This window comes from Streptomyces sp. NPDC048001 (genome assembly GCF_043203115.1).
Taxonomy (GTDB): domain Bacteria; phylum Actinomycetota; class Actinomycetes; order Streptomycetales; family Streptomycetaceae; genus Streptomyces; species Streptomyces sanyensis.
This window is the reverse complement of the sequence record NZ_JBIDBN010000009.1, coordinates 257058-313125: the sequence shown is the minus strand read 5'-3', so window position 1 is coordinate 313125 and position 56068 is coordinate 257058. Positions and strand designations below refer to the sequence as shown.

Annotated in this window: 54 protein-coding genes and 2 riboswitches (1 of these 56 running past the window's edge); of the genes, 35 read left to right on the top strand and 19 right to left on the bottom strand. The window is 74.5% G+C overall.

Annotated elements, in window-relative coordinates:
• Both ACGF15_RS19070 and ACGF15_RS19065 read left to right on the top strand, forming a co-directional pair.
• A protein-coding gene (locus tag ACGF15_RS19070; protein ID WP_256527195.1) for a cytochrome c oxidase subunit 4 crosses the window boundary here: on the top strand, nt 1–15 show its final stretch. The gene continues 384 nt to the left of window position 1, outside the view; 15 of the gene's 399 nt are visible here — the last part of the coding sequence; its start codon lies beyond the left edge, outside the window; it ends in the stop codon at nt 13–15.
• A 187-nt stretch (nt 16–202) separates the two neighbouring features.
• Entirely contained in the window at nt 203–1462 is a 1260-nt protein-coding gene (locus tag ACGF15_RS19065) for an Ig-like domain-containing protein (RefSeq protein WP_345614577.1), read from the top strand.
• A gap of 121 nt (nt 1463–1583) precedes the next feature.
• Here the strand turns inward: ACGF15_RS19065 and ACGF15_RS19060 are convergent, their stop codons facing one another.
• Complete coding sequence (locus ACGF15_RS19060; RefSeq protein WP_256527193.1) at nt 1584–1985, bottom strand: hypothetical protein; 402 nt, start codon at nt 1983–1985, stop codon at nt 1584–1586.
• A gap of 169 nt (nt 1986–2154) precedes the next feature.
• On the opposite strand from ACGF15_RS19060, the gene ACGF15_RS19055 reads away from it, so the two are divergent.
• The 6 genes from ACGF15_RS19055 (at nt 2155) to ACGF15_RS19030 (ending at nt 9461) form a co-directional block, all read left to right on the top strand.
• Complete coding sequence (locus tag ACGF15_RS19055; protein ID WP_256527192.1) at nt 2155–2775, top strand: heme-copper oxidase subunit III; 621 nt, start codon at nt 2155–2157, stop codon at nt 2773–2775.
• 90 nt (nt 2776–2865) lie between these two features.
• Nucleotides 2866–3675, top strand: coding sequence for a c-type cytochrome (locus ACGF15_RS19050; RefSeq protein WP_256527191.1), 810 nt, complete (start codon nt 2866–2868; stop codon nt 3673–3675).
• Nucleotides 3672–4748 (top strand): ubiquinol-cytochrome c reductase iron-sulfur subunit, encoded by a 1077-nt coding sequence (locus ACGF15_RS19045; protein ID WP_256527190.1) that lies wholly within the window; start codon nt 3672–3674, stop codon nt 4746–4748. The genes ACGF15_RS19050 and ACGF15_RS19045 overlap by 4 nt, the downstream gene beginning before the upstream one ends.
• Nucleotides 4745–6376, top strand: coding sequence for a cytochrome bc complex cytochrome b subunit (locus tag ACGF15_RS19040; protein WP_392800313.1), 1632 nt, complete (start codon nt 4745–4747; stop codon nt 6374–6376). The genes ACGF15_RS19045 and ACGF15_RS19040 overlap by 4 nt, the downstream gene beginning before the upstream one ends.
• 129 nt (nt 6377–6505) lie before the next feature.
• A complete protein-coding gene (trpD, locus tag ACGF15_RS19035) occupies nt 6506–7570 on the top strand; it encodes an anthranilate phosphoribosyltransferase (RefSeq protein ID WP_345614579.1) in 1065 nt (354 codons plus the stop codon).
• 89 nt (nt 7571–7659) lie between these two features.
• Nucleotides 7660–7777, top strand: a riboswitch (SAM riboswitch).
• Between the two features lie 247 nt (nt 7778–8024).
• Complete coding sequence (locus ACGF15_RS19030) at nt 8025–9461, top strand: aminotransferase class V-fold PLP-dependent enzyme (protein WP_392800310.1); 1437 nt, start codon at nt 8025–8027, stop codon at nt 9459–9461.
• A 52-nt stretch (nt 9462–9513) separates the two neighbouring features.
• Here ACGF15_RS19030 and ACGF15_RS19025 read toward each other — a convergent pair whose 3' ends face one another.
• Both ACGF15_RS19025 and ACGF15_RS19020 read right to left on the bottom strand, forming a co-directional pair.
• Complete coding sequence (locus ACGF15_RS19025) at nt 9514–9795, bottom strand: Lrp/AsnC family transcriptional regulator (protein ID WP_065488891.1); 282 nt, start codon at nt 9793–9795, stop codon at nt 9514–9516.
• Complete coding sequence (locus ACGF15_RS19020) at nt 9792–10526, bottom strand: rhomboid family intramembrane serine protease (protein ID WP_392800307.1); 735 nt, start codon at nt 10524–10526, stop codon at nt 9792–9794. The genes ACGF15_RS19025 and ACGF15_RS19020 overlap by 4 nt, the downstream gene beginning before the upstream one ends.
• 149 nt (nt 10527–10675) lie before the next feature.
• Between ACGF15_RS19020 and ACGF15_RS19015 the strand changes: the two genes are divergently transcribed.
• From ACGF15_RS19015 to ACGF15_RS18995, 5 genes are all read left to right on the top strand, one after another.
• Nucleotides 10676–10918: a hypothetical protein gene (locus ACGF15_RS19015; protein ID WP_345614582.1), complete on the top strand. Its 243-nt coding sequence runs from the start codon at nt 10676–10678 to the stop codon at nt 10916–10918.
• Between the two features lie 33 nt (nt 10919–10951).
• On the top strand, nt 10952–12319 hold the full coding sequence (locus ACGF15_RS19010; RefSeq protein WP_376427421.1) for an NYN domain-containing protein: 1368 nt from the start codon (nt 10952–10954) through the stop codon (nt 12317–12319).
• Nucleotides 12320–12640: 321 nt separating this feature from the next.
• Nucleotides 12641–13663 (top strand): NlpC/P60 family protein, encoded by a 1023-nt coding sequence (locus ACGF15_RS19005; protein WP_345614584.1) that lies wholly within the window; start codon nt 12641–12643, stop codon nt 13661–13663.
• 246 nt (nt 13664–13909) lie between these two features.
• A complete protein-coding gene (locus ACGF15_RS19000; protein ID WP_345614585.1) occupies nt 13910–14923 on the top strand; it encodes an NlpC/P60 family protein in 1014 nt (337 codons plus the stop codon).
• A gap of 72 nt (nt 14924–14995) precedes the next feature.
• Entirely contained in the window at nt 14996–16222 is a 1227-nt protein-coding gene (locus ACGF15_RS18995; protein ID WP_392800302.1) for a hypothetical protein, read from the top strand.
• On the opposite strand, the gene ACGF15_RS18990 is transcribed toward ACGF15_RS18995, so the two are convergent.
• Entirely contained in the window at nt 16179–17423 is a 1245-nt protein-coding gene (locus tag ACGF15_RS18990) for a glycosyltransferase 87 family protein (RefSeq protein ID WP_392800298.1), read from the bottom strand. The genes ACGF15_RS18995 and ACGF15_RS18990 overlap by 44 nt on opposite strands.
• A gap of 89 nt (nt 17424–17512) precedes the next feature.
• Between ACGF15_RS18990 and ACGF15_RS18985 the strand changes: the two genes are divergently transcribed.
• Nucleotides 17513–18655, top strand: a complete 1143-nt coding sequence (locus tag ACGF15_RS18985; RefSeq protein ID WP_392800295.1) for a glycosyltransferase family 4 protein — start codon at nt 17513–17515, stop codon at nt 18653–18655.
• Between the two features lie 66 nt (nt 18656–18721).
• Here the strand turns inward: ACGF15_RS18985 and ACGF15_RS18980 are convergent, their stop codons facing one another.
• The gene (locus ACGF15_RS18980) at nt 18722–20518 is read right to left on the bottom strand and encodes an AMP-dependent synthetase/ligase (RefSeq protein WP_392800292.1); all 1797 of its coding nucleotides are present in this window, start codon (nt 20516–20518) and stop codon (nt 18722–18724) included.
• A 298-nt stretch (nt 20519–20816) separates the two neighbouring features.
• On the opposite strand from ACGF15_RS18980, the gene ACGF15_RS18975 reads away from it, so the two are divergent.
• From ACGF15_RS18975 to ACGF15_RS18950, 6 genes are all read left to right on the top strand, one after another.
• Nucleotides 20817–21572, top strand: a complete 756-nt coding sequence (locus ACGF15_RS18975) for a metallophosphoesterase (protein WP_345614740.1) — start codon at nt 20817–20819, stop codon at nt 21570–21572.
• A gap of 188 nt (nt 21573–21760) precedes the next feature.
• Nucleotides 21761–22210, top strand: a complete 450-nt coding sequence (locus ACGF15_RS18970) for an SRPBCC family protein (protein ID WP_256527177.1) — start codon at nt 21761–21763, stop codon at nt 22208–22210.
• Nucleotides 22210–23436, top strand: coding sequence for an ArsA-related P-loop ATPase (locus ACGF15_RS18965; protein WP_362606050.1), 1227 nt, complete (start codon nt 22210–22212; stop codon nt 23434–23436). The genes ACGF15_RS18970 and ACGF15_RS18965 overlap by 1 nt, the downstream gene beginning before the upstream one ends.
• A gap of 75 nt (nt 23437–23511) precedes the next feature.
• Complete coding sequence (locus ACGF15_RS18960; protein WP_392800288.1) at nt 23512–23961, top strand: DUF5304 domain-containing protein; 450 nt, start codon at nt 23512–23514, stop codon at nt 23959–23961.
• 66 nt (nt 23962–24027) lie between these two features.
• Entirely contained in the window at nt 24028–24969 is a 942-nt protein-coding gene (locus tag ACGF15_RS18955; protein ID WP_345614592.1) for an ROK family glucokinase, read from the top strand.
• 83 nt (nt 24970–25052) lie between these two features.
• Nucleotides 25053–25829 (top strand): endonuclease/exonuclease/phosphatase family protein, encoded by a 777-nt coding sequence (locus ACGF15_RS18950; RefSeq protein ID WP_345614593.1) that lies wholly within the window; start codon nt 25053–25055, stop codon nt 25827–25829.
• 10 nt (nt 25830–25839) lie between these two features.
• Here the strand turns inward: ACGF15_RS18950 and ACGF15_RS18945 are convergent, their stop codons facing one another.
• Both ACGF15_RS18945 and ACGF15_RS18940 read right to left on the bottom strand, forming a co-directional pair.
• Nucleotides 25840–26391: a hypothetical protein gene (locus ACGF15_RS18945; RefSeq protein ID WP_345614594.1), complete on the bottom strand. Its 552-nt coding sequence runs from the start codon at nt 26389–26391 to the stop codon at nt 25840–25842.
• On the bottom strand, nt 26384–27190 hold the full coding sequence (locus ACGF15_RS18940; protein ID WP_392800283.1) for an alpha/beta hydrolase: 807 nt from the start codon (nt 27188–27190) through the stop codon (nt 26384–26386). The genes ACGF15_RS18945 and ACGF15_RS18940 overlap by 8 nt, the downstream gene beginning before the upstream one ends.
• 211 nt (nt 27191–27401) lie before the next feature.
• Here ACGF15_RS18940 and ACGF15_RS18935 point away from each other — a divergent pair, with 211 nt between their 5' ends.
• The 4 genes from ACGF15_RS18935 to ACGF15_RS18920 all read left to right on the top strand — a co-directional run bounded on the left by ACGF15_RS18935 (nt 27402) and on the right by ACGF15_RS18920 (nt 31238).
• Nucleotides 27402–28160, top strand: coding sequence for a lysophospholipid acyltransferase family protein (locus ACGF15_RS18935; protein ID WP_345614741.1), 759 nt, complete (start codon nt 27402–27404; stop codon nt 28158–28160).
• A 74-nt stretch (nt 28161–28234) separates the two neighbouring features.
• Complete coding sequence (gene macS, locus ACGF15_RS18930) at nt 28235–29431, top strand: MacS family sensor histidine kinase (protein WP_392800280.1); 1197 nt, start codon at nt 28235–28237, stop codon at nt 29429–29431.
• Complete coding sequence (locus tag ACGF15_RS18925; RefSeq protein ID WP_345614597.1) at nt 29428–30102, top strand: response regulator transcription factor; 675 nt, start codon at nt 29428–29430, stop codon at nt 30100–30102. The genes macS and ACGF15_RS18925 overlap by 4 nt, the downstream gene beginning before the upstream one ends.
• Before the next feature lie 131 nt (nt 30103–30233).
• The gene (locus ACGF15_RS18920; RefSeq protein ID WP_345614598.1) at nt 30234–31238 is read left to right on the top strand and encodes a 2-hydroxyacid dehydrogenase; all 1005 of its coding nucleotides are present in this window, start codon (nt 30234–30236) and stop codon (nt 31236–31238) included.
• A gap of 7 nt (nt 31239–31245) precedes the next feature.
• On the opposite strand, the gene ACGF15_RS18915 is transcribed toward ACGF15_RS18920, so the two are convergent.
• The gene (locus ACGF15_RS18915; RefSeq protein ID WP_392800276.1) at nt 31246–33165 is read right to left on the bottom strand and encodes an anthranilate synthase family protein; all 1920 of its coding nucleotides are present in this window, start codon (nt 33163–33165) and stop codon (nt 31246–31248) included.
• 333 nt (nt 33166–33498) lie between these two features.
• On the opposite strand from ACGF15_RS18915, the gene ACGF15_RS18910 reads away from it, so the two are divergent.
• Together ACGF15_RS18910 and ACGF15_RS18905 are read left to right on the top strand one after the other, a co-directional pair.
• On the top strand, nt 33499–34851 hold the full coding sequence (locus ACGF15_RS18910; protein WP_345614600.1) for a class II 3-deoxy-7-phosphoheptulonate synthase: 1353 nt from the start codon (nt 33499–33501) through the stop codon (nt 34849–34851).
• A 210-nt stretch (nt 34852–35061) separates the two neighbouring features.
• The gene (locus tag ACGF15_RS18905) at nt 35062–35379 is read left to right on the top strand and encodes a (2Fe-2S)-binding protein (protein WP_345614601.1); all 318 of its coding nucleotides are present in this window, start codon (nt 35062–35064) and stop codon (nt 35377–35379) included.
• Between the two features lie 94 nt (nt 35380–35473).
• Here ACGF15_RS18905 and bfr read toward each other — a convergent pair whose 3' ends face one another.
• Entirely contained in the window at nt 35474–35953 is a 480-nt protein-coding gene (gene bfr, locus ACGF15_RS18900) for a bacterioferritin (protein ID WP_345614602.1), read from the bottom strand.
• 153 nt (nt 35954–36106) lie between these two features.
• Between bfr and ACGF15_RS18895 the strand changes: the two genes are divergently transcribed.
• Nucleotides 36107–36739, top strand: coding sequence for a sulfite oxidase-like oxidoreductase (locus ACGF15_RS18895; protein ID WP_345614603.1), 633 nt, complete (start codon nt 36107–36109; stop codon nt 36737–36739).
• A gap of 151 nt (nt 36740–36890) precedes the next feature.
• Here the strand turns inward: ACGF15_RS18895 and ACGF15_RS18890 are convergent, their stop codons facing one another.
• The 5 genes from ACGF15_RS18890 to thiO all read right to left on the bottom strand — a co-directional run bounded on the left by ACGF15_RS18890 (nt 36891) and on the right by thiO (nt 42045).
• The gene (locus tag ACGF15_RS18890) at nt 36891–37727 is read right to left on the bottom strand and encodes a deoxyribonuclease IV (RefSeq protein ID WP_345614604.1); all 837 of its coding nucleotides are present in this window, start codon (nt 37725–37727) and stop codon (nt 36891–36893) included.
• Between the two features lie 23 nt (nt 37728–37750).
• A complete protein-coding gene (gene pknB / locus ACGF15_RS18885; RefSeq protein ID WP_392800270.1) occupies nt 37751–39688 on the bottom strand; it encodes a Stk1 family PASTA domain-containing Ser/Thr kinase in 1938 nt (645 codons plus the stop codon).
• Between the two features lie 193 nt (nt 39689–39881).
• Nucleotides 39882–40682, bottom strand: coding sequence for a thiazole synthase (locus ACGF15_RS18880; RefSeq protein WP_362606026.1), 801 nt, complete (start codon nt 40680–40682; stop codon nt 39882–39884).
• A 5-nt stretch (nt 40683–40687) separates the two neighbouring features.
• The gene (thiS, locus tag ACGF15_RS18875; protein WP_345614607.1) at nt 40688–40888 is read right to left on the bottom strand and encodes a sulfur carrier protein ThiS; all 201 of its coding nucleotides are present in this window, start codon (nt 40886–40888) and stop codon (nt 40688–40690) included.
• On the bottom strand, nt 40885–42045 hold the full coding sequence (gene thiO / locus ACGF15_RS18870; RefSeq protein WP_362606023.1) for a glycine oxidase ThiO: 1161 nt from the start codon (nt 42043–42045) through the stop codon (nt 40885–40887). The genes thiS and thiO overlap by 4 nt, the downstream gene beginning before the upstream one ends.
• Nucleotides 42043–42155, bottom strand: a riboswitch (TPP riboswitch). It overlaps the preceding gene by 3 nt.
• Nucleotides 42156–42602: 447 nt before the next feature.
• Here thiO and ACGF15_RS18865 point away from each other — a divergent pair.
• From ACGF15_RS18865 to ACGF15_RS18845, 5 genes are all read left to right on the top strand, one after another.
• A complete protein-coding gene (locus ACGF15_RS18865) occupies nt 42603–43862 on the top strand; it encodes an NAD(P)/FAD-dependent oxidoreductase (RefSeq protein WP_392800265.1) in 1260 nt (419 codons plus the stop codon).
• Between the two features lie 96 nt (nt 43863–43958).
• Entirely contained in the window at nt 43959–44324 is a 366-nt protein-coding gene (locus tag ACGF15_RS18860; RefSeq protein WP_256527157.1) for an Rv2175c family DNA-binding protein, read from the top strand.
• Between the two features lie 135 nt (nt 44325–44459).
• A complete protein-coding gene (gene thiE, locus ACGF15_RS18855) occupies nt 44460–45110 on the top strand; it encodes a thiamine phosphate synthase (protein ID WP_392800261.1) in 651 nt (216 codons plus the stop codon).
• A gap of 146 nt (nt 45111–45256) precedes the next feature.
• Nucleotides 45257–46174, top strand: coding sequence for a methylenetetrahydrofolate reductase [NAD(P)H] (gene metF / locus ACGF15_RS18850; RefSeq protein ID WP_345614610.1), 918 nt, complete (start codon nt 45257–45259; stop codon nt 46172–46174).
• 51 nt (nt 46175–46225) lie between these two features.
• Entirely contained in the window at nt 46226–47281 is a 1056-nt protein-coding gene (locus ACGF15_RS18845; protein WP_392800258.1) for a hypothetical protein, read from the top strand.
• A 46-nt stretch (nt 47282–47327) separates the two neighbouring features.
• On the opposite strand, the gene ACGF15_RS18840 is transcribed toward ACGF15_RS18845, so the two are convergent.
• From ACGF15_RS18840 to ACGF15_RS18820, 5 genes are all read right to left on the bottom strand, one after another.
• Nucleotides 47328–48827 (bottom strand): NAD(P)/FAD-dependent oxidoreductase, encoded by a 1500-nt coding sequence (locus tag ACGF15_RS18840; RefSeq protein ID WP_362606011.1) that lies wholly within the window; start codon nt 48825–48827, stop codon nt 47328–47330.
• 29 nt (nt 48828–48856) lie between these two features.
• A complete protein-coding gene (locus ACGF15_RS18835) occupies nt 48857–49474 on the bottom strand; it encodes a DUF4126 domain-containing protein (RefSeq protein ID WP_345614613.1) in 618 nt (205 codons plus the stop codon).
• Nucleotides 49475–49827: 353 nt separating this feature from the next.
• Nucleotides 49828–50442: a TetR/AcrR family transcriptional regulator gene (locus ACGF15_RS18830; RefSeq protein ID WP_345614614.1), complete on the bottom strand. Its 615-nt coding sequence runs from the start codon at nt 50440–50442 to the stop codon at nt 49828–49830.
• Between the two features lie 29 nt (nt 50443–50471).
• Nucleotides 50472–52556: a YhgE/Pip domain-containing protein gene (locus ACGF15_RS18825; RefSeq protein ID WP_362606004.1), complete on the bottom strand. Its 2085-nt coding sequence runs from the start codon at nt 52554–52556 to the stop codon at nt 50472–50474.
• The gene (locus ACGF15_RS18820; protein WP_392800253.1) at nt 52528–53592 is read right to left on the bottom strand and encodes an ATP-binding cassette domain-containing protein; all 1065 of its coding nucleotides are present in this window, start codon (nt 53590–53592) and stop codon (nt 52528–52530) included. The genes ACGF15_RS18825 and ACGF15_RS18820 overlap by 29 nt, the downstream gene beginning before the upstream one ends.
• 266 nt (nt 53593–53858) lie before the next feature.
• On the opposite strand from ACGF15_RS18820, the gene ACGF15_RS18815 reads away from it, so the two are divergent.
• From ACGF15_RS18815 to ACGF15_RS18805, 3 genes are all read left to right on the top strand, one after another.
• On the top strand, nt 53859–54395 hold the full coding sequence (locus ACGF15_RS18815) for an SAV_6107 family HEPN domain-containing protein (RefSeq protein WP_345614617.1): 537 nt from the start codon (nt 53859–53861) through the stop codon (nt 54393–54395).
• Nucleotides 54396–54574: 179 nt separating this feature from the next.
• A complete protein-coding gene (locus ACGF15_RS18810; protein WP_345614618.1) occupies nt 54575–55363 on the top strand; it encodes a methyltransferase in 789 nt (262 codons plus the stop codon).
• Between the two features lie 248 nt (nt 55364–55611).
• On the top strand, nt 55612–56007 hold the full coding sequence (locus ACGF15_RS18805) for a DUF3040 domain-containing protein (RefSeq protein ID WP_345614619.1): 396 nt from the start codon (nt 55612–55614) through the stop codon (nt 56005–56007).
• Nucleotides 56008–56068 lie beyond the last annotated feature (61 nt).

Below are 56068 nucleotides of genomic sequence, written 5' to 3'. Positions count from 1 at the left end.
AACCAGAACCAGTAGCACCGTGTCCTAGACCCGGTGCCGCGAACGGCGCACCGTCCGCCCCGTCGGACGGCCCGAGGGCCCGGAACCGCCTCGCTCGGCGAGGCGGTTCCGGGCCCTTCGTCACTCCGGAAAGGTGGTTGAGGGCTCCTCGTTCGGAGTCATCCAGCGCGCCGCTGCTGACAGCCGTCCATAGCGTGTGCTCATGAACCACACGCCGCGATTCCGTACCGCAGTCGGAGGCATCCTGCTGGTCGTGACCCTCGGGACGGTCGCGACCGCGTGCGGCGACCCCGACGCCCACCCGCTCTCCGCGCAGCCCTACGACGCCGCGCGGCAGATCGCCTTCAACACCGAGACCGACGGCCGCAAGGTCGACCCGGACAAGCCGCTGGAGATCACCGCCAAGGGTGAGGGCGGCCGGATCACCGACGTCACCGTGACGGACGACGCCGGGCGCTTCCTCGCCGGCGAGCTCTCCGCCGACGGCGTCCGCTGGCGCTCCACGGCCCCGCTCGCGGCCGGTGCCCGCTACACCGTGCGGGTCTCCACCGAGGACGAGGACGGAGCCCCCGGCGTCCGGGTGCTGACCTTCGAGACGAAGCCCGCCGAGCGCTTCCTGGCCGCCGAGTTCGGCCCCGAGGCCGGCACCTACGGCGTGGGCCAGCCGGTCACCGCCAAGCTCAGCCTGGCCGTCAAGGACGAGGACGCCCGGCGCACCGTCGAGCGCGCCCTCAAGGTGACCTCCCGGCCCGCCGTGGAGGGCTCCTGGTACTGGGTGGACGACAAGACGCTCCACTACCGGCCGAGGGAGTACTGGCCCAGCGGGGCGACGGTCACCGCCTCCAGCAACCTCAAGGGCGTCAAGGTGACCGGCCAGCTCTACGGCGGCCCCTCGAAGCCGCTCGAACTCTCCATAGGCGACCGCATCGAGGCGGTCACCGACGCCGCCGCCCACACCATGGTGGTCAAGCGGAACGGAGAAGTGATCAACACCATTCCGGTGACCACCGGCAAGCCCGGCTTCGACACCCGCAACGGGGTCAAGGTGGTGCTCGGCAAGGAGTCCTACGTCCGGATGCGCAGCACCAGCATCGGCATCGCCGCGGGCAGCTCCGAGTCCTACGACCTGCCGGTCTACTGGGCCACCCGGGTCACCTGGAGCGGGGAGTACGTGCACGCCGCGCCCTGGTCGGTCGGCTCGCACGGCGCCGCGAACGTCAGCCACGGCTGCACCGGTATGTCGATGGCGAACGCCAAGTGGTTCTTCGAGACCGTCCGCCAGGGGGACATCGTCTCCGTCGTCAACAGCTACGGCGACATGATGACCCCGTTCGGGAACGGGTTCGGGGAGTGGAACCTGTCCTGGGAGAAGTGGCGCGAGGGCTCCGCGCTGACCGGGGGCACCGCCGAGGACACCGGTCCCAGCGCCGCCACGGCCCGTCTGCGGCCCGTGGCCCTGTAGCCCGGCCCGGGTGCCCGCGACGTCCGGCCGGGGAGGAGACCGCTCCACGGCCCCGTGCGCGCCCCCCTCGGGCCCGGCGGGCCCGAGGGGGGCGGAGGCCGCGAGGGCGGCCCGGACCCCCTCAGACGCCCGAGGAGAGCCGCTCGCGCAGCAGCGAGGCCAGGGCCTCGGCCAGCTCCACCGGCTCCACCGGCAGGGTGACGGCCGCCTCGGCCCGGCTCCAGGTGGCCAGCCAGGCGTCCTGCGGGCGGCCCATGAGCAGCAGCACGGGCGGGCAGTCGTAGATCTCGTCCTTGATCTGCCGGCAGACCCCCATGCCGCCCGCGGGGACCGTCTCGCCGTCCAGGACGCAGGCGTCCACCCCGCCCTGCTCCAGGGCCTTCAGGACGGCCGGGAGCGTCGCGCACTCCACGAACTCCACCGGCGGCACGTCGGCGGCCGGCCTGCGCCCGGCCGCGAGGCGCACCTGTTCGCGCGTGTTCGCGTCGTCGCTGTAGACCAGGACCGTGGCGCTCGACTGCATGGTTCCTCCGCCTCGTACGAACAGAGCCTGTGGACGCGGATGCTACTCCCCCCGACCCGCTGTCAACACCGGTTCGGACAGCCCTTCGATGGGCCGTTCGGGCTGGACAGCGCCCACGGACACACCGAACGGCACCCCCGGAGTGAGGGCGGGATAAGCGACCGACATAATGTCGGTCGTGGCGACAGCAACGACAGTAGAAACCGGGCACGCGCACCCGTCGGTCAATCGGCCGAACCTCACCAGCGTCGGAACCATCATCTGGTTGAGTTCCGAGCTGATGTTCTTCGCGGCCCTCTTCGCGATGTACTTCACCCTGCGATCGGTGACGGGTGCCGAGTTCTGGTCAGAGAAGGCCGACACGCTGAACCTGCCGTTCTCGGCGACCAACACCACGATCCTGGTGCTCTCCTCACTCACCTGCCAGCTCGGCGTCTTCGCCGCGGAGCGGGGCGATGTGAAGAAGCTCCGGACGTGGTTCATCATCACGTTCGTGATGGGCGCGGTCTTCATCGGCGGCCAGGTCTTCGAGTACACCGAGCTGGTCAAGCACGAGGGGCTCTCCCTCTCGTCCGACCCGTACGGCTCGGTGTTCTACCTGACGACGGGCTTCCACGGCCTCCACGTGACAGGCGGCCTCATCGCCTTCCTGCTGGTCCTCGGCAGGACGTACGCGGCCAGGAGGTTCACCCACGAGCAGGCAACCGCCGCCATCGTCGTGTCCTACTACTGGCACTTCGTCGATGTCGTCTGGATCGGCCTCTTCGCCACGATCTACCTGATCAAGTAAACGGCGGAGGCGCCGGCCCGGAGCCGAGCCGCCCGAAGCAGACACAGTCCAGAAGCATCGACGCAGAAGATCCTGACACCGGGGTAATCCGTGAAAAAGCTCTCCGCACGACGACGCCATCCGCTGGCGGCGGTCGTCGTCCTACTCCTCGCGCTGGCGGCCACTGGGGGGCTGTACGCCGCGTTCGCACCCGCGGACAAGGCGCAGGCCGATGAGACCGCCCAGTCCCTCGCCATCAAGGAGGGCCAGAAGCTCTACACCGTGGGCTGCGCCAGCTGCCACGGAACCGGCGGTCAGGGCACCAGCGACGGTCCCTCCCTGGTCGGCGTGGGCTCCGCCGCGGTCGACTTCCAGGTCGGCACCGGCCGGATGCCCGCCATGCAGCCCGGCGCGCAGGTGCCGAAGAAGAAGAACATCTACTCCCAGACGGAGATCGACCAGCTCGCGGCGTACGTCGCCTCCCTGGGCGCCGGACCGATCACTCCGACCGAGGAGCAGTTCGACCCGGCCGAGGCGGACATCGCCAACGGCGGCGAGCTCTTCCGCACCAACTGCGCCCAGTGCCACAACTTCACCGGCAAGGGCGGTGCGCTGACCGAGGGCAAGTACGCCCCGGCGCTCGACGGCGTCAGCCCCAAGCACCTCTACGAGGCCATGCAGACCGGCCCGCAGAACATGCCGTCCTTCCCGGACACCGTGATGCCCGAGCAGGAGAAGCGGGACATCATCGCCTACGTCAAGGCCGTGAACAGCGACGACACCCCGTCTCCCGGCGGCTTCGGCCTCGGCGGCCTCGGCCCGGTGAGCGAGGGTCTGTTCGGCTGGATCTTCGGTCTGGGCTCGCTGATCGCTGTTGCCGTCTGGGTTGCGGCCCACACCGCTAAGGCCAAGAAGTCATGAGTAGCCAAGAGAATCCTGAAGAGAACCTGCCCGCAGAGCAGGGCTCCGCGCACGACGCGGCACACGCCGGCGGCACGACCGTCGTCCAGCACGACGAGGACCCGCTCGCCGACCCGGGGCTGCCGGCCCACAAGCCGCGCATCCAGGACATCGACGAGCGGGCGGCCAAGCGCAGCGAGCGCACCGTCGCGCTGCTGTTCACGCTGTCGATGCTGGCCACGGTCGGCTTCATCGCCTCGTTCGTGATCTTCGACATCGACAAGATCATCTACGTCTGGCCGCTCGGCCACATCAGCGCGCTGAACTTCTCGCTGGGCCTGACCCTGGGCCTCGCGCTGTTCTGCATCGGCGCCGGTGCCGTCCACTGGGCGCGCACCCTGATGTCCGACGTCGAGGTCGCCGACGACCGTCACCCGATCGAGGCGGCGCCCGAGGTCAAGGCGAAGGTCATGTCGGACTTCGCCGACGGCGCGCGCGAGTCCGCCATCGGCCGGCGCAAGCTCATCCGCAACACCATGTTCGGCGCGCTGGCCATGGTCCCGCTCTCCGGCGTGGTGCTGCTGCGCGAGCTCGGCCCGCTGCCCGAGGACAAGCTGCGCAAGACGCTGTGGGCCAAGGGCAAGCAGCTCATCAACATGAACACCAACGAGCCGCTGCGTCCCGAGGACATCACGGTCGGCTCGCTGACCTTCGCCATGCCCGAGGGCCTGGAGGAGGACGACCACGACTTCAACACCGAGATCGCCAAGGCCGCCCTGATGATCGTCCGGATCCAGCCGGAGGACATCAAGGACAAGCGCGAGCTCGAGTGGTCGCACGAGGGCATCGTGGCGTACTCGAAGATCTGCACCCACGTCGGCTGCCCGATCAGCCTGTACGAGCAGCAGACGCACCACGTGCTGTGCCCGTGCCACCAGTCCACCTTCGACCTGTCCGACGGCGCCCGCGTCATCTTCGGCCCGGCCGGCCACCCGCTGCCGCAGCTGCGGATCGGTGTGAACGCCGAGGGCAACCTCGAGGCGCTCGGCGACTTCGAAGAGCCCGTCGGTCCTGCCTTCTGGGAGCGCGGATGAGTACTGCAACGGCAACAGACAGCAACAAGAAGGCACCGGCCGGCGAGAAGGTCGCCGACTGGGCCGACGGCCGGCTGGGGATCTACTCCCTGGCCAAGGCCAACATGCGGAAGATCTTCCCGGACCACTGGTCCTTCATGCTGGGTGAGATCTGCCTCTACAGCTTCATCATCATCATCCTCACGGGTGTGTACCTGACGCTGTTCTTCCACCCGAGCATGAACGAGATCGAGTACCACGGCTCGTACGTGCCGATGCAGGGCATCCGCATGACCGAGGCGTACGCCTCGACCCTGGACATCAGCTTCGACGTCCGCGGCGGCCTGCTCATCCGGCAGATCCACCACTGGGCCGCGCTGATCTTCCTCGCGGGCATGTTCGTGCACATGATGCGCGTCTTCTTCACCGGCGCGTTCCGCAAGCCGCGCGAGATCAACTGGCTGTTCGGCTTCCTGCTGTTCGTCCTCGGCATGTTCACCGGTTTCACCGGCTACTCGCTCCCGGACGACCTGCTCTCCGGCACCGGTGTGCGCTTCACGCAGGGCGCGATCCTGTCGGTGCCGATCGTCGGCACCTACATCTCGATGTTCCTGTTCGGCGGGGAGTTCCCGGGCCACGACATCATCGCCCGGTTCTACTCGATGCACATCCTGCTGCTGCCGGGCATCATGCTCGGCCTCGTGGTGGCGCACCTGATCCTGGTCTTCTACCACAAGCACACGCAGTTCGCGGGCCCCGGCAAGACCAACAAGAACGTCGTCGGCATGCCGCTGCTGCCGGTCTACATGGCCAAGGCGGGAGGCTTCTTCTTCCTGGTCTTCGGCCTGATCGCGATCATCTCCGCGCTGTTCACGATCAACCCGATCTGGGCGCTGGGCCCCTACCGCTCGGACCAGGTGTCCACGGGCGCCCAGCCGGACTGGTACATGGGCTTCGCCGAGGGCCTGATCCGTGTGATGCCGGGCTGGGAGATCAACCTCTGGGGCCACACCCTGGTCCTGGGCGTGTTCATCCCGCTGCTGGTCTTCGGGCTCGTCCTCGGGGCGATCGCGCTCTACCCGTTCATCGAGTCCTGGATCACCGGCGACAAGCGCGAGCACCACATCCTGGACCGCCCGCGCAACGCGCCGACGCGCACCGCGCTCGGTGTCGCCTGGGTCACCGCCTACGTGATCATGCTGCTCGGCGGTGGAAACGACATCTTCGCGACGCACTTCCACATGTCGATCAACGCGATCACCTGGTTCGTCCGCATCGCGTACTTCGTCGGACCGGTCCTCGCCTTCGTCATCACCAAGCGCATCTGCCTCGGCCTCCAGCGCCGCGACAGGGAGAAGGTGCTGCACGGGCGCGAGTCCGGCATCATCAAGCGCCTCCCGCACGGTGAGTTCGTCGAGGTCCACGAGCCGCTCTCGCAGGCCGACCGCTACAAGCTGACGGCGCACGAGCAGTACGCCCCGGCCGAGCTCGGTCCCGAGGTCGACGAGAACGGCGTGCGCCGCAAGATCGGGCGCATGGAGAAGCTGCGCGTCAAGCTCAACAAGGGCTACTACGGCGGCGACAACCAGGTCGCCAAGCCCACGTCCGAGGAGTACCGGGAGATCACCAGCGGCCACGGCCACCACTGACCCCCCGGCACACGCGTCGCCACACGCCCGAAGGGCCCCGTCCATCCGCTGGACGGGGCCCTTCGGGCCGTCCGGCGCTGGATAGGGTGGAACCCGAACCCCATTGGCTGTGGACCCCAGGAGCGGACCATGAACGTTGTGACCCCGGACGGCGGCGACAGCGTGGCGGACCTCTCCTGGCCCGCCGTGCTGAACGCCGTCCTCGACGAGAGCGGCCAGGGCGCCGAGGCCACCGCGTGGGCCATGGACCGGATCCTGCGGGGCGAGGCCACCGACGCGCAGATCGCCGGCTTCGCCGTCGCCCTGCGCGCCAAGGGCGAGACCGTGGAGCAGATCTCCGGACTGGTCCGCACCATGTACGCGCACGCCAACCTGATCGAGGTGCCCGGCCGCACCGTCGACATCGTCGGCACCGGCGGGGACGGCGCCAGGACGGTCAACATCTCCACCATGTCCGCGATCGTGGTCGCCGGCACCGGGGCCAAGGTGGTCAAGCACGGCAACCGGGCGGCCTCCTCGGCGAGCGGCGCCTCCGACGTCCTGGAGAAGCTCGGCGTCAACCTGGAGCTCACCCCCCGGCGGGTGGCGGAGGTCGCCGAGGAGGCGGGCATCACCTTCTGCTTCGCGGTGCGCTTCCACCCGGCGCTGCGGCATGTGGCCTCCGCCCGCAGGGAGCTGGGCATCCGCACCGTCTTCAACTTCCTGGGCCCGCTGACCAACCCGGCCCGGGTGAAGGCCCAGGCGACCGGTGTCGCCGACGCCCGCATGGCGCCCATCATGGCCGGGGTGCTCGCCGCCCGGGGCTCCTCCGCCCTGGTCTTCCGGGGCGACGACGGCCTGGACGAACTGACGACCACCGCCACCTCCCGCGTGTGGGTCGTACGGGACGGCGCCGTCCGCGAGGAGCGCTTCGACCCCCGGGACATCGGGATCGACCTGGTGCCCGTGGAGGCGCTGCGGGGCGCGGACGCCTCCTACAACGCCGATGTGGCCCGCCGGCTGCTCGGCGGGGAGACCGGACCGGTGCGCGACGCCGTGCTGCTCAACGCGGCGGCCGCGCTGGTGGCCCTGGAGCCCACCGACGGCACCCTGGACGAGCAGCTCGCGGCCGGGGTGGCGCGGGCGGCGCGGTCCATCGACTCGGGCGAGGCCCGGGCCGCCCTGGAGCGCTGGGTGGCCGCCAGCAACGCCTGAGGTCCGCGGACGCGGCGGTGCGGGGGCGGGGTCCGGATGGCGGACCCCGCGCCCGTGGCGTCCCGCACGTGTGGCAGGATGCTCACCAAGGTCATGAGTGACAGCGACCACGGCCCCGGCCCGCTGTCCGGCAACCCTCCGTCCGTGGCGGGGTGCCCCGGGTGAAGACCAGGCCGCAGGCAGCGAGGTCTGCGGCAAGCGCGGACCCCTCACCGCTCCGGGGTCCTGGTCGAGGAGCTGTCCCGTGAGCAAGCGAATGCGCTAGGGCGTCGTTCGACGGCCCCGTCCCGCCCTGCCGCGGACGGCGGCGCCCGCTCGAACCACGCCCGGGAGGCGCCCCCGGGCTCCCTCCCCGCCCCCTCCGCACACCCCTTCCGCGTGTGCGTCGAGGCATCCCCGTACGCCGCGACGGGTCGTCGCCGCCCGTTCGCCCTTCCCGCCGGGAGACTCCGCCATGTCCGTGCGCCCCGCCACCGCCACCGCCACCGCCGCCCCCTCCGCCCGCCGCGCCCCGGCCCCCGCCGCCGCCGACGGCGGCGTCTGTCGCCCCGGGCCGCTCGCCGTCCTCGGCCGGGACGTCACCGTGCCCCTGGCGACCGGCGGGGAGATCGGCTACGCGGCCCTCGACTACGCGGCCAGCGCCCCGGCGCTCCAGCGGGTCTGGGACGACGTCGCCGCCTACGCCCCGTACTACGGCAGCGTCCACCGCGGTGCCGGGTACCTCTCCCAGCTGTCCACCGACCTCTTCGAGAGCAGCCGGGCGGCCGTGCGCACCTTCCTCGACTGCCGCGAGGACGACCAGCTCCTGTTCACCCGCTCCACCACCGACTCGCTCAACCTGCTCGCCTCCGCCCTGCCCGCCGGCTGCCGGGTGTTCGTCTTCGAGACCGAGCACCACGCCTCCCTGCTGCCCTGGCGCGGTGCGCAGCTGACCGTCCTCGACGCGCCCCGCACGCCCGACGGGGCGGTGCGCGCCCTGGAGCGGGCACTCGCCGACCGGGACCCCCACGGACCGGCCCTGGTCTGCGTCACCGGCGCCTCCAACGTGACCGGCGAGCTCTGGCCGGTGCGGGAGCTGGCCGCCGCCGCCCACGCCCACGGCGCCCGCATCGTGCTGGACGCCGCCCAGCTCGCGCCGCACCACCCGGTGTCCCTGCGGGAGACCGGCGCGGACTGGGTGGCCCTCTCCGGGCACAAGCTGTACGCGCCGTTCGGCTCGGGCGTGCTCGCCGGGCGGGCGGACTGGCTGCGGGCCGCCGAGCCCTACCTCGCGGGCGGTGGCGCCTCGCGCACCGTGGCCCGGCGCCCGGAGGGCGGGGGAGCCGGCGGGCTCGACGTGGAGTGGCACACCACCGAGGCCCGGCACGAGGCGGGCTCGCCGAACGTGATCGGCGCCTACGCCATCGCCTCCGCCTGCCGGGCGCTGACCGAGGCGGGCTTCCCCGGCCTCGTCGCCCGGGAGCAGCGCCTGGTCGCCGAGGTGCGCGCGGGGCTGGCGGACATCCCCCAGGTCCGGGTGCTGTCGCTGTTCGGGGACGACGCGCCGCGGGTGGGCGTGCTGTCCTTCACCGTCGACGGCTGGAACAGCTCCCACGTCGCGGCGGCCCTCTCCGCCGAGTACGGGATCGGCGTCCGCGACGGCCTGTTCTGCGCCCATCCGCTGGTGCGCACGCTGCTCGGCGCGGGCCGGGGCGAGGCGGGGGAGTGCGGGGCCCCGGAGCCGGCGCCCGGGGGCTCGGCGCCGCTGAACGCCGTCCGGGTGAGCTTCGGCGCGGGGACCCCCGACGAGCACATCGCGCGCTTCCTGGCCGCGGTGCGGGAACTGGTCCGCGACGGCGCGCGCCTGCGCTACCGCACCGAGGGCAGCCGCTGCGTGCCGGACCGCGGCTGACCGCCCCGCCCCGGGCCCGGCCGGGCGGGAGCGGCCGGGCGGCTCCCGGGGCTCAGGCGTCGAGGCCGATCGCGAACGCGGCCTCCAGGTCGTGCTGCGAGTACGTCCGGAAGGCGACGTGGGTGTCGGTGCCCTCGACACCCGGGATCTTGCTGATGCGCCCGGGGATGACGTCGGCGAGGTCGTCGTGCCGCGCCACCCGGACCATGGCGATCAGGTCGTACGTCCCGGTCACCGAGAAGACCTCGCTGACGCTGTCCAGCGCGGCGATCGACTCGGCGATCTCGGGGATGCGGTCCACGCTGGTCTTGATGAGCACGATCGCAGTGATCACGGCTTGCCTTCTCCCTCGCTGGCCGCTGTAGACGCCCTCACTCTAGCCCCCGGCCGGAAGCGGCCCCAGGCAAAGAGGAAGCCGGTGGTGAACCCGGCCAGGTGCGCGAGATAGGCGACGCCCGGGCCGGGCCCGGCGTTCTGCGCCGCCACCCACTGGACCGCGAACCAGAAGACGAGCACGGCCCAGGCCGGGAAGCGCAGCGGAACGAAGAAGAGGAAGGGGAAGAGGCTGGTCACCCGTGCCTGGGGGAAGAGGTGGAGGAAGGCGCCCAGGACCGCCGAGATGGCTCCCGAGGCGCCCACCAGCGTCTGTGCCGACTCGGCGTTGGCCACCGCGTACACCAGCAGGGCGACATAGCCCGTGCCGAGGTAGAACAGGACGAAGCCGCTGCGCCCCATGCGCTCCTCGGTCATCGCTCCGAAGACGTAGAGGAAGAGCATGTTGCCGAGCAGGTGCAGCCAACTGCCGTGGACGAACGGTGCGGTCAGCGGGGTCAGCAGTGCCCGGGGCGAACCGGACAGCAGCTCCGCGGGGACCACCCCCCAGCGGGCGAAGTAGGAGGACTGCGCCTCCAGCAGCTGCTCCGCACCCCCGTGGGCCGGGTTCAGCCCGGAGACGGGGCTGACGGCGAAGAGCGCGCAGCACAGGGCGATCAGGGCGTAGGTCGCCACCGGGGTGCGCACCGCCCCGGTGACGGCTCCGCTCGCAGGGGGCCACCGACCGATCATGGACAGAGCATGGCGCAGCGGGAGGAAACGGTACAGCGTGCCTCGCCGTGACCGCGGGTACCCGTGAGGCCGTAGGGTTGCAGGGAGTACATCCGCAGTTCGACGGCGCACCGCGGGTCCCGGCACCGTGAGACGAAAAGGACGGCACGATGACGACGGTTCCCACGCCGACGGCCGACACCCGGTGGCGCTGCACGCTCTGCGGCAACCTCACCCGCTTCGACGTCACCCGCTCGTCCAAGGTCGTGGAGTACGTCCACCTCGACCTCGCGGGGGAGCCGACGGTGGAGGAGCGCGACGTGGTCAGTGAGACCATCGAGTCGGTCCGCTGCCGCTGGTGCAACGCGGTGGACCAGATCGAGCTGGTGGACAGGCCGGGCGCCGCTTCCTGAGAGAGCGGCCCCCTGAGGGTGTAGGGGTGACGGATCGTGGAGCAGCCCGCAGGCGACGCGGAACCGGCCGGTGCGGCCGCAGGCGCCGCGGAGGCCCTCGACCGCCCGCTGCCCGAGGGTGTCCGGCGGCGGGTCGTCGCCCTGGTGTCCGACGCCTTCGGCAGCCTGACCGTCGCCGAACTCCCGCCCCAGTTGCGGCAGTACGCCCGGTTCACCCCGACCCGCAGGGCCAGGTTCGCCGGGAACGCCATGGCGGCCGCGCTCGACGGCGACCCCGTCTTCCGCCGGCGCGTGGCCGAGCGGCTCGCGAAGGGCCAGCCGGAGCTGGCCGGGGCGCTGGAGGCGGGGGCGCCGCCCGGGGCGGCCGACCCGGTGGACGTGGCGGCCGCCGCCTATGTGCTGCGCCCCGCCGGGTGGGTGAAACTCGTCGCGGCCGCGGGCGAGGAGGTCGAGCGCGCGGACGCCGAGCGGGTCGAGGAGGAGGGCCGGCGCGAGCTGGAGCGGCTGCGGGCGGAGCTCGCCGAGGCCCGCGGCCAGGTCAGGTCCGAGACCGACCGGCTGCGCGCGGAGCTGGAGGCGGCCCGCAAGGAGGGCGACTCCCTCGCCCGCAAGCTGCGCAGCGCGCAGGCGGACGTCAAGCGGGGCGAGGCCGCGCTGCGGCGCTCGGCCTCCGAGATCGAGTCGGTGCGGGCGCAGGCGGCCGCGCAGGTGTCGGCCGCGGAGAGCGAGACCCGGCGGCTGAAGGCGCGCCTGGGCGAGGCGGAGGCGGCCGTGGAGGCCGGGCGCCGTGCGGCCCGCGAGGGGCGCTCCGTCGAGGACATGCGCCTGCGGCTGCTTCTGGACACCGTCCTGGACGCCGCCCAGGGGCTGCGCAGGGAGCTGGCGCTGCCCCCGGCGGGCATGCATCCGGCGGACACGGTGGACGCGGTGGAGCCGGGCCGGATGTCGCCCAAGGACATCGCCGCGCGGGCGCTGTCGGAGACCGACCCGGCGCTGCTGGACCAGCTCCTCGAACTGCCCCAGGCGCACCTGGTGGTGGACGGCTACAACGTCACCAAGACCGGCTACCCCACCATGCCGCTGGAGAAGCAGCGGCTCCGGCTGCTGGGCGGCCTGTCCGGGTTGGCGGCCCGCACGGGGGCGGAGGTGACCTGCGTCTTCGACGGCGCCGAGCTGGCCGCCCCGGTGCTGCTGGCCCCGCCGCGCGGGGTGCGGGTGCTCTTCTCCAAGCCGGGTGTCACCGCCGACGAGCTGATCCGCCAGCTGGTCCGCGCCGAGCCGCCGGGGCGGCCGGTGGTGGTGGCCTCCACCGACCGCGAGGTGGCCGACGGGGTGGCCAAGGCCGGTGCCCGGCCGGTCGCGTCCCTCTTGCTCCTGAAGCGCCTTTCGCGCCTCTCGTAACTCTCGCCGCACATGCCCGAATTGGTGCGCCTTGTGGGGGACGGTGCGTCAGGTTTCCACTACGGCGCGTGGGGTGAGGGTAAAGAATGGTGTGTCCGGGGGAGATTTTCCCGATGAGGATTTGAAGTGATCACAGGAAGGTCACTAGGGTCTGGGCTCGAACCTTCGCGCGGTCGCTCACCCAGCCGGGGTGGCAGCGAAGGAACCGCCGAGTTCGTACAGTTCGACCTCTCCGTCCCGGGGCTGCGACGTGCGGACGCCGGGGGCTGGGTGCCCCACGCAGGCCCGGTAGGCGGCTCGAGGCAGAAGGAGCTCGCCTTCGTGGCGTCCCACCGTCGTCCCAAGCAGCCGAGCCGCGCCCGAGTGACCGTGCTCACCGCGACCGCCGCAGCCGCCGTCGCCCTCACCGCCCAGAGCGCCCAGGCCGATCCGACCCCGAGCAAGAGCGAGGTCAAGGAGAAGGTCGACAAGCTCTACGAGGAGGCCGAGAAGGCCACCGAGAAGTTCAACGGGGCCAAGGAGAAGCAGGACAAGCTCTCCGAGCAGATCGACGCCCTCCAGGACAAGGTGGCCCGCGGCCAGGAGGAGCTCAACACCCTCCGGGACAGCCTCGGCTCGGTCGCCAGCGCGCAGTACCGCTCCGGCGGCATCGACCCCTCCGTGCAGCTCTTCCTCTCCGGGGACCCGGACACCTACCTGGACAAGGCCTCCGCCCTGGACCAGCTCGGCGCCAAGCAGACCGCCGCCATCCAGGAGATCCAGTCCAAGCAGCGCATCCTCGCCCAGCAGCGCCAGGAGGCCCAGGGCAAGCTCAAGGACCTGGAGGAGACCCGGACCGAGCTCGGCGAGAAGAAGCAGGAGGTCCAGAGCAAGCTCGCCGACGCGCAGAAGCTCCTGAACTCCCTCACCGCCGCCGAGCGGACCGCCCTGGCCGAGGAGGAGACCCGCGCCGACCGCGCCAGCGAGCGCGCCGACCTCGGCCCGGCCGTCCCCGCCTCCCAGCGGGCCTCCTCCGCCTTCGCCGCCGCCCAGTCCAAGGTCGGCTCGCCCTACGTCTACGGCGCCTCCGGCCCCAGCTCCTTCGACTGCTCCGGCCTCACCTCCTGGGCCTTCGCCCAGGCGGGCGTCTCCATCCCGCGCACCTCGCAGGCCCAGGCCAACGCCGGTACCCGCCTCTCGCAGAGCGAACTCAAGCAGGGCGACCTGGTCATCTTCTACGGCGACCTGCACCACGTCGGCTTCTACGCCGGCAACGGCCAGGTGCTGCACGCCCCGAAGCCCGGCGCCAACGTGCGCTACGAGTCGATCAACAACATGCCGTTCCAGTTCGGCGTGCGCATCTGACGCAGGCACCGCGGAGTCCGGCGCGGACGCCCCGGCCCGGCCGACGCGCCACCCGTCCGAACGGGCGAATTCCGCCGCCCTCCCGCTGACGCCCCGCCCCGCCGATGACCTGTGGTCCGTCGACGGGGCGTCACCGTGCGCGCCCACGGCGGTCGTTGGCCGCCGGGTCACGGCCCGGCTACTCTCTGCCGCGCAACATGCCCAGTCCTTGCGTCCCCGCGACGCGTGCGGAAGGGAGCGCGGCCCGTGGTGTCCCACCGCCGACCCTCACAGACCGGTCTCGCAGCGAGCGCCCGGGTCACCGTGCTGTCCGCGGCAGCGGCCACCGCGGCCGCCGCCCTGGCCTCCGCCCCCGCGGGCGCCGAGCCCCGGGAGACGGCCGCGGCCACCCGCGCCGAGGTCGACCGCCTCTACACCGAGGCCGAGCGCGCCACCGAGCGCTTCCACCGGGCCGACGAGGACGCGGGACGGCTCCGGGAGCGCGTCTCGGGGGCCCGGGACCGGCTCGCCCGGGGCCAGGACCGCATCAACGGGATGCGCCGCACCCTCGGTTCGGTCGCCGGAGCGCAGTACCGCTCCGGAGTCGACCCCTCGCTGGAGCTCTTCCTCTCCTCCGACCCGGACAGCTACCTGGAGCGGGCGGCCGCGCTGGAGCGGCTCGGCGACCGCCACGCCCGCACCCTGGCGGAGTTCCGGGACGCGCAGCGCGAGCTGGACCAGCAGCGGGCCGAGGTGGCCCGCGACCTGACCGAGCTGGAGCGCAGCCGCTCGGCGGTCGCCCGCCACAAGCGCAGCGTCGAACGCAAGCTGGAGCACGCGCGGCGGCTGCTGGAGCGGCTGCCCGCCGCCGAGCGCGCCTCGCGCTCCGCACGGGACGGGAGCGCGCCCGGGACCGTCCTCCTCGCCTCCGGGTCCCGCCACGCCTCCTCCGCCGCCGCGGCCGCCCGCGGCGCGGTCGGCAGCCCGTACGTGTGGGGCGCCAACGGGCCCTCCGGCTTCGACTGCTCGGGCCTCGTGCAGTGGTCCTACGCCCAGGCGGGGGTGGCGCTGCCCCGCACCTCCCAGGGCCAGGCGAACGCGGGGCGGCGCATCCCCCTGTCCGAGGCCCGGCCCGGCGACATCGTCACCTACCGCGGCGACGCCAGCCACGTCGGGATGTACATGGGCAACGGGCAGGTCGTCCACGCCCCCTACCCGGGCGCGGCCGTGCGCTACGACCCGGTGGGCATGATGCCCGTCCACGCGGTGACCCGGGTCTGAGGAGCGGCCGGGCCGTGGCGGGGCCGGTCCCGGGCCGGGCCCCCGCGCCGCCGCTTCCGTACGATCGGCAGGGTGGCAGGTCAGGGGCGCGTCCGGCGCGCGGTGATCCGCGGCACGGCGGGGCTCGGCCTCGCCGCGCTGCTGCTCCTGCCCGCCTGCTCTCCCGCCCCGTCCCCGCTGGACCCGGCGGCCGAGGGCGTCCAGCGCACCCTGGACGCCCGCGCGGAGGCCGTCCTCGACCGCGACCGCGACGGCTACCTCGCGGTCCTCGCCCCCGGCGACCGGCAGCTGCGCACCGCCCAGGGCGAGGAGTTCGACCGGCTGGCCGAGGTGCCCGTGGGCACCTGGGAGTACCGCCTCGCGGGTGTGCGCCACGACGGCGGCAGGGCCGTCGCCGACGCCGAGCTGCGCTACCGGCTCGACGGCTACGACTCCGCGCCCATGACCGCCTCCCGGGTGCTGGAGCTGACCGAGCGCGGCGGACGCTGGCTCATCACCGCCGACCGGCCCGCCACCGGCGCCGCCCAGCAGCTCTGGCAGCAGGGCGGGGTACGGGCCGTGCGCGGCGCGGACAGCCTGGTGCTGGGCGTCGGGCAGGACCGGGAGCGGCTGCGGGAGCTGGCCGAGACGGCCGACCGGGCGGTACCCGCCGTGGAGGACGCCTGGCCCGAGGGCTGGGACGGCCGGGTCGTGGTGCTCGTCCCCGCCTCGCTGGAGGACATGGGGCGACTGCTCGGGGGGCCCTCCGCGAGCTACCGGGGCGTCGCGGCCGTCACCACGGCCGAGACCGGCGCCGCCGCCCCGGCCGACCGCGTCGTCGTCAACCCCGAGGCCTACGCACTCCTCGGCGAGCTCGGGCGGCAGGTGGTGCTGACCCACGAGACCACCCATGTGGCCACCCGCGCGGACACCTCCGCCGCCACGCCCCTGTGGCTGTCGGAGGGCTTCGCCGACTGGGTCGCCTACCGCGGCTCGGACCGCACCGATGCGCAGATCGCCCCCGCACTGCACCGGGCCGTGCAGGCCGGGCGCACACCCGCGGCCCTGCCGGAGGACGAGGACTTCGCCTTCGGCGGCGACGCGGACGCCCTCGCCCGCGCCTACGAGGGCGGACGCCTCGCCTGCACGCTCATCGCCGAGCGCTGGGGGGAGGAGCGGCTGACGGCCTTCTACCGCACCGTCGGCGCCGCCGGGCACCGGGAGGGCGCCGTCGAGCACGCGCTCCGGCAGGAACTGGGCACCACCCTGGAGGCGTTCACCGGGCAGTGGCGCGACCATCTGCGAGCGCGGCTCGGCTGAGCGCGCCCCCGGTGCCGCCCCGCCCCGCCGAGGTCGCCCGCCACAGCCCCCGGCAGGCCCCCAGCGCGGCCGCCGCCAGCAGCCCGTTGCGGACCACCAGCAGGGCCACGCCCAGGGCGTCGCCGGCCACCACATGGGCGAAGAGGACGGGGAACTCCAGCAGCGTCACCCCGGTCGCCGCCAGCACCAGCAGCGCCGGGCGCACCATCCGCGTCCGGGGGTGCACCAGGCAGACCGCCGCCAGCCCCACCAGCCACACCAGGTACTGGGGGCTGAGCACCCGGCTGGTGACCGTGAACAGCAGCACCGCCGCGAAGGCGGCGTCCGCGGGCCCCTGGGGCCCCCAGCGGCGCGCCCTCAGCCGCCACACCACCAGCCAGGCCCCCGCGGCTGCCGCCGCCGCCAGCGCCAGCCCGCTCACCAGCCCGACGTACGGGCCCACGAACTCCACCGACCCGTAGTTCAGCAGCACCTCGCCCTCCCAGCCGGCGTGCCGTGCCAGGTGGAAGACCAGCGCCCCGAAGGACTCCACCTCCGTCCCCCGGTCCCGCTGGAAGGCGGCGAAGGCCAGCGCGCCCGGCAGCGCGGCCGCCAGCGCCGCCGTGCCCGCCCCCGCCACCACCAGCGCCGCCGTGAAGCAGCGGCGGGCCGTCCGTCCCCGGGGGACGCCCACCAGCAGCAGGGCGGGCCACACCTTCACCAGCGCCCCGAACGCGGCCAGCGCCCCCATGGCCCGCGGCCGCCGCACCCCCGCGGTGAGCGCCGCCACCGCGACCGCGGTGACCATCAGGTCGTAGCGGGTGTAGGCGGTCGGCCCCAGCAGGGGCACCCCCGCCACCCACGTCCAGGTGCCGCGCCGGGTGCCCGCCCGCCGGCCCGCGCGGTGCACCAGCACCAGGACCGCCAGGTCGCACAGGAGCAGCAGCACGGTGAAGGCCGCGGCGTAGTCCAGCGGGCGCAGCAGGCCGGGGGAGAGGATCGCGAGCGCCGCACCGGGCGGGTACTGCCAGGTGACGTCGTCGGCCGGGTAGGCGCCCCGGCTCAGCACCCCGTACCAGCCCCGGTAGATGACGTCGACGTCGCTGGTGACGTCCGGACCCGGCAGGACGAGCACCCCCGCCGCGCACAGCAGCAGCAGGGCCCGGGTCCCCGCCCAGACGGCCGGTGCGAGCATCCCGCCGGGGACCGCCGCCCTCGCCATGCCGTCCCCCTCGCGCCGCCGTCCGCGGCCCATCATGCCGGGCGGGGCCCCGCGGACCGTGGAGGACGCGTTCGGTACTGTCGGCGGCGATGGACAAGACCCTGATCGTGACCAACGACTTCCCGCCCCGGCCCGGTGGCATCCAGGCGTTCCTCCACAACATGGCCCTGCGCCTGGAGCCCGGGCGGCTCGTCGTCTACGCCTCCACCTGGAAGCGGGGCCGGGAGGGCGCGGAGGCGACCAGGGCCTTCGACGAGGAGCAGCCCTTCACCGTCGTCCGCGACCGCGCCACGATGCTGCTGCCGACGCCCCGGGTCACCCGCCGGGCCGCGGGGCTGCTGCGCGAACACGGCTGCACCTCGGTGTGGTTCGGCGCCGCGGCCCCGCTCGGGCTGATGGCCCCCGCGCTGCGCCGGGCGGGCGCCCGGCGGATCGTCGCCACCACCCACGGGCACGAGGCGGGCTGGGCGCAGCTGCCGGTCGCCCGCGGGCTGCTGCGCCGGATCGGCGAGGGCACGGACACGCTCACCTACCTGGGCGAGTACACGCGCGCGAGGATCGCCTCGGCGCTCACCCCGGAGGCCGCCGGGCGGATGGTGCAGCTGCCGCCCGGCGTCGACGAGAAGACCTTCCACCCCGGCTCCGGGGGCGACGAGGTCCGCGCCCGGCTCGGCCTGGCCGACCGCCCGGTGGTGGTGTGCGTGTCGCGGCTGGTCCCGCGCAAGGGCCAGGACACGCTCATCCGCGCGATGCCCGCCGTGCTGTCCGCCGTCCCCGACGCCGTCCTGCTGGTCGTCGGCGGGGGCCCCTACGAGCGGGAGCTCCACCGGCTCGCCGAGGAGACGGGCGTGGCCGGCTCGGTGCGCTTCACCGGTGCCGTGCCCTGGGCGGAGCTGCCCGCCCACTACGGCGCGGGGGACGTCTTCGCCATGCCCTGCCGCACCCGGCGCGGGGGCCTGGACGTGGAGGGCCTCGGCATCGTCTACCTGGAGGCCTCGGCCACCGGCCTGCCGGTCGTGGCGGGGGACTCCGGCGGGGCGCCGGACGCGGTCCTCGACGGCGAGACGGGCTGGGTGGTGCGCGGGAGCGCCCCCGAGGAGTCCGCCGAGCGGATCACCGCCCTGCTGGAGGACCCGGCGCTGCGCCGCCGCATGGGCGAGCGCGGCCGGGCCTGGGTGGAGGAGCGCTGGCGCTGGGACCTGCTGGCCGAGCGGCTGAAGGAGCTGCTGTAGGGACCGGCGCGGGTACGCCCGGGCCCCGGCGGCGGGCCGCCGGGGCCGTGCGGGGGCCGGGGGCGCTCAGGAGGCGTAGATCGACTCGATCTCGTCCGCGAAGTCCTTGGCCACCATGGCCCGCTTCAGCTTCAGCGAGGGCGTGATGTGCCCCGCCTCCTCCGTGAACTGGGTGGCCAGGACGCGGAACCTGCGCACGGACTCGGCCTTGGACACCGCCGCGTTGCCGTCGTCCACCGCCCGCTGGACCTCCGCCAGCAGCTCCGGGTCCTCGCGGAGCGAGGCGGCGGTGGAGCCGGCGGGCTTGCCGTTGTCCGCGGCCCAGCGCGCCAGGAACTCCTCGTCCAGGGTCACCAGCGCACCCACGAACGGGCGGCCGTCCCCGACGACCATGCACTCCGCCACCAGGGCGTGCGCCCGGATGCGGTCCTCGATGACGGCGGGTGCCACGTTCTTGCCGCCCGCGGTGACCAGGATCTCCTTCTTGCGGCCCGTGATGGACAGATAGCCGTCCTCGTCGAGGGTGCCGATGTCCCCCGTGTGGAACCAGCCCTCGGTGAGCGCCTCGGCCGTGGCCGCCTCGTTGTTCCAGTAGCCCGAGAACAGGTGCTCGCCGTGCAGCAGCACCTCGCCGTCGTCGGCGATGCGCACCACGGAGCCGGGCAGCGGCTGGCCGACCGTGCCGATCTTCTGGCGGTCCCAGGGGTTGAACGCGGTGGCCGCGCAGCTCTCGGTGAGCCCGTAGCCCTCCAGGACCGTGAAGCCGATGCCGCGGAAGAAGTGGCCGAGGCGCTCGCCGAGCGGCGCGCCGCCGGAGATCGCGTACTCGCCCCGGCCGCCCAGCACCGCGCGCAGCTTGCCGAAGACGAGCTTGTCGAAGACCTTGTGCCGGATCCGCAGCCCGAGGGAGGGGCCGGACGGGGTCGCCAGCGCGCGGCTGTAGTCGATCGCCGTGCGGGCGGCCCGGTCGAAGACGGCGCCCTTGCCGTCGGCCTGGGCCTTGGCGCGCGCCGCGTTGTAGACCTTCTCGAAGACGCGCGGCACCCCGAGGATGAGCGTCGGGCGGAAGGAGGCCAGCTCGTCGGTGAGGTTCTTGATGTCCGGGACGCACCCGAGCTTGATCGGCGCCATCACCGAGGCGACCTCGACCAGCCGCCCGAAGACGTGCGCCGCGGGAAGGAAGAGCAGGACCGAGCACTCGCCCGTGCGGAACAGCGGCCTCAGCCGCTCCACGACGTTGCCGCACTCGGCGAAGAACGCCCGGTGGGTCAGGACGCACCCCTTGGGGCGACCGGTGGTCCCGGAGGTGTAGACGATGGTCGCCGGGTCGTCCGCGCGGGCCGCGGAGCTGCGCTCGTCGACCACCTCGTCGGCGATCCCCGCGCCCGCCGCGGCCAGCTCCCCGACGGCACCCGCGTCGATCCCCCAGACGTGCCGCAGCTCCGGGAGGCTGCCGCGCACCGACTCCACGGCGGCCGCGTGCGCCTCGGTCTCCACCAGCACGGCGACGGCGCCCGAGTCCCCGAGGATCCAGGAGACCTGCTCGGCGGAGCTGGTCTCGTACACCGGCACGGTCACCGCCCCGGCGCTCCAGATCGCGAAGTCCAGCTGCACCCACTCGTAGCGGGTCCGGGAGATCAGGCCCACCCGGTCGCCCGGGCGGATGCCCGCGGCGATCAGGCCCTTGGCCGCGGCACGGACCTCCGCCAGGAACTGCACGGCCGTGACGTCGGTCCAGACTCCGGCGACCTTGCGGCCCATGACGGCCACATCCGGATGCTGAGCGGCATTGCGGCGGATGAGATCCGTCAGGTTGCCGTCCGTGGGGACCTCGTACAGGGCCGGAAGGCTGAACTCGCGCAAGACTGCTGCTCCTCATCGGGCTCCGGCGCCACGGCTCTGTGGTGCGCCGGCTGCGGTCCACAGTCGGGCAGGTGCTCAGTGGGGGTGAGCACGACTGGACTGCCCGGACGTTACCCATCGGTAGTCGGTTCTCGATAGGGGTTCCCGGCCAATGTTCCGCGCGTCACACGGTCCCGGCCGGACCTCGGGGGAAGTATCCCACTCTCCGATGGCGGCCGAGTAACCGCAGGTGAAAGCCTCTGTCGGAGGGCGGTGGCGTCCTCGTAGGCTGGCCGCCATGCGAGGGATGCGAGTCAACGTGGTCAGCGATGTGCACGGCAACGCCGAGGATCTGGCCACCGCGGGCGAGGGGGCCGACGCCCTGCTCTGCCTCGGTGACCTGGTGCTCTTCCTCGACTACGCGGACCACTCGCGCGGTATCTTCCCGGACCTGTTCGGCGTGGAGAACGCCCACCGGATCGTGGAGCTGCGCACGGCCCGCCGGTTCGAGGAGGCCAGGGTCCTCGGCCGCCGGCTGTGGGCGGAGCTCGGAGCCGACCGCACCGAGGTCATCGAGTCCGCCGTCCGGCGGCAGTACGCGGAACTGTTCGCGGCCTTCCCCACACCGACGTACGCCACCTACGGCAATGTCGACATCCCCCGTCTGTGGCCGGAGTTCGCCCGGCCCGGCACCACCGTCCTCGACGGCCAGCGGGCCGAGATCGGCGGCCGGGTCTTCGGCTTCGTCGGCGGCGGCCTCACCACTCCCATGCGCACCCCCTACGAGATCTCCGACGAGGAGTACGCCGCCAAGGTCGAGGCCCTCGGCGAGGTGGACGTGCTCTGCTCGCACATCCCGCCGGACGTGCCGGAGCTGACCTACGACACGGTCGCCCGGCGCTTCGAGCGCGGCAGCCGGGCCCTGCTGGAGGCGATCCACCGCGTCCGCCCGCGCTACGCCCTCTTCGGTCACGTCCACCAGCCGCTGGCCCGCCGGATGCGCATCGGGGCGACCGAGTGCGTCAACGTCGGCCACTTCGCCTCCACCGGGCGGCCCTGGTCGCTGGAGTGGTGAGCCCCGCCCGCCGCGCCCCCCCGCCGCGCCCCCGCCCGGCCCGCCTCCCGCCTCCCCGCCCCGGCCGCCCGGCCCGTCCGGCCGCTCCCCGCCCCGGTGGACCGGGCGCCGGGGCGAGGGCGCGGTCGCGATAGCCTGCACCCCGTCACACGCCCCCGGTACCACCGCACCGTCAAGGAGCCGCAGCGATGGCGGAACACACCAGTTCGAGCATCACGATCGATGCGCCTCCTGCCGAGGTGATGGGCGTGATCGCCGACTTCGGCCGCTACCCCGAGTGGACCGGCGAGGTGAAGGAGGCCGAGGTGCTGGCCTCCGACGCCCAGGGCCGCGCCGAGCAGGTCCGCCTGGTCCTCGACGCCGGTGCGATCAAGGACGACCACACCCTCGCCTACACCTGGCACGGTGCCGACGAGGTCAGCTGGACCCTGGTGAAGTCCCAGATGCTGCGGGCCCTCGACGGCACCTACCGCCTCGCCCCCGCGGGCGGCGGCGACCGCACGGAGGTCACCTACCAGCTCACCGTGGACGTCAAGATCCCCATGCTCGGGATGATCAAGCGCAAGGCGGAGAAGGTCATCATCGACCGCGCCCTGGCCGGTCTGAAGAAGCGGGTCGAGAGCGGCGCCGGCGCCTGATGCGCAGGGTCCTCGTCACCGGCCTCGGCGGCGCGGGCCGCACCACCGTGGCCGCCTCCGCGGCCCTCGCCTGCGCCGCCCGGGGCGAACGCACCCTGCTGCTGTCCCCGGCCGCCGACGTCCCCCTGGAGCGGCCCGTGACGGGCACTCCCGAGGCGCCCACCGCCGTGGCCGACCGCCTCTGGGCCGCTCGGACCGACCCGGCCGGCGACTTCCGGGCCGAGTTCCTCGACCTCCAGCAGCGCCTGTCGACGGGCCTGGACCTGCTCGGCGCGGCCCGGCTGGAGGAGGACGAACTCACCGAGCTCCCCGGCAGCGGTGCCTTCGCCCTGCTGCGCTCCCTGGCCGCCGCCTCCCGGGGCGACTGGGACGTCCTCGTCGTCGACATGCCCCCGCTGGCGGAGGCGCTGGCCGCGCTGGCACTGCCCGAGGAGCTCCGCCGCTACCTGCGCAGGCTGCTGCCCCCGGAGCGCCAGGCGGCGCGCGCCCTGCGCCCGGTCCTCGCCCAGCTGGCCGGGGTCCCGATGCCCGCGCAGTGGCTCTACGAGACGGCCGCGCGCTGGGACGCCGAACTCGCCGGGGTCCAGGCGCTGGTCGCATCCCGCGGCACGGGTCTGGCCCTGGTCGCCGAGCCCGGGCCGGCCGCCGCCGACGCCCTGCGGACCGGCCGGGCCGGGCTGAGCCTCTTCGGCCACCGCCTGGACGCCCTGGTCGCCAACCGCTGCGTGCCCGGCGACTCGCCGGACCCCTGGCTGGCCTCGCTCGCCGCCCAGCAGCACAAGTGCACGACCGAATGGCGTGCCGTCCCGCCCGGCGGGCCCGCCGGCGCCGCGCTCGTCGAGGTGCCGCACCTCGGCCGCGACCCCCGCGGGCCGGAGGACCTCGAAAGCCTCGGCACCGGCCCGCTCGCCCCCGCCCGGGACGGTGGCGGCCCGCCGTCCGAGGACGGGGCGGACGGGGCACGGCCCGCGCCCTGGACCGTGCTGGACCGGCGCACCGAGGACGGCACCCTCACCCTCCGGCTGCCGCTGCCCGGCGCCGTCAAGGAGGAGCTGTCGCTCGTCCGCCGCGGGGACGAACTCCTGCTCACCGTCGGGCCGTTCCGCAGGATCGTGCCCCTGCCCTCGGCCCTGCGGCGCTGCACCGTGTCCGGAGCGGCCCTGCGCGAGGGCGTGCTGGGCGTCCGCTTCACGCCCGACCCCGGCCTCTGGCCGCGCACCCGCTGAAGGCGGCACCGCCGTTCGGGTACCGTCGAAGCAGCGGGCAGCAGCCCGCCGCCCGTCCTGCCGCAGGAGTACGCCATGAGCGATGCCACCCAGCGCCCCGACGTCGACGAGGACGCCTGGGCGACGGCGTGCGAGGAGGATCTGCGGGCGGAGCAGGCCCGCCGCCGCGCGACCCACGGGACGCCCCCCGGCTCCGCCGCGGACGAGTTCCGCAGGCTGCTGGACGCCGTCGCCGACAAGGTCTCCGCCTTCCCCTCCTCGCTGCCCGGCAAGGCCGCGCAGAGCGCCGTGCAGCAGTTCGTGGACCAGGCGAAGGCCGTGGTGGAGCCGGTCGTCGAGCGGAACCCGCAGGTCTTCGACTACCTCGCCGCCGCGGGCGGCGAGCTGCTCGCCGCCTACCGCTCCGCCGTCGAGGGCCAGGAGCAGCGCTGGACCCGCGGAGCCCGGGAACCACAGGCGCCCCAGGAGCCCGGCCGCGGCCCCGGCGAGGACCCCGGACCGACCGAGCGCATCGACCTGGACTGACCGGACGGGGGCCGCCCCTCGGGTACGGTTGGCCGTAGCGGGGCTCGACCGAATACTGAGGGACACATGGGACTCACCATCGGCGTCGACATCGGCGGCACGAAGATCGCGGCGGGCGTGGTCGACGAAGAGGGCACCATTCTCGAAACGCACACCGTGCCCACGCCGTCGACGCCCGAGGGCATCGTCGACGCGATCTGCACCGCCGTCGCGGGAGCCGGCGAGGGGCAGGACATCGAGGCCGTCGGGATCGGCGCCGCGGGCTACGTCGACGACAAGCGTGCCACCGTCCTGTTCGCACCCAACATCGACTGGCGCCACGAACCGCTGAAGGACAAGGTCGAACAGCGCGTCGGCCTCCCCGTCGTCGTGGAGAACGACGCCAACGCCGCAGCCTGGGGCGAGTACCGCTTCGGCGCGGGCCAGGGCCACGACGACGTCATCTGCATCACCCTCGGCACCGGGCTGGGCGGCGGCATCATCATCGGGAACAAGCTGCGCCGCGGACGCTTCGGCGTCGCCGCCGAGTTCGGCCACATCCGGGTGGTGCCCGACGGGCTGCTGTGCGGCTGCGGCAGCCAGGGCTGCTGGGAGCAGTACGCCTCCGGCCGCGCCCTGGTCCGCTACGCCAGGCAGCGTGCCAACGCCACGCCCGAGCACGCCTCCGTCCTGCTCGGCCTCGGCGACGGGACCGTCGAGGGGATCCAGGGCAAGCACATCAGCCAGGCCGCGCGGCAGGGCGACAAGGTGGCCGTCGACTCCTTCCGGGAGCTGGCGCGCTGGGCCGGGGCGGGCCTGGCCGACCTGGCCTCGCTCTTCGACCCCTCGGCCTTCATCGTCGGCGGCGGGGTCTCCGACGAGGGCGACCTCGTCCTCGACCCCATCCGCAAGTCCTTCCGCCGCTGGCTGATCGGCGGCAACTGGCGTCCGCACGCCCAGGTGCTCGCCGCCCGGCTGGGCGGCAGGGCCGGACTCGTGGGAGCCGCCGACCTCGCCCGCCAGGGCTGAACCACCGGCCCGTCCCGGGCCCGCGCCCCGTGCCCGCCGCGTCCTCGGCCGAACGCGGCGGGCACCGCCGTATCGTGACCGCCATGCCGCTCCGTACGCTGCCCGACCTGCCGGAATCCCGTACCGAGCCGGACGGTTCCGCACTGGTCCGGGTCCTGAGCTACAACCTGCGCTCCCTGCGCGACGACGAGGAGGCGCTGGCCCGGGTCGTGCGGGCCTGCCGCCCCGACCTCCTCCTCGCCCAGGAGGCGCCCCGGTTCTTCCGCTGGCGCAAGCACGCGGCGCGCCTCGCGGCCGCCACCGACCTGGTGATGCTCTCCGGGGGCGCGACCGCGGCCGGCCCGCTGCTGCTCTGCTCGCTGCGGGCCGCCGTCGAGCACACCGAGGACATCCTGCTGCCGCGCACCCCCGGCCTCCACCGGCGGGGCTTCGCCACCGCCGTGGTCCGCGTCGCCGGGGCCCGGCTCGGCGTCGTCAGCTGCCACCTGAGCCTCCAGGAGGCCGAGCGCCGCGACCAGGCGCGGATGCTCCTGGAGCACCTCGCCTCCCTGGGGGCGCCCCATGCGGTGGTCGCCGGGGACGTCAACGAGCCGCCCGCGGGCCGTTCCTTCCGGCTGCTCGCCGGCACCCTGCGGGACTGCCGCGCGGTGCGCCCCTGGGGCGACGAGGCCACCCACCCCTCGGCCGCCCCCCGGCGGCGGATCGACGCGGTCTTCACCACCCCGGGCGTCGAGGTGCTCGGTTGCGGCGTCCCCAGGGGGCTGCCGGGCGTGGCCGAGGACGACCTGAGGGCCGCCACCGACCACCTGCCCGTGCTCGCCGCGCTCCGCGTCCCCGCGGCGTCCGCGCCACCCCGCTGACCGGGCCCGGTCAGACGACCGCGCCGCGGCCCGGGTCGTCGTAGTCGTCGTCGCCCGAGGACATCCGGGCCACCAGTGTGGCGAAGCCGCCGAGGAACCCGCCGATGCACAGCGTCGTCAGCCACCAGGTCATGTCCCACTGCAGCAGCACGGCGACCAGCATCAGCACCGGCCCGCCGATCACCGCCAGCCAGGCGAACTTCGCCGTGACGTCCGCCTCCGGCAGCGGAGGGGGCTCCGGCGGCACGAAGTGCCCCTCGTCGCCCTCGTCCTGCTCCCCGTCCGCGGCGCCGCCGTCCGGTTCGGCCACCTGGTAGTCGCGGGGGCCGCCCCCGACGCCGGGGGCGAAGGTGACCGAGCCGCCCAGCGGCCGGGCGGGCGGTTCGGCCGGGGGCTTCCCCTCCGTCTCGTCCTCCAGCAGGGCCAGGTCCTCGACCGACCGGAAGGGCTTGGCGCCCGGCGGATCGGCCGGCTCCTCGCCGTACCCGGCGACGATCGCCGCCCAGGCGGCCTCCTCGTCGATCGGCTGCGGCTCACGGTCCGCGTCGTGCTGCTCAGCCACCGGTCCCACTCCCTCCCGAGGTCTCCGCCGCCGGGGCCCCGACGGCCCCGGCCCGTGGAGCGAGCCGGCTCACGAACGCATGGCTCTCTTCGAAGATCCGCTCCGCATCATGGTCCAACGTCGCCACATGGCGGCTGTGTTCCAGCAGCACCTCCGTGACGTCCACCGAGGAGACCCGGGCGAGGACGCGGGCGGAGTCGGCCGGGTCGACCACGCCGTCCTCGGCGCTGTGCAGGAGCAGCAGCGGCTGGGTGACCTGCGGCAGCTCGCGGTCGACGACCCGCAGGAAGCGCCGCGCCGAATCCGCCGCGTGCAGCGGCACCCGGTCGTACCCCGTCCCGGTCGCGCCCGGCCGGGCGATGTCCCCGACGATCCCGGGGCCCGACGGCACCAGGTGGCGCACCACCGGCAGCAGCCGCCCCCGTACGCCGTGCACCCGGTTGGCCGGGTTGACCACCGCGACGCCCCGGACCGCGTCCCCGTGCCGCGCGGCCAGCCGCAGCGCGAGCGCCCCGCCGAGGGACAGGCCGAAGACGAAGACGTCCCGGCACCGGCCGCGCAGGGCCGCCAGCTCGCGGTCCACCTCCGCGTACCAGTCCTGCCAGCCCGTCACCCGGAGGTCCTGCCAGCGGGTGCCGTGGCCGGGGAGCAGGGGCAGCGACACCGTCAGGCCCCGGGCCGCCAGGAACGAGGCCCAGGGGCGCAGCGGCTGCGGGGAACCGGTGAAGCCGTGGCAGAGGAGGACGCCGACCTCACCGCCTTCATGGCGGTAGGGCTCGGCTCCGGGGAGGACCGGCACCAAGATCTCCTGTTCGTGAGGCGCGGGCGGGGCGCTGCGCGCAGGCCGCCGGTACGCGGGAGGCGGGGTCGCTCCTCACGGTACGCGACCGGGCCGACACCGACCAGGGCCGTCGCGCTCCCGGCCGGACCGGGACGGGGGCGCCGGGGCGGCCACGGGATAAGGTCTGTTCGAGAGCACACAGGAGGATTTCGAGTTGATCTACGGCGCCATGAAGTTCTCCATCGGGGGATCGCTGAAGCTCGCGTTCAGACCCTGGGTGGAAGGGCTGGAGCACATCCCGGCCGAGGGACCCGCGATCCTCGCCAGCAACCACCTGTCGTTCTCGGACTCCTTCTTCCTGCCCGCGGTGCTGGACCGCAAGGTCACCTTCATCGCCAAGGCGGAGTACTTCACCTCCCCCGGGGTCAAGGGCAGGCTGACCGCCGCGTTCTTCAAGGGCGTCGGCCAGCTGCCGGTGGACCGTTCGGGTGCCCGGGGCGCCGGTGAGGCCGCGATCAAGGCCGGTATCGAGGTCATCGAGTCCGGCGGGCTCTTCGGCATCTACCCGGAGGGCACCCGCTCCCCCGACGGCCGCCTCTACCGCGGCAAGCCCGGCGGGCTGGCCCGGGTGGCGCTGGCGACCGGCGCACCGGTCATCCCCGTCGCCATGATCGACACCGAGAAGATCCAGCCGCCCGGCAAGGTCGTCCCCAAGCTCATGCGCCCCGGCATCCGGATCGGGGCGCCCCTCGACTTCAGCCGCTACCACGGCATGGACGGCGACCGCTTCATCCTGCGCTCGGTGACCGACGAGGTCATGTACGAGATCATGAAGCTCTCCGGCCAGGAGTACGTGGACGTCTACGCCACCGCCGCCAAGCGCGCCATCGCCGAGGCGGAGAAGGCGCAGAAGGAGGCGGACAAGGAGGCGGAGAAGGCCCGCAGGGAGGCCCAGAAGGCCGCGCGGCCGGAGCGGCCGGCGGCCTAGCACCGCAGCGCTGCGGGGCCGTGGCGGCCCGTGCCGGCGGATCCGGGCGGTACCCGAGCGGGAGGGGAGGGGCGATGGACGGTCGCGGTCGGGCCGTGCGGATGTCGGTCGAGCTGCCGCTGTGGCGCGCGCTCGCCGGCTACCGGGTGCTCACCCTGGTCTACGCGGTGCTGATCTTCGTCTTCGGGCAGGACCGGTTCGAGCGCCCGGGCGTCGCCGTGGGCGTCCTCGCCGTGATGGCCGTCTGGACGCTCGCCACCCTGCCCCGGGTGTCGAGCGCGGCCCGCTGCACCCGCCCCTTCCTCGCCGTCGACCTCGCCATCGCCCTCACCGGCATCCTGCTCACCCCGCTCGCCGACGCCCACGCGCAGACCCACGACGGGCCCACGCTGCCCTCGATCTGGACCGCGGGCTCGGTGCTCGCCTTCGCCCTCAAGGGCGGCTGGCGCTGGGCGGGTTTCGCCTCCTCCCTGGTGGCCGTCGCCAACATCGTCCAACGGGGCGAGCCGAGCGCCGACACCTTCCACAACGTCCTGCTGGTCTGGGTCGCCTCGATCGCCATCGGCTACGTGGTCGAGGTCGCCCGCGCCTCCGAGCGCACACTCGCACGGGCCCTGGAGATCGAGGCCGCGACCCGGGAGCGGGAGCGCCTGGCCCGGGACATCCACGACGGCGTGCTCCAGGTGCTCGCGATGGTCCAGCGGCGCGGCACCGCCCTCGGCGGCGAGGCGGCCGAGCTGGGCCGGATGGCCGGCGAGCAGGAGGTCGCCCTGCGCACCCTGGTCTCCGGCGGACTCGTGCCCCCCTCGCGCAGCCCGGAGGCCGCACCCGCCCCCGCGGAGAACGCCCCCGCGGAGAGCGGGCCCGCCGGGCCGGTGGACCTGCGGACGCTGCTGGCGCCCTGCGCCGGCGCCCGGGTGACGCTCTCCGAGCCCGGGGCCCCGGTCCTCCTCCCGCCGGGGGCGGCACGGGAACTCGCCGCCGCGGTCGGCGCCGCACTGGACAACGTCCGCCGGCACGCGGGTGACGCGGCCTCCGCCTGGATCCTGGTGGAGGACTGGCCCGACGAGGTGGTCGTCACCGTGCGGGACGACGGTCCGGGCATTCCGGAGGGCAGGCTCGCGCAGGCCGAGGGGGAGGGGCGCCTCGGCGTGGCCCAGTCCATCCGCGGCAGGCTGCGGGACCTCGGCGGCAGGGCCGAGCTGCTCTCGGTGCCCGGCCAGGGCACGGAGGTCGAGTTGACGGTTCCCCGGGGGAAGGCGGACACATGAGCGAAGCACGGCCGATCACGGTGATGGTCGTCGACGACCACCCGATGTGGCGGGACGCGGTCGCCCGCGACCTCTCCGAGGCGGGCATGGAGGTCGTGGCCACGGCGGGCGACGGGGCGGCGGCCGTGCGGCGGGCGCAGGCCGCGGCGCCCGACGTCCTGGTCCTGGACCTCAACCTGCCGGAGCTGCCGGGGGTGCAGGTGTGCAAGGAGCTGGTGGGCGCGCTGCCGGGACTGCGGGTCCTGGTGCTGTCGGCGAGCGGGGAGCACGCGGACGTGCTGGAGGCGGTCAAGTCGGGGGCCACCGGCTACCTGGTGAAGTCGGCGAGCACCGAGGAGCTCACCGAGGCCGTGCGCCGCACCGCCGCCGGGGACCCGGTGTTCACCCCGGGCCTCGCGGGCCTGGTGCTCGGGGAGTACCGCAGGCTCGCCTCGGAGCCCGCGCCGCCGGCCGGGGGCGGGCGGGACAAGGCACCGCGGCTGACCGACCGGGAGACCGAGGTGCTCCGCCTGGTGGCCAAGGGCCTGTCCTACAAGCAGATCGCGGAGCGGCTGGTCATCTCGCACCGGACGGTGCAGAACCACGTCCAGAACACCCTGGGCAAGCTGCAGCTCCACAACCGCGTGGAGCTGGTCCGCTACGCCATCGAGGCGGGCCTGGACGAGGCCTGAGCCGCGGCGCCCCCGTGTCCGGGAGGCGGCGTGCCGCCGGGAGGAGCCCCGGGCACCCGACCGGGAGGGCAGAATGCGGCACGTCCCCCCGGGCCCCCGGCCCGGCACCCGCCCCACCCCTGGGAGTGACCGTGGAAGTCCTCGCCTTCGGCGTCCAGGCCGACGAACGGCCCCTCATCGAGGAGGCGTTCTCCGGCCGGCACGAACTGCACTGCACGGACGTCTTCCTCGGCGCCGACACCGCCCCGATGGCCGCGGGCTACGAGGCCGTCTCCACCAGCGTCAACGCCCGGCTCGACGCCCGGGTGCTCCAGACGCTCGCCGTCGGGGGGACGTCGATGATCGCCCAGCGCTCCACCGGGTTCAACAACATCGACCTCGACGTGGCCGAGCGCCTCGGCCTGACCGTCGCCCGGGTCTCGTACTACTCCCCCTACTCGGTGGCCGAGTTCGCCTGGACCCTGGCCATGGCCGTGAACCGCCGTATCGTCCGCGCCGGGAACCGCACCCGCGACTTCGACTTCCGGCTCGACGGGCTGATGGGCCGCGACCTGCGCGGACGCACCGTCGGGGTGATCGGCACCGGCAAGATCGGGGAGGCGTTCACCCGTATCGCCCACGGCTTCGGGATGCGTCTGCTCGGCTGGGACATCGCCCCCAACCCCGCCTGCGAGGCCCTCGGCATGGAGTACGCGACCAAGGAGGAGCTTCTGGCGGAGTCCGACGTCGTCAGCCTCCATGTGCCCCTGGTGCCCGCCACCCACCACCTGCTGGACGCCGCGGCGCTGCGGGCGATGAAGGACGACGCGATCCTGGTGAACTCCAGCCGCGGGGGCCTGGTCGACACCGACGCGCTCGTCGCCGAGCTCCGCAGGGGCCGCTTCTCCGGTGTGGGGCTGGACGTCTACGAGGCGGAGGCCGGGCTTTTCTTCCTCGACAAGTCCGTCGAGGGCATCGACGACGACACCCTGGCGCGGCTGGTCACCTTCCCCCGGGTGGTGGTCACCTCCCACCAGGCGTACTACACCCGGGAAGCGGTCACCCAGATCGCGGAGACCACCGCCCGCAACGTCGACGACTACGTGGCCGGCCGGCGCGGCGAGAACGTGCTCGTCCCCGCCGCGCCGACCGCCTGACCCTGTCTCAGCCCACCGGGACCAGGCCCGCCAGCAGCCCCGCGACCAGAGAGGCGCCGTTCAGCGTCAGGACCGACTCGGGGTGGAACTGCACCCCGGCGAAGCCGGGTCCGCGCACGGCGTGCACATCCCCCGAGGCCGCGTCGCGGCTCACCTCGACGCGGCGCAGCGCGAGCCGGTCCGCCTCCGCCGCGTCGCAGCGGGCGGTGAAGCTGCTGTAGAAGCCGACGGTCTCGGCGCGCCCGAAGAAGTCGATCCGCTCCTGGGCCCCCTGGTACGGATCGTCCTTGCGGACCACCTCCAGGCCGAGTTCGGCCGCCAGCAGCTCGTGTCCCAGGCACACGCCCAGCAGGCCGTGGCGGTGCTCCGCCAGCAGCTCCCGGGCCAGCTCCCGCAGCCGCCGCATCTTCGGCGAGGAGGCGTCCAGGGGGTCGCCCGGGCCGGGCCCGAGGACCACCGGCCCGCGATGGGCGCGCAGCCGCTCCCGAAGACCGGCCGCGTCGTGCCGCACCACCTCCACCTCGGGGCCGCAGGCCCGCAGCAGATGCGCCAGCATGGCGGTGAAGGTGTCCTCGCCGTCCACGACGAGGACGCGGGCGGCCGAGGGCGCGGACCGCTCCTGCATCCGCAGCCAGAACGGCGCCAGCCCGGCCCGGCGCGCGTCCAGCGCGGCCCGCACCCGGGGGTCGTCGGCGAGCCGGGCCCCCGCCGCGGGGGCGGACGCGGGTGCCGGGCGCACCCCCAGGGCCGCCAGGACGCCCGCGGCCTTGGCATGCGTCTCGGCCACCTCCCCGTACGGGTCGGAGCGGCGCACCAGCGTCGCCCCGACCGGCACCCGCAGGGCCCCCGAGGGGGCGATGTCCGCGGTGCGGATCAGGATGGGCGAGTCCATCGTCTGGCGCCCCTGGGCGTCGGTGCCGAGCAGGGCCAGCGCCCCGGCGTAGTAGCCCCGGGCCGTGCCGTCCGCACCGGGCGGCTCGTGCCGCAGGATGACCCGGCAGGCGTTCTCCAGCGGGGAGCCGGTGACGGTGGCGGCGAACATCGTCTCCCTGAGCACCTCGCGCACGTCCCGGGAGGACCGGCCCCTGAGCTCGTACTCGGTGTGGGCGAGGTGCGCCATCTCCCGCAGCCGGGGGCCCACGACCACCCCGCCGCGGTCGCCGACGGCGCACATCATCTTCAGCTCCTCGTCCACCACCATGGACAGCTCCTCGCGCTCCTTGCGGTCGGCGAGGAAGCCCAGCAGCGCCTCGGCGCCCGGCCCCCCGGGCGGATAGCGGAAGGTGCCGCTGATCGGGTTCATCACGACGGTGCCGGCGTTCATCCGCACGTGCACCTCGGGGCTCGCCCCCACCAGGGTGCGCTCGCCGGTGTGCACCACGAAGGTCCAGTACGCGCCCCGCTCCCCGGCGAGCAGCCTGCGGAACAGGGCCAGGGCGTCGGCCCGGCCGAAGCCCTCGATCCGCCCGGTGTAGGTGCGCCGGATGACGAAGTTCGCCCCCTCGCCCCGGCCGATCTCCTCCTCGACGACGCGCCGGACGGTCCGCGCGTACTCCTCGTCGCCGGTGTCGAAGGCGCCGTCCTCGACGTGCACGCGGTGGCGGGGCAGCGCCTCCAGCAGCTCGGCGAGGGGCAGCTCGCGGTAGGTCCGGGCCGTGAGCACGGCCAGCGGCGTGCCGTCGTCGTGCACCTCGAAGCCCCGTTCGGCGAGTTGCCTGAAGGGCACCAGCGCCAGGGAGGGCGTCTCGCCCACGGGCAGGTCGGCGAGGCGCCGCACCTGGTGCACCGGGCCGGTGAGCACCTCGGCCCGTGCGTGGTCCCGGCCGGGCGTGCGCCGGTGGAGCAGGGCGAAGGGCTCCTCGCCGCGCAGCAGCTCGGCGACGAGCCGCTGCGCGGAGGGCGGTGCGGCGGGGGAGTGGTCGTGCATGCGGTGTTCCTTCCGTTGCGGAGGAACGGCCGCGGTGCCCGGGACGGACCCGGGGCGGAGAACGCGTCGAGGCCGCCCCTCGGGCGGCCTCGGTGATCGGGTCGGTGCGCGCGATCAGGGGGTGGGCCGCCGAAGAGCGGGCCACCACCAGTCCAGGTTCACGATCTGCTGCGCGGGCACGGGGCGACCCTAGCGCATCCGCCCGCGGTGCCGCCCGCACCGGGCCGGCGCCCCTCCGGTGCGCCGACGGCACCGGGCGGCGGGGCGCCCGGTGCCGTCTCACCTTGTGAGAGCGGGGCTGGACAGGCCGCGGGACCCCGTAGTGTTGACAGGGTGACCGTGAACGCTAAGACCACCGCAGACGGTGGCAACACCTGGCGAGACCTTCCCGCGGCGCAGCAGCCCGAGTACCCGGATGCCGAGGCTCTGCGCGATGTCGTCGCGGACCTCGAGTCGTATCCGCCGCTCGTCTTCGCGGGCGAGTGCGATCAGCTGCGTGCCCGGATGGGCGCTGTCGCCAGGGGCGAGGCGTTCCTCCTCCAGGGCGGCGACTGCGCGGAGGCCTTCGACGCCGTCTCCGCCGACCACATCCGGAACAAGCTGAAGACGCTGCTCCAGATGGGTGCCGTGCTGACGTACGCGGCCTCCGTGCCGGTGGTCAAGGTCGGCCGGATCGCGGGCCAGTACTCCAAGCCGCGCTCCAAGCCCACCGAGACCCGCGACGGGGTGACGCTGCCGACCTACCGGGGCGACTCGGTGAACGGCTTCGACTTCACCGAGAAGGCGCGGGTCCCGGACCCGGAGCGCCTGAAGCGGATGTACCACGCCTCGGCCTCCACGCTGAACCTGGTGCGCGCCTTCACCACCGGTGGCTACGCCGATCTGCGGCAGGTGCACGCCTGGAACCAGGACTTCGTGAAGTCCTCCCCCTCGGGGCAGCGCTACGAGCAGCTGGCGCGGGAGATCGACAACGCCCTCAACTTCATGAAGGCGTGCGGCACCGACCCGGCGGAGTTCCGGACGGTGGAGTTCTTCGCCTCCCACGAGGCGCTGCTGATGGACTACGAGTCGGCGCTCACGCGGGTGGACTCGCGTACCGGGCACCTGTACGACGTGTCGGGCCACATGGTGTGGATCGGCGAGCGGACGCGGCAGCTGGACGGGGCGCACATCGAGTTCGCCTCGCGGATCCGCAACCCCGTCGGGATCAAGCTGGGGCCGACGACCACGGTCGACGAGGCGCTCCAGTACGTCGAGCGGCTGGACCCGGAGCGCGAGCCGGGCCGGCTGACGTTCATCGTCCGCATGGGCGCGGACAAGGTCCGCGACCGGCTCCCCGAGCTGGTCGAGAAGGTGACGGCCTCCGGCGCCACCGTGGCGTGGGTGACCGACCCGATGCACGGCAACACCTTCGAGGCGGCCTCCGGGCACAAGACGCGGCGCTTCGACGACGTGCTCGACGAGGTCAAGGGCTTCTTCGAGGTCCACAAGGCCCTCGGCACCCACCCGGGCGGCATCCATGTCGAGCTGACCGGCGACGATGTCACGGAGTGCGTGGGCGGCGGTGACGAGATCTTCGTCGACGACCTCCACCAGCGCTACGAGACGGCCTGCGACCCGCGGCTCAACCGCAGCCAGTCCCTCGACCTGGCCTTCCTGGTCGCCGAGATGTACCGCGACCAGTAGCGGTCGGAGCGGCACCGGTGGGGCGCGGATCCGTGTGATCCGCGCCCCACCGCCGTATCCGGGGCTGTCGCACGCCTCGCGCGCCGGGTAAGGTTAGGTTAGCCTCACCGACACGGAGGGCCCGGGAAGCGGGTCCGGCGCATCGGGCGGGGCGTCCCGGGACGGCTCCGTCGGCGCCTCCCGCCCGATTCCCCGAGGGAGGTGAACGGCGTGTACGTCTGCTCGTGCTTCGGCATCACCGAGAAGCAGGTCAAGGAACATGCCGCCGCGGGCGCCTGCACGCCTCGCCAGATCGCCTCCGTCTCCAAGGCCGGCACCGACTGCGGGTCCTGTGTGCGCCGCATACAGGGGCTCCTCGGCCGCGGCGCCTGCCCCCGCCGGGAGCTGGTGGAGCAGGGCGGGGAATCCCTGCTGCCGACCGCCGCACCCGCCCCCGCCTCCGTGCAGCCCGCGGCCGTGCCGGGGCCCGTGCCCGCCCCGCACCCGGCCGCCGCCGCCCTGGGGCGCGCGCTCGACGAGGCCGCCTGACCCGGGCGCCTGCCCCCGCTGCCGCTGGCGCTGCCGCTGCCCGTGCCGCTGCCGCTGCCCGTGCCCTGGCCGTCCGCCGGGCCGTCCGCCGGGCTCAGCTCTCCGGCTGCTCGATCAGCTGTGCGATGTAGAGCGGCTCGCCGAGCTTCTCGATCAGCTCCAGCTGGGTGTCGAGGTAGTCGATGTGGTGCTCCTCGTCCTCCAGGATCGACTCGAAGATGTTCGCCGAGGTGATGTCGCCCTTCGCGCGCATGACCTCGATGCCCCGCTTGAGGCGGTCGATCGCCTCCACCTCCACCTGCCGGTCGGCCTGGAACATCTCCGTGACCGTCTGGCCCACCCGCACGTGGAACAGCCGCTGGTAGTTCGGCAGTCCGTCGAGGAAGAGGATGCGGTCGGTCAGGGTCTCCGCGTGCTTCATCTCGTCGAAGGACTCGGCCCGGGTGTACTTGGCGAGCTTCGTCCAGCCGAAGTTCTCCTGCATCTTCGCGTGCAGGAAGTACTGGTTGATCGCGGTCAGTTCGGCGGTCAGCTGCTCGTTGAGGAACTCGATGACCTCGGGGTCGCCCTGCATCGCAGAGGCTCCTTCCGGTGTGTGGCTGGACGGTCCCGCGCATCCTCGCACCAAGGTCAAAGACCGTCCAGTAAGTTCCCCCTTAGTAGGAGTTGCCCGAATCGGGCCAGACCTGGTCATGACCACCCCTCCCGGTCTGTCACCATGGAAGGCATGGGTCAGCCGGAGAGCCGGGAACAGCGCGCAGCACAGGAGTCCGAGCTTCCGCCGGGACAGCGCATCCAGCGCGGCTGGCCGGTCACCCACTACGGGCCGGTGCCCCGGTTCAAGCCCGACCGCTGGGAGTTCAGGGTCTTCGGGGCCACCGCCGACGGCGACAAGCACTGCTGGAACCACGAGGAGTTCTCGGCGCTGCCGTTCACCACGGTCGTCGGCGACCTGCACTGCGTGACGAAGTTCAGCATGCTGGGGGCCGAATGGGGAGGCGTGGCGGCCCGGACGGTGGTGGACCTCGCCCCGCCCGCGCCCTCGGCCACCCATGTGATGGTCTGGGCCGAGTACGGCTACAGCGCCAATCTGCGCCTCGACGACTTCACCGGGCGGCGGACGCTGCTGGCCACCCACAAGGACGGCGAACTGCTCACCGCCGAGCACGGCTTCCCGCTGCGCCTGGTCGTACCGCAGCTCTACGCCTGGAAGGGCCCCAAATGGGTCCGGGGCATCGAGTACATGACCGCCGACCGGCGCGGCTTCTGGGAGGAGCGCGGCTACCACAACCTCGGCGACCCCTGGAGGGAGCAGCGCTACTCCTACCAGGAGGAGCCCGGGGACGGCCCCGAACTCTGACCCCCGCCGGGCCGCGGCACGCACCCCGGTCGTGCGTCCGGGCGCCACCGGGCGCACGACACGGCCACGTTGTCCGAGCACGCACCCCGGTCGTGTGTGCGGGGCCACCGCCCGCGCCGGCACCCGCACCCGCATCCGGGCCCGTGCGCCGTCAGCGCAGGCGCTTCAGCAGCTCCACGTCCGCCCGGTGGCCGGCCGTCCCGCCCGGTGTCTCGATCACGAAGGGGACGCCCTCGGTGGCGGGGTGGGCCAGCAGTTCCCGGAAGGCCTCCGCCCCGATCGTCCCGTCCCCGATGTTGGCGTGGCGGTCGCGGCGCTCCCCGGCCCCCGCCCGGGAGTCGTTGGCATGGACCAGCCGCAGCCGCCCCGGCCCCACCGCCGCCACCAGCTCGTCCAGCAGCCGCCCGGCGCCCCCGGGAGAGGCCAGGTCGTGGCCCGCCGCGTGGACATGGCAGGTGTCCAGGCAGAAGCCCAGCCGGGGATGGGCGTCCAGCGCCTCCACGTACGCGGCCAGGTCCTCCATCCGGGAGCAGAGCGAGGATCCCTGGCCGGCCGTGGACTCCAGCAGCAGCCAGGGGTCCTCCCGGCCGGTCAGCTCGTCCAGCAGCGGCAGCATCCGCTCCCGCACCTGCGCCAGCGCGGTCGCCCGCGCGCGGCCGCCGGTCGCCGAACCGGTGTGCACCACCACGCCGAGCGCCCCGATCTCCCCGGCCCGGCGCAGGGAGTGCCGCAGCGAGTGCACCGAGTGCTCCACGGTCGCCTCGGTGTGCGAGCCGAAGTTGATCAGGTACGGGGCGTGCACCCAGGCCGACAGGTCCTCTGCCGCGCAGGCGGCCCGGAACTTCTCGTCCTGCGCCGGGCTGCCCGCGGGCGTGGCCCAGCCGCGGGGATTGGCCACGAAGACCTGCACGGCCTCCGCGCCCAGCTCACGGGCGTAGGCCAGGCCGGTCGTGGCCAGTCCGCCGGCCACGGGGACATGGCTGCCCACAGGGTTGCGCCTCGGCACGTCCTCTACAGCCCCTCGACCCGGAGGGTGATCGTGCTGCCCTCGGGCGCCTCCTCGCCGCCCGCGACGGACTGGCTCGCGACCTCGTCGCCGAGGAAGGGGAAGGTCTTGCGGACCTCCACCGCGAACCCGGCCGCCTCCAGCCGGGCCTTCGCCTCCTCCACCGGGGTGCCGACCACATCCGGCACCGGCACCATCCGGGGCCCCTTCGACAGGGTCAGCGTCACCGTGTCGCCGGCGGCGAGCCGGGTCCCCTCGGCGGCGGACTGGCGGGCCACGCTGCCGGCGGGATGCGGCGAGTTCACCCGCCCGGGGGCGAGCTCCACGCCCAGCCCGGCGCCCTCCAGCGCCTGCCGCGCCGCGGCCGCCGACTCGCCGGTGACGTCCGGGACGTCGACGGGCGCGCCCCGGCTCACGACCAGCGACACCGCGCTGTCCGGGCTGCGGCTGCTGCCCGCCTCCGGATCCGTGCGGATCACCGACCCCTGCTGCACGGTCTCGTCGAACTCCCTCGTCACCACGCCCGGGGCGAGCCCCGCCTCCCGCAGCGCCTCCTGCGCCTGCTCCAGCGGCCGCCCCGCCAGGTCGGGGACCTTCACGATCCGCGGACCGCGCGAGACGACCAGCGTCACGGAACCGTTGCCGCGGACCCGCTCGTTGGTGCCCGGGTCGCTGCGGAGCACCGAGCCCCGCGGCACGGACTCGCTGAACTCGCGGCTCACCCCCCGGACGTCCAGTCCCGCGGCGTCCAGCCGCTCACGGGCCTGCGCCTCCGTGGTGCCGATCAGCGCCGGCACCCGGGTGAACTGGCCCGAGTTGATGTACCACACGCCGGCGCCGAGGCCCAGGACCGCGAGGACCACGGCCACCAGGGTGAGCGCCGGGCGTCGCGGCAAGCGCCCCCGCAGGCCCCCGCGGCCGCCCGGCCCGGACCCGGGGGGCCCGGGCACCGGCGCGGCCAGCCGGGCCGTGCGGTGCACCTCCGCCTCCGGCGCCGCCCGGCGGGCGACGGTGCGCGGCAGGACGTCCGTGCGCTCCGCGTCCCCTTCCCCCGCGCCGAGCGCGGCCGCCCCGGGCGGCACCGCGTCCAGCTGCGCCTCGTCCAGGGAGCCGCGGGCCGAGCGCACCGCGGCGAGCAGCGCCACGGCGTCCTGCGGGCGCACCTCGGGGGTGCGTGCGGTGGCGCCCGCCACCAGGTCGTCCAGGGCCGGGGCCAGGCCCGGCACGGCGGCCGAGGGCGGCGGGACGTCCTCGTTCAGGTGCCGGTACAGCACCTGGGCCGGGGTCTCGCCGCCGTGCGGCTTGCCGCCGGTGAGCATCTCGTAGAGCACCACACCGCAGGCGTAGACGTCGGCCCGGGGATCGGCGGTGCCGTACTCGATCTGCTCGGGGGCCAGATAGGAGACGGTGCCCAGCAGCGCCCCCGAGGTGTTGGTCACGGTGTCCACGGCGCGCACCAGGCCGAAGTCGGCGACCTTGACCCGGCCGTCGTCCCCTATCAGGACGTTCTCCGGCTTCATGTCGCGGTGCACGAAGCCCGCCCGGTGCGCGGCGCCGAGCGCGGCGAGCACCGGCTCCAGGATGTCCAGCGCGGCCCGCGGCGACAGCGCCCCCCGCTCGCGCAGCACGTCCCGCAGGGTGCAGCCCTCGACGTACTCCATGGCCAGGTAGACGTACGCGCCCTCCGCGCCCTGGTCGAACGCACCGACCACATTGGGGTGCGCCAGGCGCGCGACGGACTTGGCCTCGCGGATGAAGCGCTCGACGAAGGTCGCGTCGGCCGCCAGCTCCGGGTGCATCACCTTGAGCGCGAGCACCCGGTCGAGCCGGGTGTCGACGGCCCGGTAGACCGTGGCCATGCCGCCGACGGCGATGCGCGCCTCGATGCGGTAGCGGCCGTCGAGCAGCTGCCCGACGAGGGGGTCCTGGAGGGTCGTGTCCACGGGGAGAGTCTACGAGCCGCGCACCGGGCCCCCGGCGCTCCGGTACGGGCTTGCAGCGCGGTTGTGACGCACGCCGCGCCGCCCCGCGCCCGGCGGCGCCCGCGTTCCGGGCCCCGTCGGGCCCGGCGGGGGCGCCCGCCGGGCCCGCGCGGCCGCGGTCCGCGCCCGGCGGCCTGCGGAGCGCGCGCGGGCTTCAGAAGGCCGGGCGCTCCGGGTCGTGCGCCAGGTCGGCCCGCCCCTCGACGGGGGAGGACGCCTCGGCGAAGTGGCGGCGCGGGATGCGCCCCGCCCGCCGTGCCAGCCGCCCCGCCTCCACCGCGTGCCGCATGGCCTCGGCCATCAGCACCGGCTCCTGCGCCCGGGTGACCGCCGAGGCCAGCATCACCGCGTCGCAGCCCAGCTCCATCGCCAGCGCCGCGTCCGAGGCCGTACCCGCCCCCGCGTCCAGGATCACCGGCACCCTCGCCTGCTCCACGATCAGCCGGAAGTTGTGCGGGTTGCGGATGCCCAGCCCGGAGCCGATCGGCGAGCCGAGCGGCATGACCGCCGCGCAGCCCGCCTCCTGGAGCCGCCGCGCCAGGACGGGGTCGTCGTTGGTGTACGGCAGGACGGTGAACCCGTCGTCGACCAGCGTCTCCGCGGCCTCCAGCAGCTCCCCGCCGTCCGGCAGCAGGGTGCGCTCGTCCGCGACGACCTCCAGTTTGATCCAGTCCGTGCCGAGCGCCTCGCGGGCGAGCCGGGCCGTGAGCACCGCCTCACCCGCCGTGTAGCACCCGGCGGTGTTCGGCAGCACCCGGATGCCGAGCCGCGCCAGCACGGAGAGGACGGAGCCCTGCACGGTCGGGTCCAGCCGCCGCATCGCGACGGTGGTCAGCTCGGTGCCGCTGGCGGCCAGCGAGCGCTCCAGCACCTCCAGGCTCGGCGCACCGCCGGTGCCCATGATCAGGCGGGAGGCGAAGGAGGTGCCCCCGATGACGAGACGGTCGTCGGCCACGGCGCTCACCCTCCCTGCACGGCGGTGAGGACCTCGACGCGGTCGCCGTCGGACAGCAGGGTCGCGGTCCACCGCCCGCGCGGCACGACCGTCTCGTTCACCGCGGCGGCCACCCCGGTCGGAGCCGTGCTCAGGGAGCCGACCACCGCCTCCAGGGTGGTGCCGGGGGCGAGGTCGCGGCGGGTGCCGTTGACGGAGACGTTCATGCGGGGACTTCCTGTCGTGAGAAGCGGCGGGGGCTGAACGGGCGTGCGGTCGCGGGGGGTTCGCCGCCCGCCAGCACCTCGGCCAGCACCTCGCCGGTCACCGGGGTCAGCAGCACGCCGTTGCGGTAGTGCCCGGTGGCCAGCAGCAGCCCGGGCAGCGCGGTGCGCCCGAGCAGCGGGGCGTTGTCGGGGGAGCCGGGGCGCAGCCCGGCCCGGGTCTCCACCAGGGGGAGTTCGGTGATGCCCGGCACCAGTTCATGGGCGTCGCGCAGCAGTTCGTAGACGCCGCCCGCGGTGACCGTGGTGTCCCAGCCCAGTTCCTCGCTGGTCGCCCCGACGACCAGTTCGCCGGACTCCCGCGGCACCAGGTAGACCTGGCTGCCCCGGACCACCGCGCGCACGGTCCGGGAGAGGAAGGGCCCGAAGGCCGGCGGCACGGTCAGCCGCAGCACCTGGCCCTTGACGGGCCGGACCGGCGGCAGCACGTCCCGCGGCACGCCCGCGAGCCGCCCGCTGAGACTGCCGCCCGCCAGCACCACCTGGTCCGCGGAGACGCGGCTGCCGTCGGCGAGGAGCGCCCCCGCCGCCCGGTCGCCCGAGACGGTCAGTTCACGCGCCCACTCGCGGCGGAACTCGACCCCGCCGCGCCGGCAGGCCGTCAGCAGCGCCGAGGCGAGCAGGCGCGGGTCGACCTGGTGGTCGCCGTCGACACGCAGCCCGCCGCGGACTCCGGGCGCCAGCATCGGCTCCAGCCTCCGGCACTCGCGGCCGCTCAGCCAGGCGGAGTCCAGGCCCGAGCGCATCTGGAGGTCGTGCAGCTCCCTGAGGTGCGCGCGGTCGTCCGCGTCGAGGGCCACGGCGAGCGTGCCGCAGCGGCGGTAGCCCGTGGGCGTGCCGCTCGCCTCCTCGAGTTCCGCCGCGAACGCCGGGTAGCGGCGGGCGGAGTCGAGGTTCAGCGCGAGCAGTGCCTGCTCCCCGTAGTGGAGTTCGGTCACCGCGGCCAGCATCCCGGCCGCCACCCGGGCGGCCCCGCCGCCCGGGTCGGGGTCGGCGAGGGTGACGCGCATCCCGCGCTGCGCCGCCCGCCAGGCGGTGACCAGTCCGATGACGCCGCCCCCGATGACGAGGACGTCGGGCGCGGTCGGTGTACGAGACATGGGCGTCCAGCCCCTCCCTTCGCCGGCATGACCCGGATCAGGTTCGTACGGTCGGAGGCCGGCCAGCCTCCCTCTCAGCCCGGTGCGTCCGGGCTCCCGCGTGTGCCTTACGGTGGCCACCCTAAACCCAGGGCCTCGGGCGGGGTAAGGCAGCCGCCGGGCCCCGGCGGGCGGGGCGGGAGCGGGCACCGACGGCCGGATCGCCCGCCGGGCGCATCCTCGCGCCGGGCCGGGTCGGCGCGCGCACCCGGTTCGCCTCCACCGGCGGCGGGGGCGTGTCCGGGCCGGGTGGGGGAGCCGGTGCACGGCCGGCCGGTCGGCACCCGGACGGGCGACGCGCTCGACGTCCGCCGTGTCCGGCCCGGGACGGACGGCACCACCGCCGCGGGCCGCCGCGCCCGTGGGTGTCCCAACTCCCGCCCGGCCGCGTGCGCCTAGACGAGACGCGGGCGCGGGAGTCCCGCGAGGGCCGCGGCACCGGCGCCGTCGAGGAGCCGGCGCCCGGACGCCCCGTCGGCGCCGGCGTCCGGGCCGGGTGCTGCCCTTAGGGTGGCCGGGTGAGCGAGCAGACGCACGGCGGAGGTAACGGGGTACGGGACGCGCGGCGGGTCGTCGTCGCGGGCGCGGGCATGGCGGGGGTGCAGACCGCGGTCGCCCTGCGCGAGGCCGGCTTCACCGGGGCCGTCACCCTGATCGGCGCCGAACCCCACCAGCCCTACGACCGGCCGCCGCTGTCCAAGGCGGTCCTGCTGGGCACCGCGGAGGGCTCGGCCTTCGACATCGACTTCGACGCCCTCGGCGTCGAGCTGCGCCTCGGCTGCGAGGTCACCGGGGTGCGCCCCGAGGACCACGAGGTGGACACCGAGGCCGGTCCGGTGGCCTACGACACCCTCGTCCTCGCCACCGGCGCCGTTCCCGTGGCCCTGCCCGGTACGGAGGGCGTGCCCGGGGTGCACCTGCTGCGGACCCTGGACGACGCCGAGCGGCTGCGGCCCGTCCTCGCACGCCGGCACGCGATCGTGGTCGTCGGGGCCGGCTGGATCGGGGCGGAGTTCGCCACCGCGGCCCGGGCGGCGGGCTGCGCCGTCACCGTGGTGGAGGCCGCCGACCGTCCGCTGGCCGGCTCGCTGCCGGCCGAGGCCGCCGCGCCCATGGCCCGCTGGTACGCCGAGGCGGGGGTACGGCTGCTCACCGGTGAACGGGTCGCCGCGGTGGAACCGGGAGCCGTCACGCTCGCCGGGAGCGGCGCGGAGGACGGGGCCGGGCGCCGGATCGCCGCGGACGCGGTGGTCGTGGGGATCGGGGCCCGGCCGGCCACCGCCGCCCTGGCCGGCAGCGGCATCGCCCTCGGCCCCGACGGCGCGGTCCTGGCCGACGCGGGTCTGCGCACCTCCGCGCCCGACGTCTACGCGGTGGGGGACTGCGCCTCCTACCCGTCCGCCCGGTACGGCAGGCGGCTGCTGGTCCACCACTGGGACAACGCCCTCCAGGGCCCGCGCACCGTGGCCGCGGCGATCACCGGGGGAGGGGCGGAGCCCTACGACCCCGTGCCGTACTTCTGGTCCGAGCAGTTCGGCCGCTTCGTGCAGTACGCCGGCCACCACCCGGCGGCCGACACCCTGCTGTGGCGCGGCGACCCGTGGGCGGACAGCGCGTGGACCGCGCTCTGGCTGCGGGAGGGCGTGCTCGTCGCCGTGCTGGCCGTGGACCGGCCGCGCGACGTGGCCCAGGGGCGCAGGCTGATCGCCGCGGGTGCCCGGCCGGACCCGGTCCGCGCCGCCGATCCCGCCGTCCCGCTGAAGTCCGCCGTCCTGTGACGGCCGTCCCCGCAGGCGCGGCCGGACGGCGGATCCCCGAGCCCTCGCGCAGGCGTCGGCTACCGGCTGCCCGCCGCGGATGGCAGGCTTGTCCCCGTGACCGAGATTGACGCTAAGACCGACGCCCTCGTCCCCGCCTGGCTCCACCTGCCGGACATCGCGGAAATGCTCGATGTCGAGGTGACCCGGGTGCGGCAGCTGGTCAAGGAGGGCCAGCTGATCGCCGTACGCCGCGGCGAGAACCGGACCCTCCAGGTGCCGGCCGCCTTCATCGACGGCGACCGGGTCGTCAAGGGCCTGTCCGGGACCCTGACCCTGCTGCGGGACGACGGCTTCACCGACGAGGAGATGCTGGAGTGGCTGTTCACCCCTGACCCGACCCTTCCGGGCACCCCGGCCCAGGCCCTGGGCGAGAACCGCGGCACGGAGGTGAAGCGCCGGGCGCAGGCGCTCGCCGTCTGAGTCATCCGCGATCCGACCCCGCGGCGGCCGCTGCCGCCGCACCCGACACCGCCGAGGCGCGGTGCCGTCCCGACGCCCGCCGCCGGGTCGGCACCGCGCCCTTCGCACCCGCACGTCCACCGGGGGGAACCACCCATGTCCACGCTCCGCGACCGGCTCGCCGACGCCCGGCTCTACCTCTGCACCGACGCCAGGAGGCGCCAGGGCGACCTGCCCGAGTTCCTGGACGCCGTGCTCTCCTCGGGCGTCGACGTCGTGCAGCTGCGCGACAAGGGCATGGAGGCGGGGGAGGAGCTGGAGCACCTGCGGGTCTTCGCCGACGCCTGCCGCCGCCACGGGGCCCTGCTCGCGGTGAACGACCGCGCCGACGTGGCCCATGCCGCGGCCTCCGACGTGCTCCACCTCGGGCAGGGCGACCTGCCGGTGCCCGCGGCCCGCGCGGTGCTCGGCTCCGGGGTGCTGATCGGCCGCTCCACGCACGCGGAGGCCGAGGTGGACGCCGCGGCGGCCGAGCCCGGGGTGGACTACTTCTGCACCGGCCCCTGCTGGCCCACGCCGACCAAGCCCGGCCGCCACGCGCCCGGCCTCGGCCTGGTGCGCTACGCGGCCTCGCTCCCGACCCCGCGACCCTGGTTCGCGATCGGCGGGATCGACGCCGGCAACCTGGACGCGGTGCTGGACGCGGGCGCCCGCCGCGTGGTCGTGGTCCGCGCCGTCACCGAGGCGGAGGACCCGGGGGCGGCGAGCGCCGAACTGGCCCGGCGGATCCGGGAGCGGGCGGCCTGAGACGGGCGCCCCGGAGCGTGCGGCCGTGCCCCGCGGGCCCGGCCGCCGTCTCACGGGAGTCCGCCATGTGGACGGCAGCCGGGCATTTCGGGACGGAAACCCCTGATCCGGTTGGGGGACCGGCCAACCCTGGCTAACCTGCGGGTATGGCCCTCGGCACTGCTTCCACCAGGACGGACCGCGCGCGCACCGTGCGCGACATGCTCGCAGCCGGTGAGACGACGTACTCCTTCGAGTTCTACTCCCCGAAGAGCGACAAAGGGGAGCGCAACCTGTGGAACGCCCTGCGCAGAGTGGAGGCGGTGGGACCCGACTTCGTCTCCGTCACCTACGGAGCCGGCGGCTCCACCCGCTCCGGGACGGTGAAGGCCACCCAGAAGATCGCCTCCGACTCCACCCTCACCCCGGTCGCCCACCTCACCGCCGTCGGTCACTCGGTGGCCGAACTGCGGAACATGATCGGCCAGTATGCGGACGCCGGCATCCGCAACATCCTCGCCCTGCGCGGCGACCCGCCCGGCGACCCGATGGCCGAATGGGTCCGGCACCCCCGGGGTGTGACCTACGCCGCGGAGCTCGTCAGCCTCATCAAGGAGGCCGGGGACTTCTGCGTGGGCGTCGCCGCCTTCCCCGAGATGCACCCCCGCTCCTCGGACTGGGACGCGGACATCCGGCACTTCGTGGACAAGTGCCATGCGGGGGCCGACTACGCCATCACGCAGATGTTCTTCCACCCGGACAGCTATCTGCGCCTGCGCGACCGGGCCGAGGCGGCCGGTTGCGAGACCCCGATCATCCCCGAGATCATGCCCCTCACCAGCGTCCGGCAACTGGAGCGCTTCCCCGAACTCAGCAACGCCGAGATCCCCCGGGAACTGAAAGACAGGATCCTCTCGGTCAAGGACGATCCGGCCGCTGTACGCTCCATTGGCATCGAGTTCGCGACGGAGTTCTGCGCGAGGCTGCTTGCCGAGGATGTTCCGGGTCTGCACTTCATCACGCTCAACAACTCCACCGCCACACTCGAGATCCACGAGAATCTCGGACTGCACCGGCAGTCGTGACAGGCCGTATCCGCCCCGCCACGGGGCGGCGGCCGCTGGAGAGGGGCGGGCATGGGCTGGACGGTCCTCTACATCGCGTTCGGCATCGTCGCGCTGTGGTTGCTGGGCGAGGTGCTGCTCCAGTACAAGGCGCGGCTGCGCTGGCGGCTGCTGGCCTTCGTCGGCTTCCTGGCGGTGGTCGCCGGTGTGCTGCTGTCGTCCCGGGCGGTCATCGCCGTCGGCGGGGTCGCCTTCGCGGTGGGGCAGACCTATGTGACGCTCTCCTTCCGCCGCGGCTTCTCCACCGGCTGGGCGCTCGGCGGGAAGCCCGGCGCCAGCCGCCGCCGGCGCTCCGCCCCCGGGGCCCGCAAGGACCCCACGCTGGAGGTCTCGGAGCTCTCCGACGACAGCCGCGGGGACACGGACGAGGGCCACGGGGGCGCGGACTCCCCCTTCGGCGGGGAGGCGGGCCGGGGGGAGGCCGAGGGCTACGGGTCCTACGGCGGCTACGACCCCTCCGGGAGCACCGCGGACGGCGACGCCGGGGCGTACGGGCGGGAGCCGGAGGACACCGACCGGTACGGCGCCCGCGGGAGCGGGGCCTGGGGCGAGGACCGGTCCGGGGACGCGGACTCCGACGGGGCGGGCCGGGTCTACGGCGCCTACGACGCCTACGCCGAGCCCGGTACCCGTCACGAGGACGGTGCGGCCGGGCACGAGTCCCCGGGCCACGGCTCGTCCGAGTACGGCTCCTCCGAGTACGGCTCCTCCGACTACGGGTACGGCGACAGACAGCACCAGTACGCCGCCTACGCGGACACCTACGACACCGCCCCGTACGCGGGCTACACCCCCGCGGAGGGCCATGCGCCCGCGGCGGAGGGCTACAGGGCCCAGGACCACGGCACGCAGGACTACGGCACGCAGGACTACGGCACGCAGGGATACGCGGACCCCTACGCCCCCGGGGAGTACCAGTCCTACCCGCAGCCGTACACCGACACCCCGCCCGGCGGCGTGTGGGTCCCCCAGCAGCGGGAGACCGGCCGGGAGGCCGCGTCCCAGGACGGGCAGCCGGACCCCTACGGCCACGACCCGGCCCACGACGAGCAGCGCTACCGCTACTGAGCCGCGGCCGCCCCGCCGCCCCGCCGGGCGTCCGACGCCTGCGGGGTCAGCGGGAGCCGCGGAACCCCGCGCCCTCCACCACCAGTCCGGCCACCAGCGCCCCGGACATGCCCGCGTGCGCCAGCCCTCCCCCGGGGTGGGCCCAGCCGCCCACCGCGTAGAGGCCCTCCACGGGCGCGGAGTTGGCCGCGGGCAGCAGGGCCCCGGAGACCCCGGGCAGCGCCGGGGGCGGTACCACGGCGGAGCCCGTGTCGGCCCGGGTGTCCTCGGGGGTGCGCACCTCGCGCCACAGCACCCGGTCGGGCAGGTCCGGCACCGCGGCCCGGGCGGCCTCGACCATCCGGTCCGCGAACTCCCCGCCCGTGCCCGCCGTCCAGGCCCCCGAGGCCGGTTCGGCGGGCACCGTGGCGGTCAGGGTGAGCGCCTCGTGCGCGCCGTCGGGACGCACCAGCGGGTCGTCCGGGCGCAGGACGGTCACCGTCGGCCGCTCCGGCAGCCGCCCCGCCGCGAGGGCCGGCCACTCGCCCGGCCCGTCCGGCCCGTGGACCACCGTGCGGTGCACGGCGTCCGGGGCCCGCTCCCCGCGCAGGGCGAGCAGCACCGTCACACGGCCCGTCCGCACCTGCGACTGGCACCGGGGCCATCCGCCGGCCTCCCGGCCGGGCAGCGCGCCCTCCCGGGACAGCACGGGCAGCGGCGCCCCGGAGACCACCGTGTCGGCGGGCACGGTGGTGCCGTCGGCGAGCACCAGCCCGCAGGCGCGTCCGCCCGCCACGTCGGTCGCCACCACCCCCGCGCCGAAGGCGAACTCCACCCGGCGGGCCAGGCACCGCTCGTACAGGGCCTCGGCGAGTGCGCGCGTCCCGCCCGCCACGTACCAGGAGCCGAAGGTCTGCTCCATGTACGGCAGGACGGCCGCGGCCGCGGGCGCGGTGTGCGGGACGAGTCCGTAGGCGGCGGCGTACGCGTCGAGCAGCGCGGCCAGTCGCGGGTCGCGCAGCTCCCGGCCGCCGACCTCGGCCAGGGTGGCCGCCCGGCGGCGCAGCAGGCCCCGCCGGGGGGCCGGGTAGGGGTCCTCCGAGGCCGGTGCCGCCGGGTCGGCGGGCAGCGGCTCCTCCAGCAGCGGGCGGCGCACGCGCTCCCAGGTCTGCCTGGCCCGCCCCAGGAACTCGCCCCAGCGCTCCCCGGCGCCGGCGCCCAGCGCGGCGTCGAGAGCGGCGACGACCCCGGCCCGGGAGGCGTTCGGCAGCAGGACGGAGGTGCCGTCGGCGAACAGGTGCCTGCTCGCGGGGTCCACCTGGGTCAGCGTCACGCACCGCTCCAGGGGCTCCTTGCCGGTCTTCACGAAGACGTCCCGCCAGACGGCGGGGAGGTGCAGCAGGCCCGGCCCGGTGTCGAAGGCGAAGCCGTCCCGGGTACGGCGGCCCACCGAGCCGCCGTACGTCGCACCTCGCTCGTACACCGTCACCCGGTGGCCCGCCGTGGCCAGCCGGGCCGCCGCCGCCATCGCGCCCATCCCGGCGCCGATCACCGCAATCCGTGCCATGGGCCGACCCTATCGACCTGGCGGAACGCTCATTCCGGTGGCCCTGCGGCGACACCGGCCGGGGCCGGCCGGCGCTCCCGGCGGCGGGCCCGCCGCCGCAGGAAGCGGCGGATCCTGGACGCCAGGAAGAGCGTGGTCGCGATGCCGGCCAGGAGCAGCGCCGCGGCGACCGATGCCGCGGCCACCGGGTGGAAGAGGGCGAAGGTGACGATCCCGGCGACCCCGAGGTCCTCCGCGATGCTCACCAGGATGTTGCTGAACGGCTCCGGAGAGGTGTTGACGGCCATCCGCGTACCCGCCTTGACCAGGTGGCTGGCCAGTGCCGTCGCCCCGCCGACGGCCCCGGCGGCGAGCTCGGGCAGCGAACCGCTCTGGCCCGCGAGCAGTGCCGCGACCACCGCCCCGGCGACCGGCCGGACGACGGTGTGCACCGAGTCCCACACGGAGTCGACGTAGGGGATCTTGTCGGCGACCGCCTCGCAGGCGAACAGCACACCGGCGGCGATCAGCACGTCGGGGCGCTGGAGCGCCGCGGGCACGTCGTCGCTGACGCCGGCGGCGCCGAGGAGGCCGAGCAGGAGGACCACCGCATAGGCGTTGATCCCGCTCGCCCAGCCGCTCGTGAAGACCAGGGGGAGTACCGACACGGAGACGATGGTAGCCAGCCCGCCCGCGCCGCGGGGGAGTTGCCCGCGGATCCCCCTGAGTATCCGTACCTAGGCGGCGGGTTGAGTAGGGGCGCGGATGGGAGCGGGAGGTCCGGGGCGGGAGAGTGGGGGCCGCGGAGGGGGAGCGGCGCCGCACCGGCGGCACGGGGCGCCGGAACGGCGCGCTGCCCCACCCGCGACGGGGAGCGGGGCCGAGGAGCCCGGACCGGCGGACAGCCGGTCCGGGCCGCGTGTTGTGCCCGGGCCGCGTGTTGCCCGGGCCGGGTGTTGTGCCCGGGCCCGCCCCCGCGGGCGCGCCGGGTCCGGTCCCCGCCGCCGCGGGTGCGCCGGGTTCAGTCCCGGCGTCCGCTCACCCGCCCGTGCAGCAGCAGCGACAGCGCCCCGTGCACCTCGTCCAGCGAGCGCTCCGGCTGGAAGGCCTTCCAGTCCAGCGCGGCGACCAGCACCATGCCGACCAGCGCGGCGGCCGTCAGCGGGATGTCGATCTCGGCGCTCAGCTCGCCCTCCTCGACCCCCTCGCGCAGCACCCTCTCCACCACGGCCACCGCGTCCTGGCGCACCACCAGCAGGGTGTCCTGCCAGGCCCGGTTCGTCCGCCACAGCTCGGCCACGTAGAGCTGGGTGAACGCCTGGTAGCGGTCGATGAACAGCAGTCCTGCGCGGATCATCGCGTCCAGGGCCTCGACCCGCGTCCCGCCGCGTGCCGCGGTCGCGTCCGCCGCCTCCCGGAGCGAGGCCGTCAGCAGCCCCACGCCGTGGCGCAGCAGCTCCTCGAAGAGCTCGGTCTTGCTCTTGAAGTTGTAGTAGACCGTGCCCTTGGCCACACCGGCGCGCTCCGCGATCTCGTCCACCGTGGTGGCGGAGAAGCCCTGCTCCGCGATGAGCGTCACCGCGGCCTCGTAGAGCTTCGCACGGGTCGCGCGCCGTCTCGTGCTCGTGCTGTCCATGCCGGTGATTCTCCCAGGTCGTGCCGTGCTCACAGGCTGAGCTCCGGGTGCAGCCGGTCCAGTGTCCACACCTGCCGGCGCCGCGCGGAGAGCGCGGTGAGGGCCAGCGCCCCGGCGGTGAACGCCGCCAGCACGGCCACGGCCTGCCACACGGGGCCGAGACCGCCGCCGGTGATGAGCCGCCGCAGGGCGTCCACCACGTAGCTCATCGGCAGGAACGGGTGGACGGCGTTGAAGAACCCGGGAGAGGTCTGCACCGGGTAGGTGCCGCCCGCCGAGGTGAGCTGAAGCATCAGCACGGCGAGCACCAGGATCCGGCCCGCCGCGCCGAAGCGGGCGTTGAGCCACTGGATGATGGCGGCGAAGCAGCAGGTCACCAGTGCCAGGAAACCGACCGTCCCGGCCGCTCTGGCCGTCTGGAGACCGAGGCCGAAGTGCAGCACCGACATCAGCGCCCCGACCTGCAGCAGGCCGATCGAGGCGACCGGCAGCCAGCCGGCCAGGGCGATCCGCCAGGCGGAGCCGCCCGCGGCCAGCGCACGCCGGTTCATCGGCTGGATGATCATGTAGGCGACCATGGCGCCCACCCAAAGGGAGAGCGGGATGAAGTACGGGGCGAAGCCGGTTCCGTAGTTCGGCGCCTCGTGCAGCGAGCGCGCCGCGAGCTGCACCGGGTCGGACATCACCGAGGTCCGCCGGTCGCGGTCCCGCTCGTCGTAGTCGGGGATCTTCTCCACGCCCTCGCCGAGCCCGGCCGCGAGCTCCTCGGACCCCCCGGAGAGCCGGTACAGCCCCCCGTCCAGGTCGCCCGCCCCCTTCTTCAGGCGCCCCACACCGCTGTCCAGCTCGGCCGAGCCGGTCTTGGCCTCGGTGAGCCCGGTGTAGAGCGAGGCCGCGCCCTTGGAGACCTTGTGGGCGCCCGAGTTGAGCTCGTTGATCCTGCCGACGGTGAACTCGAGGTCCTCCTCCAGCCGCGGGCCGCGTGCGGCGAGCTCGTCGGCCTGCTTCTCCAGCTTCTCCAGCTGGTCCCGCATGGTCTTCAGATCGCCGTCGGCGTCCTTCACCAGCGTCTCGACGTCGTCGGCGACGGCCGCCACGTCGGCAGCGGTGACCTTGGCCCGCTGCAGCGCCGGGCAGGCCGGGTCGTCCGGGTCCGCCTCCTCGCAGCGGGTGCGGTGGATCCCGGCGAGTTCCTCGGCCGAGGCGTGGGCGACCACGGAGGTCCCGGGCGCGGCCTTCACCAGCAGATCGAGGTTGTGGCGCACCGCGCGGGAGGAGTCGGCCACCAGGCGGGCCGTGTTGCGGATGTTCTTCCCGTCGTTCTTCAGATAGGGGCGGACGTCCTCGGCCACGCCGTTGACCTTGTCGGCGAGTTGCTGGGTGCCTTCGGCGACCTGGCGCGAGCCGGTCCTGAGCTCGCCCGCCCCCGTGTGCAGCTTGCTGATGCCGCCCGACAGCCTGGTGCTGCCGGACTTCGCGTCCTTCAGCCCGTCCGCGAGGTCCTTGGAGCCCTTCTTGGCCTTGCCCACGCCGTCCTTGAGCTCCTCGGCGCCCTCCGCGGCCTTCTCGGTGGCGTCGTGGATGTCGGAGAAGGAGATGAAGATCCGGTCCAGGAAGGTGCGCGAGGCGTCGGTCGACGCGGCGTTGCGGACCTCGGAGAACACGCTCCGCGAGATCTGCCCGACGATGTAGTTGTTGGCGTCGTTGGTGCGCACCCGCAGCGCGCTGGTCTCGGGTGTGTCGCCCGAGCTGGAGGCGATGCGCCGGCTGAAGTCCTCCGGCATGGTGAGCGACAGGTAGTACGTGCCGTCCTCGACGCCCTCGCGGGCCTGGGCGTCGCTCACCTCGTGCCAGTCGAAGACCTCGCTGTCGAGCAGCTTCCCGGCGATCTCGTCGCCCGCGGCGATGCGGCGGCCGTCCGCCGTGGCCCCCTCGTCGGCGTTGACCAGGGCGGCGGGGATGCGGTCCAGCCGGCTGTAGGGGTCCCAGAACGAGCACAGGTACAGCGCCCCGTACAGCAGCGGGAGCAGCAGCACGGCGATCAGGGCGGCCATCGGCAGCTTGCCCCTGCCGAAGCGCCTCAGTTCAAGAGCGGCCAGTCTCGGCGAGCGCATCGGCCGCCCCTTCCGTGTCGTCCTCGGTCTTCTTCGCGGGCTTCCCGTCGGGGTCCTCGGGTCCGGGCCGCCCGGCGGTGTCCCGGGCGTCGTCCGCCTGCGTCCTCTCCCCGCTCCCGGGGGCGCTCGGACGCCGGTCAACCCGGTCAGCCCGGTCCTCCCGGGGGCCCGCCCCCTGCTCGGGGCGGGGCCCGGCCCCGGGCGCGTCCGCGCCGGTGCCCGTGCCCGTGTCGGTGTCCGTGTAGGCCGTGCCGGTGGCGGTGTCCGCGTCGACCGCGTCCGCGTTCGCGGCGCCCGGGGTCTGCGCCGCACCGGCCGGGACCCCGGCCCGGACCACGACCGCCCCCTCGGGGGCGTCGCTGCACACGGCGAGCACGGTGGTGCCGGACGCGGCGACGGAGCGCAGCATCGCCCAGGCCTCCTCGCGGTCGCCGTCCGAGAGCTTCAGGTCCGTGTCGTCGACCGCGAGCAGCCGGGGCCCGCCGATGAGGGCCAGTGCCACGGAGAGCCGCAGCCCCTGAAGCCTCTCCAGGTCGCGCACGGCGGTCCGCTCCCCCTTGGGGAGCGCCGCGGTGTCCAGCCCGGCGGCGGCGAGGGCCGCGTCGATCCGGGCGCGCGCCGTGGCGGCCCGGGCCCTGCGGGGCCGCAGCAGCTCCCTGAGGGAGCCGTTGAACCTGCGCCGGAGCAGGACGCGTTCGCGCAGGTGCTCGGCCACCGTGAGCGCCGGTTCCAGTTCACTGACGCCGGGCACATGGCCCAGTGCGCTGATCCGCCGTACGGCCGCCATCCGGCGCGGGAGGTCGAGACCGGCCACCTCGGCGGTGCCCTCGGCCGTCCGCATCCGCCCCGTCAGGGCGAGCAGCAGACAGGTCCGCCCCGAACCCGACGGCCCGGTGATCGCGACCAGCGATCCCGGCTCCGCTCTGAAGGACACCGACCGGAAGGCCCATCCGCGCGTGCCGCGCAGCCCGAAGTCCTCGGCGCCGACGCCCGCTCCCCGCGGTCCGCCGGGCGGTTCCGCCCCCTGCTTCGCCACGATCACCCATTCTTTGAACTGACTGGTCAGTTCAAAAGTAGCCCGGGGCACCCGGCGGGTGCAAGGCGGCCCCCTCTTCGCGCCGCGCCGCCCCCGTCCCGGTGCCTCGCGGCCGGGGCGCCCCGCGAGCCGCGGCCGGCCCCCGGCTCCGGCCGCCCGCGGTGGTCCCGGTCGGCGGGTCCCCAGGTCGGGGCCGTTGTCAGTGGGTGCCCTCACCATGGGTGCAGACGGCTACCGCTCCGTCACCCGACGACAGGAGGCTCGTCATGGCCAGCCGCCCGACAGCAGCCGCTTCCCCGCGCCGCGCCACCGGCCCCGCCCCCTCATCGACCGGACCGGCGCACGACGTCCACCCCGTGCGGCGGCGCTCCTCCGCTCCGCCCGCCGCCCTCGCCCTGCTCGCCCGGGCCCGCACCGCCCTGGACGAGGCCGCGGGCCTGTCCGCCCCCAACGAGCGGTTCGCCGCCGCCCACCTGTCCGCCCTGCGCTCCGCCGCGGCCGTGCTCGCCGTCCGGGGGCGGCCGGAGCCGGCCCCCCGGCGCAGGCGGCGCATACGCAGCGCCTGGGAGGTCCTGCCCGAGACGGCGCCGGAGCTCGCCGAGTGGAGCATGCTCTTCGCGGCGGGCGCCGAACGCCGCGCCCGTGCCGAAGCCGGCATCCCCGGCGCGGCCACCGCCCGCGACGCGGACGACCTGCTGCGCGACGCGGCGATGTTCCTGCGCGTCGTGGAGCGCCTGCTCTCCCTCCGGTCCGCCGTCCCCCGCTCCCGGGCGGACCGGCCCGGTCCGATCCCCGGCGGCTGAATCCGGCCGGGGGGCGCCCCGTGCTCGGGCGGGGCCGCCGAGGACGTTCCCGTGCCCTCCTCCTGCGGAGGGGCCACCGGGGTCGGGGTGCGGCGCGGGACCGGGCGGCGGAGGCGACGGGGCGGAGGCAATAGGGTGGACGCCACAACGCCAGCACACCGCCCGAGGAGCCACCTGCCGTGTCGGACCGTTCTCCTGCCTCCGGTGGGGAGACCCCACCGCGACCCTCCCGTGCGTCCCTGCGCACCGCCGTGGTCTGGGACGTGCTCCAGGACGCGATCGACCGCCGGGCGAAGGCGGTCGGGGCGGACGCGCTGGACGTCCTCGACACCGGCGGCGGCACCGGCAACTTCGCGGTGCCCCTCGCCCGCCTGGGCCACCGCGTGACCGTGGTCGACCCGAGCCCCAACGCCCTGTTCGCCCTGGAGCGCCGCGCGGCCGAGGCCGGAGTGGCCGAGCGGGTCCGGGGCGTCCAGGGCGACGTCCACGGCCTCTTCGACGTCGTCGGCCGCGAGGGCTTCGACGTGGTGTTGTGCCACGGGGTGCTGGAGTACGTCGACGACCCCGCCGAGGGGCTGCGCAACACGGTGGACGCGCTGCGCCCCGGCGGTGCGCTGAGCCTGCTCGCGGCCGGTCTCGGCGGCGCGGTCCTGGCCCGAGCCCTGGCGGGGCACTTCGCCGAGGCGCACCGGGCCCTCGACGACCCCGACGGGCGCTGGGGGGAGGGCGACCCGGTGCCGCGGCGGTTCACCGCAGAGCAGCTCACCGAGCTCGTCTCCGCCACCGGTGCCGAGGTCTCGGCCGTCCACGGGGTGCGGGTCTTCGCCGACCTGGTCCCCGGGGTGCTCGTGGACACCGAACCGGGTGCTCTGGAGGCGCTGCTCAGGCTGGAGGCCGCCGCGGCGGAGCTCGCCGCCTTCCGCTCCGTCGCCACCCAGCTGCACGTCCTCGCGGAGAGGCAGGCCTGATCAGCGGCGCAGCGGCAGACGGAGTACGGCTCCGACCCCCCGGCCGCGCCGTTCGCCCCGTATGATCGGGGGACACCGTCCGGCATGACGGATCGGAGGTTGGGGAATCTACGCCTCAGGACTTCGATCGGGCATGGCGGCCCGGACTGGCGTGAGGCGAGTGGGCGGGTTTCACGGGGGCGAAACCCTGCCTATCCTGAAAGGGCCGCATACCGGTCGCCCCCGCGACCGACGACGAGGAGGACTCCGTGCCGCTCTCGGAGCACGAGCAGCGCATGCTCGAGCAGATGGAGCGAGCGCTGTACGCCGAAGATCCCAAGTTCGCGACAGCGCTCGAGGGAAGCGGGCTGCGTACGTACACCCGGCGACGGGTCTACCAGGCGGTCGCCGGCTTCCTGGTGGGTATCGCGCTCCTCATGGCCGGAATGGTCGCGCAGCAGATCTGGATCAGCGTGGTGGGCTTCCTGGTGATGCTCGGCTGCGCGGTGCTGGCGGTCACCGGCTGGCGCAAGGCCCCCAAACCGGGCGAGCAGCAGGCCGCAGGCGGCCATGGCACCCGGCGTCAGCACCATCAGCGCAGGTCGGTGATGGACCGCATCGAGCAGCGGTGGCAGCGCCGCCGCGATGAACAGCAGGGACAGTGAACCGCAGACGCGGCTGAGACGCGTGCACTGCGAGTGAGGGGCGACGCACCGCGTCGCCCCG

Excerpts from the sequence above, each read along its gene's own strand:
- ACGF15_RS19015 (WP_345614582.1), top strand. The coding sequence starts at position 10,676 with ATGACGACGGTTCCCACGCCGACGGCCGACACCCGGTGGCGCTGCACG.
- ACGF15_RS19055 (WP_256527192.1), top strand. The coding sequence starts at position 2,155 with ATGTCGGTCGTGGCGACAGCAACGACAGTAGAAACCGGGCACGCGCAC.
- ACGF15_RS18845 (WP_392800258.1), top strand. The coding sequence starts at position 46,226 with ATGGGCTGGACGGTCCTCTACATCGCGTTCGGCATCGTCGCGCTGTGG.
- ACGF15_RS18970 (WP_256527177.1), top strand. The coding sequence starts at position 21,761 with ATGGCGGAACACACCAGTTCGAGCATCACGATCGATGCGCCTCCTGCC.
- ACGF15_RS19065 (WP_345614577.1), top strand. The coding sequence starts at position 203 with ATGAACCACACGCCGCGATTCCGTACCGCAGTCGGAGGCATCCTGCTG.
- ACGF15_RS18965 (WP_362606050.1), top strand. The coding sequence starts at position 22,210 with ATGCGCAGGGTCCTCGTCACCGGCCTCGGCGGCGCGGGCCGCACCACC.
- thiE (WP_392800261.1), top strand. The coding sequence starts at position 44,460 with ATGTCCACGCTCCGCGACCGGCTCGCCGACGCCCGGCTCTACCTCTGC.
- ACGF15_RS19045 (WP_256527190.1), top strand. The coding sequence starts at position 3,672 with ATGAGTAGCCAAGAGAATCCTGAAGAGAACCTGCCCGCAGAGCAGGGC.
- ACGF15_RS19020 (WP_392800307.1), bottom strand. The coding sequence starts at position 10,526 with ATGATCGGTCGGTGGCCCCCTGCGAGCGGAGCCGTCACCGGGGCGGTG.
- ACGF15_RS18960 (WP_392800288.1), top strand. The coding sequence starts at position 23,512 with ATGAGCGATGCCACCCAGCGCCCCGACGTCGACGAGGACGCCTGGGCG.
- ACGF15_RS18985 (WP_392800295.1), top strand. The coding sequence starts at position 17,513 with ATGGACAAGACCCTGATCGTGACCAACGACTTCCCGCCCCGGCCCGGT.
- thiO (WP_362606023.1), bottom strand. The coding sequence starts at position 42,045 with ATGTCTCGTACACCGACCGCGCCCGACGTCCTCGTCATCGGGGGCGGC.
- ACGF15_RS18955 (WP_345614592.1), top strand. The coding sequence starts at position 24,028 with ATGGGACTCACCATCGGCGTCGACATCGGCGGCACGAAGATCGCGGCG.
- ACGF15_RS18840 (WP_362606011.1), bottom strand. The coding sequence starts at position 48,827 with ATGGCACGGATTGCGGTGATCGGCGCCGGGATGGGCGCGATGGCGGCG.
- ACGF15_RS19040 (WP_392800313.1), top strand. The coding sequence starts at position 4,745 with ATGAGTACTGCAACGGCAACAGACAGCAACAAGAAGGCACCGGCCGGC.
- ACGF15_RS18925 (WP_345614597.1), top strand. The coding sequence starts at position 29,428 with ATGAGCGAAGCACGGCCGATCACGGTGATGGTCGTCGACGACCACCCG.
- ACGF15_RS18935 (WP_345614741.1), top strand. The coding sequence starts at position 27,402 with ATGAAGTTCTCCATCGGGGGATCGCTGAAGCTCGCGTTCAGACCCTGG.
- bfr (WP_345614602.1), bottom strand. The coding sequence starts at position 35,953 with ATGCAGGGCGACCCCGAGGTCATCGAGTTCCTCAACGAGCAGCTGACC.
- ACGF15_RS18990 (WP_392800298.1), bottom strand. The coding sequence starts at position 17,423 with ATGGCGAGGGCGGCGGTCCCCGGCGGGATGCTCGCACCGGCCGTCTGG.
- macS (WP_392800280.1), top strand. The coding sequence starts at position 28,235 with ATGGACGGTCGCGGTCGGGCCGTGCGGATGTCGGTCGAGCTGCCGCTG.
- ACGF15_RS18815 (WP_345614617.1), top strand. The coding sequence starts at position 53,859 with ATGGCCAGCCGCCCGACAGCAGCCGCTTCCCCGCGCCGCGCCACCGGC.
- ACGF15_RS18915 (WP_392800276.1), bottom strand. The coding sequence starts at position 33,165 with ATGCACGACCACTCCCCCGCCGCACCGCCCTCCGCGCAGCGGCTCGTC.
- ACGF15_RS18895 (WP_345614603.1), top strand. The coding sequence starts at position 36,107 with ATGGGTCAGCCGGAGAGCCGGGAACAGCGCGCAGCACAGGAGTCCGAG.
- ACGF15_RS18830 (WP_345614614.1), bottom strand. The coding sequence starts at position 50,442 with ATGGACAGCACGAGCACGAGACGGCGCGCGACCCGTGCGAAGCTCTAC.
- ACGF15_RS19060 (WP_256527193.1), bottom strand. The coding sequence starts at position 1,985 with ATGCAGTCGAGCGCCACGGTCCTGGTCTACAGCGACGACGCGAACACG.
- ACGF15_RS18950 (WP_345614593.1), top strand. The coding sequence starts at position 25,053 with ATGCCGCTCCGTACGCTGCCCGACCTGCCGGAATCCCGTACCGAGCCG.
- ACGF15_RS19030 (WP_392800310.1), top strand. The coding sequence starts at position 8,025 with ATGTCCGTGCGCCCCGCCACCGCCACCGCCACCGCCGCCCCCTCCGCC.
- ACGF15_RS18825 (WP_362606004.1), bottom strand. The coding sequence starts at position 52,556 with ATGCGCTCGCCGAGACTGGCCGCTCTTGAACTGAGGCGCTTCGGCAGG.
- thiS (WP_345614607.1), bottom strand. The coding sequence starts at position 40,888 with ATGAACGTCTCCGTCAACGGCACCCGCCGCGACCTCGCCCCCGGCACC.
- trpD (WP_345614579.1), top strand. The coding sequence starts at position 6,506 with ATGAACGTTGTGACCCCGGACGGCGGCGACAGCGTGGCGGACCTCTCC.
- metF (WP_345614610.1), top strand. The coding sequence starts at position 45,257 with ATGGCCCTCGGCACTGCTTCCACCAGGACGGACCGCGCGCGCACCGTG.